We start from the raw sequence: 54739 nt of genomic DNA, 5'->3' as shown, positions 1-54739 counted from the left end.
GCCTCCTGCGCGATCAGGGCCGCGCGCACCGGGCATGGCACGACGCCGCCCCGCGCGTTGCGCAACGTGGCGACGTGGTCGATATTCACGCCAAGGCGCAGCTTGATTGCGTCAGTCATGGTGTCCCCCGAACGGCATCGGCCCGTAACATGTTCCGCGCCAAAGTTTCCGCATCAGCAAACCTCTGAACTCCGCCCGCCGTCAAGCCGAGATCAGCCCTCGATGCCGGACTGTGACGCTTTGGCATCGTCGACCGCGGCCTTTTTCTTGAGTGCGATCCACTTGGCCTTGAGCCGTGCCTGCCGACGCTTCTGGTAGACCAGAATGACCGGCAGCGAAAAGTAATAGGCGGCGGTGGCGCAGATCAGTCCGGGTATGATGCCGCCGACAAGGTAGGGCAGGAAAACCTCGTCATAAAAGACGATCAGTTTGCTCCAATGAGCCTGCTCATGGGTAAACATGGCAATAAAATTATGCCGCAAGTCAGCCCAGGCGCCAAGTATCTTGGCGCCCAGTGTCAGGTGCACCTCCTCGGGCAGACGCCCGCCCGTGCCCAGAATGAAATATCCGGTCTGAAGCGCGCTGGCCGCGATGGCCGGAAATGTCAGCGGATTGCCGATGAATGTCGCCAGAAGGGACGCCAGGATATTGCCGCGCAGGATCTTTGAGAACAGCGCGGCCAGCACGAAGTGCAGCCCGAACAAGGGCGAAAAGGTCACGAACACCCCGGCAAATATGCCGCGCGCGATGCGGTGCGGCGGATCCGGCAGGCGCGTGACGCGGTATTTCACATAACGCGCAGCACGGGTCCAGCCACCCTTTGGCCAGAAAAAATCGGCGACGGCCCTCCAGACGGATCTTCTATCTCGTCGCTTGAAGACCAACGCGGCTCACTCCCGTTTCTCAGGTTTCGCCCTTGCCGGCGGCACGGGACCTATCGCGATGACGCTCGACCTGCGCGACGTCGGTGTCGGCATCCAGCACATTGATGACATTGTGCAATTGTTCCGCGTCACGCAGTTCGACCTCGACCAGCAGGCGATAGAAATCCGGCTTGCGGTCGACAAAGGTCATGTTTGAGATATTGGCGTTGCACTCGCCAATCAAGGTGCAAATTCGCCCCAGCACACCGGCGTCGTTGCTCAGGGTCACATTCAGCGTCACGCCGTAGACGGCCGCGTGGGTGCCAGAGTGCCAGGCAAGGTCGAGCCAGCGCTCGGGCTGTTCCTCGTGGGTGATCAGCGTATCGCAATCGATCGAGTGGACAACGACGCCCTTGCCGCGAAAGGTGATGCCGACGATCCGCTCGCCCGGCAGCGGCTCGCAGCAGCGGGCCCTCTCAAACCGTTGATCCGGCTCAAGGCCGATCACGGCGCGATCGCGGCCGACCTCGTCGCCGCCCTGTGGGACAAGATCGGGATAGACGGTGCTGACGACCTCGCGACCGGTCAGTTCGGCGCTGCCCATACGCGCCAGAACCGAATCAATGTCCTTGAGCTGCAGATTCTTTGCCGCCGCGATCAGGGCCTTGTCGGTGGCGCGCTTGCCCACATGTTCGAACGCGGCACGGGCCAATTCACGGCCCAGCTTGATATAGCGGCTGCGATCCAGCTCGCGCAGGGCGCGGCGAATGGCGGATTTGGCCTTGCCGGTCGTCGCGATGTCCAGCCAGCTGGATTGCGGGGTCTGACCATCTGCCGTGATGACATCGACCGACTGGCCATTCTTGATCCGGGTCCACAGTGGCACCCGCATGCCGTCAATCTTGGCCCCCACGACGGCATTGCCGATACGGGTGTGGATGGCATAGGCAAAATCGATCGGCGTCGCACCGCGCGGCAGCTTGATCACCTCGCCCTTGGGGGTGAAGCAGAACACCTGATCGGAATACATCTCGAGCTTGACCGCTTCGAGGAAATCGGCGTGATCGGCCTCGTCCAGTTGATCGGTCAGCGTGTTGATCCACTTGGACGGATCGACGGCAAAGGGGTTTTCGCTGCGCACCCCGTCACGGTAGGACCAATGCGCGGCCACGCCGGATTCGGCAACATCATGCATCTGGCGCGTACGGATCTGCACCTCGACCCGCTTGCCGTCGCGGCCCGAAACGGTGGTGTGGATCGACCGGTAGCCGTTCGATTTCGGCTGGCTGATGTAATCCTTGAACCGGCCCGGCACGGCGCGCCAGCGTTGATGGATCGCACCCAGAATGGCGTAGCATTCGGATTCGTCGGCGCAGATGATGCGAAACCCGTAGATGTCTGACAGGCGCGAAAAGGCCAGATCCTTTTCCTGCATCTTGCGCCAGATCGAATAGGGCTTCTTGGCGCGGCCCAGCACCTCGGCCTCGATGCCGACCTTCTTCATCTCCTTGCGGATATCGGCGGTGATGCGGCTGATGACATCGCCCGATTCGCGTTGCAGCGTGATAAAGCGGCGCATGATCGACGCGCGCGCCTCGGGGTTGATGACGCGAAAGGCCAGATCCTCCAGCTCTTCGCGCATCCACTGCATGCCCATGCGGCCCGCAAGCGGCGCATAGATATCCATTGTCTCGCGCGCTTTTTGCACCTGCTTGTCGGGGCGCATCGCCTTGATCGTGCGCATATTGTGCAGACGGTCGGCCAGCTTTACCAGAATGACGCGCAGATCCTTGGACATCGCGATCAGCAGCTTGCGAAAATTCTCGGCCTGCTTGGTTTCGCTGGAACTGAGCTGAAGGTTCGTCAGCTTGGTCACGCCATCGACCAGATCGGCGATCTCGGTGCCGAACATCTCGGCTACGGCGGCATAGGAGGCGCGGGTGTCCTCAATCGTGTCATGCAGCAGCGCGGTGACGATGGTCGCATCGCCCAGCCGCTGCTGCGCCAGAATGGCGGCAACGGCGATGGGGTGCGAAAAATAGGGCTCGCCCGAATAGCGGGTCTGCCCGTCATGCATGCGCAAGCCATAATCATAACCGCGCCGCAACAACCCCTCGTCACTGCGCGGGTTGTAGGTACGCACCAGCGCGATCAGGTCATCGGCGGTAATCATGTGATGCACCCGTCGCGCCGCAGGTCCGCCCGCAGCCGGGCCGAGGAGGTCAGCCCTGGCCCTGCGCCTTCATCAATTCGCGCAGAAGGCGCTCTTCGGACATGTCGTCGTCGGCGGGCTTATCGGCGTCGCCGCCCATCAAAAGGGCCATCTGGTCCTCTTCGGGCTCATCGACTTCGATTTCGGTCTGATTCGATTCGATCATCCGCTCGCGCAGGTCTGCCGCGCTTTGGGTTTCGTCCGCAATCTCGCGCAGCGCCACAACGGGGTTCTTGTCGTTGTCGCGGTCGACCGTCAGCGGCGCCCCTGCTGTGATTTCGCGGGCGCGATGCGCGGCCAGCATCACCAGTTCGAACCGGTTGGGAACCTTGTCGACGCAGTCTTCTGTAGTTACGCGGGCCATGGGACCTCCGGATTTGTAAAGCGGGTGGAAACGTCTCCCTTACGCGCGCGCAGCCGAAGGTGCAAGCAGGTTATGGCAGGCGCACCACCTCGGCCACTGCTTGCGCAGGCAGGGCCGCCACCATGTCGCGTATGGTATGGCCCAGCACCGGGTGGCGCCAATCCGGCGCAATGTCGGCCAGCGGGATCAGCACAAAGGCGCGCTCTTGCAGACGCGGATGCGGCAGGATCAACTCATCCGGCGCGCGCACCATCTGATCGTCCAGCGGCAACGCGCGCCATGCGGCGTGCCCGGCCCGGTCCGGCAGCACGGTCTGGCCCTGCGCGATCAGATCCAGATCCAGGGTGCGACGCCCCCAGCGCTGCACCCGTTCGCGGCCAAAATGCCCCTCGATCCGATGCAGCAGATCCAGCATCTGCCGCGCCCCCCCGGCCATGCCGATTTCGGCGGCCGCGTTGACATAATCCGGCCCCGCGCCCGCCGGAAAGCAGGGCGTCGCATAAAACGGGCTGACGGCGCGCAATTCGCCCCCCTCGCAGACCAGCGCATCCAGCGCCGCGCGCAGAGTATCGCCGGGCGATCCGGCGCGGGATGGCAGATTTCCGCCCAGTGCGATCAGAAAACTGTCAATTGCCGTCACGTAACCCACCTTCTTTAGCAACCCGGTGGCCTTGCCCCGCGTTTATCATGAATTTAAGCGTGTGCCGAAACACTCCGGAAGCATTAGCTCCAATAGCACTTTTTTCCATCTTGGAAATTTTTTGCGCATCGACCGGATGAAAGGATGACGAATGTTTTACAAGGTTGAGCGTCTGGCGCTCTTTATCGACGGCTCGAACCTCTATGCTGCCGGCAGGGCCCTGGGATTTGACATTGACTATAAATTGTTGAGATCCGAATTCATGCGCCGTGGCAAATTGTTGCGCGCCTTCTACTACACCGCATTGCTGGAGAACGATGAATACTCCCCGATCCGCCCGCTGGTTGACTGGCTAAACTATAACGGGTTCTGCATGGTTACGAAACCCGCCAAGGAATACACCGACAGCCAGGGCCGCCGAAAGGTGAAGGGCAACATGGACATCGAACTGGCCGTCGATGCGATGGAACTGGCACCCCGCGTCGATCACATCGTTCTGTTCTCGGGCGATGGCGATTTCCGTCCGCTGGTGGAATCGCTGCAACGTCAGGGCGTGCGTGTGTCGGTTGTGTCTACCATTCGCAGCCAGCCGCCGATGATCTCGGACGATCTGCGCCGCCAGGCCGACAACTTTATCGAACTGGACGATCTGAAGGACGTCATCGGGCGCCCCCCGCGTGAGCAGAATATCGACCGCGAGCGCGCAATCGAGGCGCTGGACTGACCAGCCTGATGCAGCTACTCCGACGGTTTCGCCGCTGATCTGTGCGGCAATGGCATAGTAACGCGTCACCTTCTGCCCAGCCGTCGCCGTCACGGCGGTAACGCTCGGGTCCGGGGGAGGACGTTCAGGCGCGGCTTTTCGCCCGTCCCCTCTGGACGCGCGGGGCCTCACCGCTTACCTCTGCGGCCAAGGAGCCCAGACCATGAGCAAACCACCCCTGACCCTTCATCTGGCGGCGCCGCGCGGTTTTTGCGCCGGCGTCGACCGCGCGATCAAGATCGTGGAAATGGCGCTGACCAAATGGGGCGCGCCGGTCTATGTGCGCCACGAAATCGTGCATAACAAATACGTCGTCGACGATCTGCGCGCCAAGGGTGCGATTTTCGTCGAGGAACTGGATGAATGTCCTGCCGACCGCCCGGTGATCTTTTCCGCGCATGGCGTGCCGAAATCCGTCCCGGCCGAGGCGAATGCGCGCAACATGGTCTATGTCGATGCGACCTGCCCGCTGGTCTCCAAGGTCCATATCGAGGCCGAGCGTCACCACGAGGCCGGCCTGCAAATCATCATGATCGGCCATGACGGCCACCCCGAAACCATCGGCACCATGGGCCAACTGCCCCCCGGCGCGGTGCTGTTGGTCGAAACCGAGGCCGACGTCGCCCGGCTGAATGTGCGCGACGAGGCCGCGCTGGCGTATGTGACGCAGACCACGCTGAGCGTGGACGACACCATCGGCATTGTCGCCGCCCTCAATGCGCGATTCCCCGCGATCCAAGGTCCGCACAAAGAGGATATCTGCTACGCTACCACCAACCGGCAGGCGGCGGTCAAGGCGATGGCGCCAGACTGTGACGCGATGCTGGTGGTCGGCGCGCCCAATTCCAGCAATTCGCGCCGTCTGGTCGAGGTGGGCGCGCGCGCCGGGTGCGGCTATGCCCAGCTGGTCCAGCGCGCCGGTGACATCGACTGGCGCAGCCTTGAGGGCGTGCGCAGCATCGGCGTGACGGCCGGCGCATCGGCCCCCGAAGTGCTGGTGAACGAGGTGATCGCGGCGATCCAGAACCGCTATGACGTGACCGTAAATCAGGTCGAAACGGCGGTAGAGAACATCGAATTCAAGGTACCCCGCGTGCTGAGGGCGCCCGCATGAACAGCATCCCACGCTCGGCCCTGATCCTCGGGCTTGCCGGACTGATCCCGTTCGTTTGGGGCGCGATCACCGTGTTGCACCCGCCCCTTGCCGACTGGACAAACCACACGATCGGACCGCGCTTTGCGGGGCCATATGTCATGCTATTCTACGGCGCCATCATTCTGGCCTTCATGTCCGGCGTGCTCTGGGGCTTTGCCACGAAACTGGAGGGGACGCAGGCCGCGACCGGCTATGCGCTGTCGGTGATCCCCGCGCTCTGGGCGTTCTTCACGACCGGCGGCGGGCCGAACAGCGCCGGCATTTCGCTGATGGCAGGGTTTATCGGGCTGCTGGGTCTCGACTGGCTGTTCTGGCGTTTCGGCGTCGCGCCAGACTGGTGGATGCAATTGCGCGTGCTGCTGACCGCCATCGTGCTGGCCTGCCTTGCCGTCGGTGTCTTTGCATGAGCGTGGATAAGGAAACCTTGGGCGTCTATGGCGCCCGCGCGCAGGATTACGCCGCCATGACCGATGATCTGGCGGACGACAAACACCTTACCGCCTTTATCGCCGCAATGCCCGCAGGGGCGCGCGTGATGGATATCGGCTGCGGGCCGGGCCGGGCTGCGGGCCAAATGGCCGCCGCAGGGCTGACAGTTGACGCCATCGACGCGGTGCCGGAAATGGTCGCCATGGCCGCAGCACAGCCGGGCGTCACCGCGTGGCAGGCCACGTTCGATCAGATCGCCGGCGATGCCCTCTATGATGGGATTTGGGCCAATTTCAGCCTGCTGCACGCCCCGCGCGCCGCCTTGCCCGGGCACCTGAGCGCCATCCACCGCGCACTGAAATCCGGCGGGCTGTTCCATATCGGCATGAAAACCGGCGAGGGCGAAGGCCGCGATGATTTGGGCCGTTTCTACACCTACTATACCGAGGCCGCGCTACGCGGCCTTCTCATCGCCGCAGGCCTCACCCCCGGCAACGGCTGGACGGGCCGCGATATCGGCCTTGCCGGAAACCCCGACGACTGGAGCGTCATCCACGCATATGCCTAAGCTTTTCGCCTATACCGACGGCGCCTGTTCAGGCAATCCCGGCCCCGGCGGCTGGGGTGCGCTCCTGCGCGCCATGGACGGCCCCACCATCGTCAAGGAACGCTGCCTCAAGGGCGGCGAAGCCAATACCACCAACAACCGGATGGAGCTGCTGGCCGCGATCAACGCGCTGGAAACCCTGGCGAAACCGTCGACGCTGACTATCATCACCGATAGCCAATACGTCAAGAACGGTGTCACCGGCTGGATCCATGGCTGGAAGCGCAACGGCTGGAAAACCGCCGCCAAGAAACCGGTGAAAAACGCCGAACTCTGGCAGCGCCTCGACACCGCCCAAGCCCGCCATGACGTGACATGGGAATGGGTCAAGGGCCACGCAGGCCACCCGGAAAACGAGCGCGCGGATGAACTGGCACGCGAAGGCATGGCCCCGTTCAAGGGTGGATCCGCCAAATGACCGCACTCGTGCTGCTCGACTATGCCTCGGTGCTGATCTTCGCGCTGACCGGCGCGCTGGTAGCCAGCCGCGCGCAGCTCGATATCGTCGGGTTCGCTTTCATCGCCAGCCTCACCGCGGTCGGCGGCGGCACGCTGCGCGACCTGATGCTGGACCGCCACCCGATCTTCTGGATGGGCGATCCCACCTATATCCTGATCGCCGTCAGCGCCGCCGTATTGATCTTCTTCACCGCGCATCTTGTCGAGAGCCGGTATCGCTGGCTGCTCTGGCTCGATTCCTTCGCGTTGGCGGTCGCCGTCCCTGCGGGTGTGTCGGCGGCGCTGGTGATGGCGCAGCCCCTGCCAATCGTGGTTCTCATGGGTATGGCCACTGGCTGCTTGGGCGGCCTCATGCGCGATGTGGTGATCGGCGAGGTGCCATTGGTGCTGCGCAAGGGCAAACTATACGTCAGCGCCGCCTTCGCCGGATCGCTGATTGCGGCAATCCTCGACCGGATGGAATTTGACACCTTCATCATCCTTGGCGGCTGCGGCGTTGTCACATGGGCCTTGCGCGCAGGCTCGCTTGCCTTCGGCTGGTCCATCCCGGTCTACAAATCGCGCCCGCCCCGCCAATAGCGCACTTGCAGCTTTTCCCTGGTCTAAATACCCAAATCCCACCGCCCAATACGCGCGCGGTCGCCAATTCAGCGCCGACCGCGCCAATGGAACGGCACGATCACCAGCGCCCCGATCGACGACACGATCGCATTCAACCCGGACGAGCCAAAGCCGATCCCGAACATGAGCCGCACGAAATAGAACAGAAACGCGCCGCCCACGCAGATGATAATCGAGGGCAATATGCCATTGCGGGTAAACCGGGATTTTTCCGAAACATACCCGACGATCCCGGCGATCACGACAGTGCCCATGATGGTTGGAAACATCAGCCTTCGCCCATGATCATGCCCGGCGCCACGGACATGCCGCGCAGGAACTCGGGCCCATCCTGCGCCGCCCGCCCGGCCCGCTGCAAGCGCAATAGCTGCACCGCCCCTGTCGCGCACGCAATGGTCAGCGCATCGTCCAGCACCTCGCCCGGCGCGCCCTGCCCTTCGGCCAGCCGCGATGCCAACAATTTTACGCGCTGTCCGGCGATTTCGGTCCAGGCCCCCGGAAACGGCGAAAGGCCCCGGATCTGCCGGTCGATCTCGTCGGCGCCGCGCGACCAGTCGATGCGCGCCTCAGCCTTGTCGATCTTGGCGGCATAGGTGACGCCCGCATGCGTCTGAGGCTGGGGCACCAGCATCTCAAGCCGCTCCAGCGCGTCGCAGATCAGCGCCGCGCCCATCACGCTCAGCCGGTCATGAAGCTGCCCGGTCGTCTCCAGCGCGCTGATCTGCACCTCTTCGCGCAGCAGAACAGGTCCGGTATCCAGCCCCGCCTCCATCTGCATGATGCAGATACCGGTGACGGCATCGCCCGTCATGATCGCGCGGTGGATCGGCGCGGCCCCGCGCCAGCGCGGCAGTAGCGACGCGTGGATATTCAGGCAGCCATGCACCGGCGCGTCCAGCACAGCTTGCGGCAGGATCAGCCCATAGGCGACGACGACAGCGACATCCGCGTTCAGCGCGGCAAAATCCGCGCGGTCGGCCTCGGCCCAGAAGTTCAATGGATGCCGCACGTCCAGCCCCATTTCGGCGGCGCGCGCATGGACCGGCGTGGGACGGTCCTTCTTGCCGCGTCCGGCAGGGCGCGGCGGCTGGGTATAGACGGCGGCGATGTCATGGCCGGCCCGCACCAGCGCCTCCAGCACCGGCACCGAAAATTCGGGCGTTCCCATGAAGATCACGCGCATCGCCCTACCCCGCCAGTTTCCGTGCCTTGCGCAGCAGCATGTCGCGGCGCAGCTTGGTCAGGCGATCAAAATACATCCGCCCGTTCAGATGGTCGATCTGGTGCTGCACCGATGTGGCCCAGAGCCCGACAAAATCGCGCTCCTCCACCTCGCCATCCGCGTTCAAGAACCGCACCGTCACCGCGCGGGGGCGCGCAACCAGCGCCGACAGGCCCGGCAGGTTCGGGCTGGCCTCCTCATGCGGGCGGAATTGCACGCTGGCATGCAGCACCTCCGGGTTGGCCATGCGGATCACCTGCCCGCGTGCGTCGCTGGCGTCGACAACTGCAAGGCGCAGCATCACGCCTATCTGCGGTGCAGCCAGGCCGACACCCGGCATCGCCTCCATCGTGTCGATCATGTCCCCCCAAAGGGCGCGGATCTCATCGGTTATCGCGTCCACCGGCGCGGCGACGCTGCGCAGACGCTTGTCCGGCCATGGGATGCAGCGGCGCACGGTCATCGCCCTACCCCCGCGCCATTTCGCGTTTCAGCTTCTGCATCCGGCGGGTGATCAGCTGCCGCTTCATCGGGCCGATATGATCGATGAACAGCTTGCCGTTCAGGTGGTCGATCTCGTGCTGCACGCAGGTTGCCCACAGCCCGTCAAAGCCGGATTTTTGCTCATTCCCGTCCATATCGATCCAGCGCACCTCCACCTCGGCGGGGCGGGTGACCTCGGCGTATTGATCGGGAATCGACAGGCATCCCTCCTCGTAGACATTCAGCGCGTCCGAGACGGCGGTCACCTCGGGGTTGAACATCACCAGCGGTTTCGGCGCCGCGCCCTCTTCCTTGACGCAATCCATGACGATCAGGCGGCTCAGCACGCCGACCTGCGGGGCAGCCAGGCCGATGCCGGGCGCGTCATACATCGTCTCCAGCATGTCTTCGGCCAGTTTATGCATATCACCCGTCACATCCGCGACAGGATCGCAGAGCTTTTTCAGGCGCGGGTCGGGGTGGATCAGGATCGGCATTTTCATGGACCTGCATGTAGGCCACCCGCTGCGCCAGCGCAACGGGTGCAACGGCCCTTGCGCCTGCGTATAGGTGGTTTAGCTTGCGACCCGGGCGGCACAAGGGAGACCCTGCATGAATTTCGACGAAATAATCGACCGCGTCGGCACGCATTCCAGCAAATGGGACATGATGGAGCCGATCTACGGCGTTAGCCCTCAGGACGGCATTTCCATGTGGGTCGCAGATATGGATTTCCGCCCGCCACAATGCGTTTCAGACGCGGTCAAGGCGATGCATGATCATGGCATCTACGGCTATTACGGCGACGACCGCGCCTATCGCGCGTCGATCCAGTGGTGGATGAAGGAACGCCACGGCTGGACGCTGGACAAGGACGCGATCTTCACCACGCATGGATTGGTTAACGGCACCGCGATGTGCGTGGATACCTTCACCCTGCCGGGCGATGGCGTCGTTCTGTTCACCCCTGTTTATCATGCGTTTTCGCGCGTCATCAAGGCGGCGGGGCGCGTGGTGGTGGAATGTCCTCTGGCGCTGGAGGCAGGCAAGTATCGGATGGATTTCGACACTTGGGACGCGCAGATGACGGGCAAGGAAAAAATGCTCATCCTTTGTTCGCCTCACAATCCCGGCGGGCGCGTCTGGAGCAGGGACGAATTGCAGGGCGTGGCCGATTTTGCCAAACGGCACGATCTGATTCTGGTGTCCGATGAAATTCACCATGATCTGGTGATGCCCGGCCACCGGCACATCCCGATGGCGAACATCAACGGCATCGAGGATCGCCTGGCCATGATGACCGCCACGACCAAGACGTTCAACATCGCCGGGTCCCATACCGGCAACGTCATCATCCCCGACGCCAACCTGCGCGCGCGCTTTGCCGCGCGCATGGCAGCGATGGGCCAGTCAGCCAATTCCTTTGGTCTGTTCATGACCGAGGCCGCGTATTCCCCGGAAGGCGCCGCATGGGTCGACGCCTTGGTCAGGTATCTGGACGGCAACCGCAAACTGTTCGACGAAGGGCTGAATGCCATCCCCGGCGTCAAATCCATGCCACTGGAATCCACCTATCTTGCGTGGGTTGATTTTGACGCCACCGGAATGACGCATGACGAGGTCACGGACCGCGTTCAATCGGGCGCGCGCATCGCCGTCAATCATGGCCCGACATTCGGGACAGGGGGCGAAAGCTATCTGCGCTTCAACCTCGCGACGCCCCGCTCGCGCGTGGCCGAGGCGGTGGAGCGACTGCAAAAAACTTTTGGCGACCTGCAATAAGAATGGTCGGTCGGGATTGCCCCGCCGCGATACCGCATCAGCCGCTGAAATCCTCCAGCAATCCGGCAGGCGCATCCGGCGCGCGCACAAAATCAATTGGCTGGCTAACAGTCGCCTCCGTCATGCGTTTATAGTCGAAATGCCACTCCGCCCCCTCATCCGAGGCCGCAACGATCAGACATTGCGACAGGTGCCGCGCCCCATCAAAAAGATCGACGTGCCCGCGCAGATGCGGCGCATGCGCGGCATCGACGGCAAAGCCACCGGGCCAAGCGCGCAGAATGCGATACGACGTGCCATCCACCTCGACCCGCAAGCGGTGGCTTTTCAAATGTGCAGCGCGGCGTGCGGCATCCAACCCGTCCTGCACGTCCTTCGGCAACCCCATATCCATGTCCGACTCCCCCCAAGAGCTGTGTCCTGAGTCCAGGATGCAGGCAAAATCATTCCGATCAAGTTAAGATTTTCAGAAAGCTACGGGAGTCACAGTTTTACCAGCATCCGGGCGCGCGCCCGGCGCGTGGCGGCCATAATGCGCAGCCATAGCTGCCAGATCTTCGGGCGGGGTGCCGGCCTGCACAAAAGCGCGGGCATTGGCGCAGAGCTCAAAAATAGTCCCATCGGTAAAAAAGGACGTGCCGTTGACGAAGATAATCTGCACCTCCGGGTGCCGGTAGCAGGCATAGTCGGCCACCGCCAGCGCGCTGCCCTCCCGCAGAACCAGATCCAGCACGATCACGTCAAACCGCGCCGTCTGAAGCGCCGCAATCGCCCGCGCCTGTCCGCCCTCAAGGCGCGCGACAAGACCTTGCCGCACCATATGACGCTGCCACATCTGCCCCAAGTTTGGATCGCTCTCGACAATAAGAACATTCATAGCGCCGCCCTTTGACCAAAATTGCCCTCTGACGGGCCGCTGCACCTTGTGAACGCATTTGCAAGAAGATGAGCGCCAACTAGTACCGAATGCTTGCCGCAGACCTGCGGTTTGATGCGACAGGTGACATATCGGCGATTTTCCGCCATTCAGCCTTGCGACAGCGGCCAATATCCGCTTGGAAGGCGTAGATTTTCGAAATGTTGGCAGAAAAGGGGCCACCACATGGGCATCGCTGCTGTCCTGGCAACTGCCATGGCGCTCGACGCGGTCTTCGGCGAGCCGCGCTGGCTGTGGCAAAAGCTGCCCCATCCCGCCGTGCTTATGGGCCGGGCCATCAATTCTCTGGACGTACGGTGGAACACCGGGCACGCGCGCCGGGCCAAGGGGGTTGCCGCAGTTATCCTGCTGGCCGCCACTGCGCTGACCATTAGCGCAATACTCTCGCAATTTGGGGAGCTGGTCGTCGTGATCGTCGCCGCCATCCTGATCGCACAGCGATCGCTGTGTGATCACGTCGCGGCTGTTTCATCCGCATTGCGACTGTCCGTGGGTGACGGGCGCGCGGCGGTCGCCATGATCGTCGGGCGTGACACGCGCGATATGGATCCACCGGCTGTGACACGCGCCGCAATCGAATCGGCAGCGGAAAATTTCAGCGACGGTGTCGTCGCGCCGCTGTTTTGGCTGGCCATCGGCGGCCTGCCCGGCCTTATCCTGTACAAGACGATCAACACCGCCGATAGCATGATCGGCCACCGGACGCCGCGCCATACGCAATTCGGCTGGGCGGCGGCGCGGCTTGACGATCTGATGAACCTCATTCCCGCCCGTGCAAGTGCCCTGTTGATCGCCCTTCTATCCCGCCCGCGCCCCCGCTGGGCCGAGATCGCAACCGAGGCCCGCCAGCACCGATCCCCAAACGCCGGCTGGCCCGAGGCTGCCATGGCGCGCAACATCGGTGTCGCCCTGTCAGGTCCGCGCGCCTATCACGGAAAGATGCAGGACCATCCGTTCGTCAACCCACACGGACTGCACCAATCCGGCCCGGCGCAGATTGATGCAACTGTCACCGTATTGTGGCGCGCATGGGCGGTGATATTTGCATTTGCGGTCCTCTGCGCGCTCCTCCTGTGAAATATGACGTTTCCACATGATAGTGGCCGTGAAATAGTTAAGTTCCCGTTCCTGACGGGGCGCCAACTTCGCTGAATTTATGACAGTTCAACGCCGTTGAGACCCCCCATGCGTTTCGTGCCCCTCCTGCCGACACGCGACCAAGCGGAGCGGCTGTAAGGCGACAGTTTACGGTTAAGTAAGAAAAACCCAGTAGAAGTGCTCGGGTTTACCGGCGCAAATCCGGCCGCCCGCGCAGTTCGCTTCAAAGTGGAGACAGTGATAAAATCCACCGTGGTATTTGACGGCAACTTCAGGCCACCAGCGCCTCGGCCTTCTCGAGGTCGACCGAGACCAGCTGCGACACCCCCTGCTCGGCCATCGTGACGCCGAATAGCCGGTCCATTCGGCTCATCGTCACGGCATTATGGGTGATGATCAAAAACCGCGTCTCGGTACGTCGGCACATTTCATCCAGAAGATCGCAGAAGCGGGCGACATTGGCATCGTCCAGCGGCGCGTCGACCTCGTCCAGCACGCAGATCGGCGCGGGATTGGCCAGGAAGACACCAAAGATCAGCGCCAGCGCGGTCAGCGTCTGTTCGCCCCCTGACAGCAGGCTGAGCGTCGCCAGCTTCTTGCCCGGTGGCTGGCACATGATCTCAAGGCCGGCCTCCAGGGGATCATCGCTTTCGACCAGCACCAGACTGGCCTCGCCACCACCAAAGAGGTGTTTGAACAGCATCCCGAAATTGGCATTCACCTGCTCGAACGCAGTCAACAGCCGCTCGCGCCCCTCGCGGTTAAGGCCGCCGATGCCGCTGCGCAGCGCCTTGATAGCCTCCTCCAGATCGGTCTTTTCCGAGACGAGCGTGCCGTGCTCCTCCTCGATCTCCTTCGCGTCCTCTTCGGCGCGCAGGTTGACGGCGCCCAGCGCGTCGCGCTGGCGTTTCAGTCGGTTCACTTCGGCCTCGATGGCGTCAGAGGTCGGCATTTTGTCAACGTCGACCGCAAGCGCCTCCAGCAGCGCCTCGGGCGTCGTTTCCAGTTCGTCCGTGATGCGCTGAGCGGCAGCGCGCCTTGCTTCGCTGGCACCATCGGCGCGCGCCTCGCTGCGTGCACGCGCCTCGCGCGCTTCGCCTGCGGCACGCTCGGCCGTACGCTCGGCCTCGGTCGTCTGGCGCAATGCGGCTTCGCCGGTGGCCAGCGTGTCCCGCGCCGCACTATGACGTGCGTCCGCGTCGGCAATCTTGCTTGCAAGCACCTCGCGCTGTTCAGCCAGATGCGCAGGTGCGGCGGCGGCCTGCTTCAGCTCGGCTTCTGACGTCTCCTTGCGCTCGGCCAGTTCGGCACTGCGCTTCTCTGCCGTCTCCAGTCGGTGACGCCAGCCGCTGATTTCCTTGGTTACTTCCTGGTGGCGGCGCACACGCGCATCGCCTTCGCGGCGCAGCTCGTCATGGGCAGAGCGGCGCGACATCATGGTGATGCGCGCGGCCTCGACCGTTGTCTTGATATCGTCGGCGCGCGCGCGCTCGGCCTCCAGATCGCCCAGCTCTGCCAGTCCCTTTTCGGCCTCGGCCAACTGGGTCCGCCCCGCCATCGCCTCGTCCTCGTGGCGCGTCACGGCAAGAACCAGCGACTCCAGCTTGGACGCGGCCAGATTGCGGTCCGCTTCGGCCCGGCTAAGCGCACGCGAAGCATCGCCCATTGCACTATCCGCAGCGCGGCGGGCCGCGCGGGCGGCCTTGTCGGCCTCGGTCTGTTCCGCCAATTGGCGCTTGAGCGTTTCATGCGCGAACCGCGCAGCCTCCGCCCTGCCAGTGGCCTGCTCCAGAATTTGTTTCAGCTCTTCCAACCGGTTAAGCTGTTGCAGTCGCAATGCCGCCGCCGATGGTGCATCCTCGGCCCAGGCGCGATAACCATCCCAGCGCCACAAATCACCCTCCACGCTGACAAGGCGCTGACCCGGTTTCAGCAGCGGTTGCAGGCGGGGGCCATCGGCGGAATCGACCAGACCGATCTGGCTCATCCGGCGGGTCAAAACATCGGGGACCGACACGTTACGCGTCAGCGAGGGAACGCCGTCCGGCAGCGTCTGTAGCTGGTCATATCCGGGCAGTTCGGTCCAGCCTGACGGGCCATCAGCCGCGACCTGCGGTGCGCGCAGATCATCTGCCAGCGCCGCGCCCAGCGCCTTTTCATAACCCTGCTGCACCTGCAACCGGTCCAGGAGCTGGCCCCCTTCGGCGGTATCCCGCTCCAGCAGGCGCGCCAGTGCGGACACCTCGGCGCTCAGCGCGCTTAGTTCGCCCTCTGCCGCGCTGCGCTCGGCGCGGGCCTCGGCCTCGCGTGCCTGCGTATCGCCGCGTGCCTCGTCAGCGGCGGTCAGCGCCGCCTCGGCGGCTTCGACGGCCGCTTGGGCCGCCTGTTCGGCCCGCCCCGCCGCATCGAAATCAGTGCCCGCCCTGTCCATCATCGCCCGGCTCTGCTCGACCGCCGTGCGCGCACGGGCGGCTTCGGCCTCGCTACGCTCCAGCGTCTTGCGGCTGTCCGACAATAGCCGCTGGGCGGACTGATGCCGCGCGGACAGGCGCGCGACGTCTTCGGTCAGGGTTGCCAGATCGCTCTCGCGCTCCTGCAGGACATGGCTCGCCTCCTGCGCCGCTTCGGCGGCTGCCGCCAGCCGATCCTCGTGGCCCTCGGCGGCTTTGGTCAATTGAGCCTGCTCCCAGTCAAGCCGCTGGATCGTGTCGTCTGCATCGCGGTTCAGCCCCGCCTCGCGGTCGATATCGCGAGCCAGCTGCGCGATGCGTCCCTCCAGCGTCTCGATACGGGTGCGCGCGGCGGTTTCCTGATCGGCAAGGCTGCCCTGTTCCACGTTCAGACGTTGCAGAACGGCGGCGGCGATCGCCTCTTCCTCGCGCAGTGACGGCAAGGCGTCGTCGGCGGCGGCGCGGGCCTTGGCGGCCTCTCGTGCGGCGGTTTCGGCGCGCACGGTCGCAGTCGTGCGTTCGCGCAGCTCGGCGCGCGCGACGGTCAACGCCTCGTCCGCCTCGCGCCAGCGGCGGTACAGCAGCAGCCCTTCGGCCGCGCGCAGATCGTCCCCGATGGTCCGATACCGGGCCGCCTGCCGGGCCTGCCGGGCCAATGTCGCCAATTGGCTTGCCAACTGATCGACCGTGTCATCGACGCGGGTCAGATTGGCCTCGGCGCCCCTCAGCTTCAACTCGGCCTCGTGCCGACGCTGGTAAAGGCCGGAAATGCCGGCGGCCTCCTCCAGAATACGGCGGCGGGATTTGGGCTTGGCGTTGATCAGCTCGGAAATCTGACCCTGCCGGACCAATGCGGGTGAATGCGCGCCGGTCGACGCGTCGGCAAACAGCATCTGCACATCGCGGGCGCGCACGTCCTTGCCGTTGACCTGATAGGCGCTGCCGACGTCGCGGGTGATGCGGCGCACGATCTCGATATGATCGGCCTCATTGAATCCGGCAGGCGCCAGACGATCCGCGTTATCGATATGGATCGTCACCTCGGCAAAGTTGCGCGCACCGCGCGTGGCGGCCCCGGCAAAGATGACATCCTCCATCCCGCCGCCGCGCATGGCGGTCGGCCGGTTCTCGCCCATCACCCAGCGCAGCGCCTCCAGAAGGTTGGATTTGCCGCAGCCATTGGGGCCGACAACGCCGGTGCGCCCGTCCCCGATGATCAGGTCGGTCGGGTCGACAAAGCTTTTGAAGCCGGTCAATCTAAGCTTGGAAAAACGCAAAGTATCTGTGTTCCGTTCCGGTTGATGGTGTCTCAGTTTATCGGGCAATGTGGCGACCGGCGGCCCCCACTGTCAACGCCAAACCCCTTGATCCGGCCGTTCAGCGCGCGTCTCGCTTGACTCTCGCGGGTGGGCCGCGCCACATCTGCGCCCATGTTGATCGTCGAGCCTGCCAATCCCCTGGATCCCGCCCCGCGTGCGCTGCTGGAACAAAGCCATGCGCTGATGCAGGAGCTGTTCCAGCCGGACGATAATTTCTTCCTCGGCTTTGACGCGCTTTGCGCGCCCGAGGTGCATTTCATCGTTGCCCGCGACGGCGCGGCGGTTCTGGCGACCGGCGCCCTGGTGCAGATGGATGGCTATTGCGAGGTCAAATCGATGTTCACGGCGACGCCCGCACGTGGACGCGGAGCGGCTGCTGCGGTGCTGCGCGCGCTAGAAGATCATGCGCGGGGGTTAGGATCACATATTCTGCGGCTGGAGACAGGCGATGTGCTGGAGAGCGCGATCCGCCTGTATGAACGCCACGGATTTGTGCGCTGCGAAAGGTTTGGCGATTACGCGCCGAATGACGTCAGCGTCTATATGGAAAAGACGCTTTAGCCATTTGGCCCTACGCGACGCTGAAAACCACCCCTACCCGTCGGTGCTGTCATCCTTGGCGCGCTCATCCTGGGCCGCCTTCATACGCGCAAGCAATTCGGCCTTGCTGGGCCGACCGCCCGAGCGTTGGCCAAACGGATCCTGATCCGAGCCGGGCGCGTTATGTTCGGCGTGGCGCGGTGCGTTGCGGCCCATCTTGGGCGCGCCCTGTGCCTTGTAATTCATGCTGATATCCTCGCGGGCGATGCTGCCCGGCGCCAGCTATCGCCCAAACGCCCGCCATATTCAAGCACCGCGCGGGGGCAAATGGCGGTCTGGACGGTCACGATATCGGGCACGCCGGGCCTCATCAGTACCGCACCGCTTCGCATGTCAGCTCGGCCAACCCATCCACAACCGTGTAGACATCGCAGTCATATGTATTGCCGCGCGGCAACGGCGTCAGCGGCTGCCCACAATCCAGCCGCGCGGTCATCAGCGCGGCGTCGCCCTCCAGCCTGCGGACGCGACAGCCCGAGACACGCTCGATCGCAGCCACACCTTGCGGTGCGACCGAATCAAGGCGCGGCGCCCATTGGGTATTGAGGCGAATCACCTCTGCCCGCGCTCCGTCCACGCGCACATCGAAGGTGGACCGGCCTATCGTGATGCGGGTCGCCTCAATCCCGCGAAAGGCGGGGCCGGGCGTATTGCAGGCGCTGCAGAGCAGCATGGCGAGCGGTAGAAAATACCAGATCAGAGCCTTCATGCCTCAGTCTAACCTTTTAATCACTAACAACTCGCTAACGGCGCCGCAACGCAGCAATCGTTCCAAATAGCCCGCCCGTTCGAAATAAAATATCGCCCATAAAAATTTTACCAATTGATAAAATAAAAAACTGTGAAATACTGACCGCAGCCACCCCACCCGACCTGCGTGATGGAGGACGCCATGAAGGACACCGCGTTGACCCCCGGCATCACAGCCGGGCGCTTGCCCCCCGAAGACTACGCCGAGAACTTCTCGGATTTGCATCCACGGCTTGACCATCACGAGGCGCTGGTCGCGGCCGACCGCTGCTATTTCTGCCACGATGCGCCCTGCATCACCGCCTGCCCCACCGACATCGACATCCCGCTATTCATCCGCCAGATCGCAACCGGCACGCCCGAAGTGGCGGCCCGCACGATCCTGACGCAGAACATAATGGGCGGCATGTGCGCCCGCGTCTGCCCCACGGAAACCCTGTGCGAAGAGGCCTGCGTGCGCGAGGTGGCCGAGGGCAAACCGGTGCTGATCGGCCAGTTGCAACGCTACGCCACCGACACGCTGATGGAGGCGGGCGTGCACCCCTTCACCCGCGCGGAGACGACGGGCAAGCGGATCGCTGTCGTCGGCGCCGGGCCTGCGGGCCTGGCCTGCGCGCATCGTCTGGCGATGCATGGCCATGACGTGACCGTCTTCGATGCACATGAAAAGCCGGGTGGCCTGAATGAATACGGCATCGCCAGCTACAAGACCCCGAACGATTTCGCCGCGCGCGAGGTCGACTGGCTACTGAAAATCGGCGGTATCGAGGTCAAGACCGGTCAGCGCCTGGGCGCCGGGCTGGATCTGAAACAGCTGAAATCCGACTATGACGCGGTTTTCCTTGGCATTGGCCTCGGCGGCGTGAACGCGCTGAACCTCGATGGCGAGGACAAGGACGGGATGCGCGACGCGGTCGATTTCATCGCCGATCTGCGCCAAGCCAGTGACGTGGCCGCCGTCCCGGTTGGCCGCGACGTGGTGGTGATCGGCGGCGGCATGACTGCCGTGGACGCCGCCGTGCAGGCGAAACTGCTGGGCGCGCTGAACGTCACGCTGGTGTACCGGCGCGGTAAGGACCGGATGAACGCCAGCACGTTCGAGCAGGATCTGGCCGCGTCCTCGGGCGTGCGGATCATCACGAATGCCACGCCGCGCGGCATCATCGGCAACGGCGCGGTGCGCGAGATCGAGTTTGAATATACCGATGATGATCTGAAACCGACCGGCCAGACATTTCGCGTTGCCGCCGATCAGGTGTTCAAGGCGATCGGTCAAACGCTGCATGGCGAGGGGCTGCCCGATCTGGAGGGGCGCAAGATTGCCGTCACGGGCGCGGGCCGCACGTCGATGCCGGGCGTCTGGGCCGGGGGCGATTGCGCTTCTGGCGGCGACGACCTGACCGTGACCGCGGTGGCCGAGGGCCGCGATGCCGCGATGGATATTCATGCAAGTCTGACGAACGCGGGCTAAGGCCTGACACGCAAGACAGGGAGACATAAGATGGCTGACCTCACGAGCGACTTCATCGGGATCAAATCGCCCAACCCGTTCTGGCTGGCCTCTGCGCCGCCAACGGACAAGGAATACAACGTGCGCCGCGCCTTTGACGCCGGATGGGGCGGCGTGGTGTGGAAAACACTGGGCGAGGCCGGGCCGCCAGTCGTCAACGTCAACGGCCCGCGCTACGGCGCGATCTACGGCGCCGACCGAAGGCTGCTGGGCCTCAACAATATCGAGCTGATCACCGACCGCCCGCTGGAAGTGAACCTCGAAGAAATGAAGAGGGTCAAGCGCGACTATCCCGACCGCGCGCTGATCGCTTCGCTGATGGTGCCGGTCAACGAGGATGCCTGGCGCGAGATCCTGCGCAGGGTCGAGGATACGGGGTGCGACGGGGTCGAACTGAACTTCGGCTGCCCCCACGGGATGAGCGAGCGCGGCATGGGCAGCGCCGTCGGCCAGGTGCCGGAATATGTTGGCCAGGTCGCCCATTGGTGCAAGAAACACAGTGATCTACCCGTCATCGTCAAACTGACGCCAAACATCTCCGACATCCGCAAACCCGCGCAGGCGGCGCTGGAAGGCGGCGCCGACGCGGTCAGCCTGATCAACACGATCAATTCGATCACCTCGGTCGATCTGGATCTGTTCGCGCCCCAGCCCACCATTGACGGTCAGGGCGCGCATGGCGGCTATTGCGGCCCCGCCGTGAAACCGATCGCGCTGAACATGGTGGCCGAGATCGCCCGCGATCCGGCGACGCGCGGCCTGCCGATCAGCGGCATCGGTGGCATCACCACATGGCGCGACGCCGCCGAATTCATGACGCTGGGTGCGGGCAACGTGCAGGTCTGCACGGCAGCGATGACCTATGGCTTCAAGATCGTCGAAGAGATGATTTCCGGCCTCAGCCAGTGGATGGACGAAAAGGGCATGACCTCCACCTCGGAAATCGTCGGGCGGGCGGTGCCGAACACCGTCAACTGGAAGGACCTGAACCTGAATTATGTCGCCAAGGCCGTCATCAATCAGGACGATTGCATCAAATGCGGGCGCTGCTATGCCGCCTGCGAGGACACATCGCATCAGGCAATTTCCATGTCCGATGATCGCGTGTTCGAAGTGATCGACGAAGAATGCGTCGCCTGCAACCTGTGCGTCAATGTCTGCCCGGTTGAAAACTGCATCACGATGGAGGCGATGGCGCCCGGCACGACGGACCCGCGCACCGGCAAGGTGGTCGAGGCGGACTATGCCAACTGGACGACCCACCCCAACAACCCGGGCGCCTGCGCGGCGGAATGAGCATTATTTCGACTGGACCGTTGTGGCATATGACTATGGACTGGTCTGCCGTGCGGATGAGGTGAAAGCCACGCCTTCGCACGGCCCGAATGAGGCATTACCCCCCAACCTCACGATCCGTCTGTGCCTGCGAGCGGCGCACCACTCCACCACTGCGCGCGGGCTTCGAACATCTGGTCAGGCCGATACTCCGGGTCGGTCACTCTGGTGAGGCTTTGCATGGCGCTCATCCTGCCGAAGCAAGGTAAGCGACGGTTAACCGCCATGCTGGTCGTCGGCATCCCCTTCGATCACCCGCGCATCGTCGCCGCCGATGTCGCCTGCTTCCAGTACCTGGCCGGACAGGCCGACGACACGTGGTGCTGGACTTCCACCCAGCTTTGCCGCGACGCGGAGCGCGCGCAACATCTGATCGGTCCGCAAGCGCGCGACCGCAGGATCGGGCGTAGCGGTATTATGAAACATGAAACCCTGACGATAGAACCCCGACACCTCAGCCCCCCCACAGAGCCCGCCACCCAGCTATATTCTAGATGCCGCGCCCTGCCCCGCCAAACCCGATCTGACATTACGATTAACGGCGCCTCAGTCTTGGGCCGGTCGCAGCAACCGCGTGTAGAGCGTCGTCAGAAACGGATCCGCGCCATCCGTCGCGGCCCGCCCATCCATCAAAACCCCGACCTGCGCCTCGAAATCCGCATAATGCTGCGTTGTCGCCCAGATCGAGAATATCAGATGCCGTGGATCGGTCGGCGCGATTCGCCCGGCGTCGATCCAGCCCTGTATCGTCGCGGCCGCGTTATCGACCAACGGTTTCAGATCGCCCTCCAGATGCGGCGCGATTCGCGGCGCCCCTTGCAGGATCTCGTTGGCGAACAGGCGGCTTTCGCGGGGATATTTCTGGCTCATCTTCAGCTTGCGGCGCACATAGGTCAGGATTTCGTCCAGCGGTTCACCTTCCGGGTCCAGCCGCCGCAGCGGCGCCAGCCAGCGATCCATCAACTGGTTCAGCAGCGTGACGTGAATCTCTTCCTTGCCCGTAAAATAATACAGGATGTTCGGCTTGCTCAGCCCTGCCCGCTCGGCGATCTGGTCCAGCGTGGCACCGCGATAGCCATGCTGCGAAAAGACATCCAGCGCGGCCTCGATGATGCGTGCGCGGTTGCGCCGCTGGATGCGGCTGGGACCTGTATCGGCGGTTGCGCCACTCTCGCCCATCTTGCCTCTTTCCCTGCTATGACCGCGCGTGCAATCTTTGGGCTGGCACGGCAGACGCCCAACACTATTCTTGACAGGCGCGGGGCCGTGCGCAATCGTTAAGTTGACCATTTGGTAAAAGACCACCCAGCGACCACGCAAGGAAGGCAATAACATGGCGGCACCCGGACAAAACCTCAAAATCAATGGCCAGAGACTGTGGGACAGCCTGATGGAGATGGCCAAGATCGGTCCCGGCGTCGCCGGGGGCAACAACCGTCAGACCCTGACCGATGCCGATGCCGAGGGCCGCGCGCTGTTTCAATCATGGTGCGAGGGCGCGGGCATGACTATGGGCCTCGATACGATGGGCAACATGTTCGCCCGCCGCGAGGGGACCGACCCCGATGCGCTACCGGTCTATGTGGGCAGCCATCTGGATACGCAGCCGACGGGTGGCAAATATGACGGCGTGCTGGGGGTCCTGGCGGGGCTGGAGCTGGCCCGCACGCTGAACGACCTGGACATCAAGACCAAGCATCCCATCGTCGTGACCAACTGGACAAACGAGGAGGGCACCCGTTTTGCCCCCGCCATGCTGGCCTCCGGCGTCTTTGCCGGCCTGCATGACGAAGAATGGGCCAATCAGCGCGAGGATGCCGAGGGCAAGACCTTCGGCGACGAGTTGAAGCGCATCGGCTGGAAGGGCGACGAACCCGTCGGCGAGCGCAAGATGCACGCGTTTTTTGAACTGCACATCGAACAGGGCCCCATTCTGGAGGCCGAGGGCAAGGATATCGGCGTCGTGACCCACGGTCAGGGCCTTGATTGGACGCAGCTGACCATCACCGGCAAGGACGCGCATACCGGATCGACCCCGATGCCGATGCGCCGCAATGCGGGTCTTGGCATGGCGCGGGTACTGGAAAAGGTGGACGAGATCGCCCTCGCCCACGCGCCGAGCGCCGTCGGCGCGGTCGGCGCGTTGCAGGTGTTTCCGAACTCGCGCAACGTCATTCCCGGCAAGGCCGTGTTCACCGTCGATTTCCGCTCGCCCGATATCGACACGCTGAGCGAAATGGTCAGCCAGATGAAGGAAGCCGCGCAAAAAATCTGCGACGACATGGAATTGCAGGTCGAATTTGAAAAGGTTGGCGGCTTCGATCCGGTCGAGTTCGACGCAGGCTGCGTGACCGCCATCCGCAGCGCCGCCGAGCGTCTGGGTTATTCGCATCGCGACCTGATTTCGGGCGCGGGTCACGATGCCTGCTGGATCAATCAGGTCGCCCCGACCGCGATGGTTATGTGCCCCTGCGTCGATGGCCTGTCCCACAACGAGGCCGAAGAAATCACGCTGGAATGGGCACGCGCCGGGGCCGACGTGCTGCTGCACGCTGTGGTGGAGACGGCGGGGGTGACGGACTGAATCGATACAACACCGCGCATCCTTCGGGATAGCCAAAGTGGCGCAGAAGACGCCGCGCGAAGCTCAGGGAGAAAGATCATGACCAAAGTCATCAAGGGCGGCACCGTCTGCACCGCCGACCGCACGTGGAAAGCGGATGTTTTGATCGAGGGCGAGACGATCAAGCAGATCGGCGAGGACCTCAAGGGCGACGACTATATCGACGCCTCCGGCGCCTATGTCATCCCCGGCGGGATCGACCCGCACACCCATCTGGAAATGCCCTTCATGGGCACGACGGCGGCGGAAACATTCGAGACCGGCACATGGGCCGCGGCCTGCGGCGGCACCACGATGCTGGTCGATTTCTGCCTGCCGGGCGCCGATGGCAGCATCAAGAACGCCATCAACGAATGGCACCGCAAATCCGCGCCGCAGATTTGCAGCGACATCGGCTATCACATGGCGATCACCGGCTGGAACGAGAATGTTTTCAGCGAGATGAAGGACGCCATCGACATGGGCGTCAATTCCTTCAAGCATTTCATGGCCTACAAGGGCGCGCTGATGATCGAGGACGACGAGATGTTCGCCTCGTTCAAGCGCTGCGCCGAGCTGGGCGCGCTGCCGATGGTCCATGCCGAAAACGGTGATCTGGTCGCGGAAATGCAGCAGAAATACTTCGATCAGGGCATCACCGGCCCCGAAGGCCACGCCTATTCCCGCCCCCCCGAATTCGAGGGCGAGGCAGCCAACCGCGCCATCTGCATCGCCGACGCGGCGGGCGTGCCGCTCTACATCGTGCATGTGTCCTGCGAGCAGGCGCACGAGGCGATCCGCCGCGCGCGCCAGAAGGGCATGCGCGTCTATGGCGAGCCGCTGGTGCAGTTCCTGACGCTGGACGAATCCGAGTATTTCAACAAGGATTGGGACCATGCCGCCCGCCGGGTCATGTCGCCCCCCTTCCGAAACAAAGAGCATCAAAATTCGCTCTGGGCAGGTCTGCAATCCGGGTCGCTTCAGGTCGTGGCCACCGATCACGCCGCCTTTTCGACCGAGCAAAAACGCGCGGGACGCGATGATTTCCGCATCATCCCCAACGGCTCGAACGGGCTGGAGGAACGCCTGCCAGTGCTGTGGACAACGGGCGTCGAAACGGGGCGCCTGACGCCGAACGAATTCGTCGCCGTCACATCAACAAACGTCGCCAAGATCCTGAACATCTATCCGAAAAAGGGCGCCATTGTTGAGGGCGCAGATGCCGACATCGTGGTGTGGGATCCCAAGATCACCAAAACGATCAGCCCGGCCAACCACCACTCGATCCTCGATTACAACGTCTTTGAAGGGTTCGAAGTGACAGCCAACAGCCGCTACACCCTGTCACGCGGCGAAGTTATCTGGGCGTGGGGTCAAAACTCGCAGCCGCAGCCGGGCCGTGGTCGTTTCGTGCCGCGACCGGCCTTCCCCTCTGCGCATACCGCGCTGAGCAAATGGAAGGCGCTGACCGCGCCCAAGATGATCCGGCGCGACCCGCTGAACATTCCGGCGGGGATCTGAGCAGCCAATGCCGCCCCCCCACGCCCCCCGCGCCGTTCTGGAAACGGCACTCTACGTATCCGATCTGGATACGGCGGCGGCGTTCTACAAGGACGTCATCGGCCTGGACGAGCATCTGCGCGTGCCCGGACGCCACGTTTTTCTGCGGTGCGAAACATCCATGATCCTGCTGTTCGACCCAGAAGCGACCCAAGACAGCCACGGCAAATTCCCAGTCCCGCCCCACGGCGCGATGGGCCAAGGCCACGTCTGCTTTCGCGCCCAGCCGGGCGAGATGGACCTGTGGGAGGAACATCTGACATCAAAAGGCGTCGCCATCGAGGCCGATTTCGAATGGCCCGGCGGCGCGCGGTCAATCTATGTCCGCGATCCGGCACAAAATTCGGTCGAGTTTGCCGAGGCGAAGTTATGGGGTTTTGACACGTGAACGATATCGTTATCTCGGCCAAGAATCTGGGTCTGACGTTCCAGACCAATGACGGGCCGATCCACGCTCTCAAGGATGTGAACCTCGAGGTCAATCGCGGTGATTTCATCAGCTTCATCGGTCCCTCCGGCTGTGGCAAAACAACATTCCTGCGCGTGATGGCCGATCTGGAACAGCAGACCTCCGGCACCATCACCGTCAATGGCACCACCCCCGAAGAGGCCCGGCGCGCGCGCGCCTACGGCTATGTCTTTCAGGCCGCCGGTCTCTATCCATGGCGCACCATTGGTGGCAACATTCGCCTGCCACTGGAGATCATGGGATATTCGCGCGACGAACAAGCCCGCCGCGCAGCAGAGGCACTGGAACTGGTCGAGTTGGCAGGCTTTGAAAAGAAGTTCCCCTGGCAGCTGTCCGGCGGCATGCAACAACGCGCCTCTATCGCGCGCGCGCTTGCCTTCGATGCGGACCTGCTGCTGATGGACGAGCCCTTCGGCGCGCTGGACGAGATCGTGCGCGACCACCTGAACGAACAGCTGCTGCACCTGTGGGACCGGACGGGCAAGACTATCTGCTTTGTCACCCATTCCATCCCCGAGGCAGTATATCTCAGCACCCGCATCGTTGTCATGTCCCCTCGCCCAGGTCGTATCGCCGACGTCATCGAAAGCCCCCTGCCACGGCACCGGCCACTGGATATCCGCGACAGCCCCGAATTCATCGAAATCGCCCACCGCGTACGCGACGGCCTGCGTGCGGGGCACGGCGATGATTGATCGCGGCGCCCCGCAGCCTGCCTTGGCCGGTCGTAACGGCCACAGGACTTTCAACGTTCAGGGTCATCGGCTCTCCAGCCTGTGCCGCAGGATCAATACATCATCTAAATCTTTCAATGTTCCTAAAATACTCAAAAAATCAGCTTTGGGCTGGAACCGAGGGTTGAGTATTTTTGGAACATTGAAAGCCAGGAGCCCATGATGCGCAACGTGCTGCCAATCCTGACGGTTGTGCTGACCATAATCGCGATCTGGTATGCCGCCGCGATCATGCTGAACGCCCCTTGGGCCCATGACAAGGCAAAGCGTGCGGGCATCGAGCTGAGCCGCGCCGATCTGGTTGCCGACACCTGGAGTCAGCAGAAACCCAAGCTGCCCGTGCCACATCAGGTCGTCGCTGAGATTTGGGATACGACCGGAGCCATGGTATTGAAGGGGCGCGGGTTTTCCAAACGCTCGCTGATCTATCACAGCTGGGTGACCTTCAGCGCGACGATCCTTGGCTTTGCGCTTGGCACGGCACTGGGTATCGCGCTGGCAGTTGGTATCGTCTTTAATCGGACGATGGATCTGAGCGTGATGCCGTGGGTCATCACCAGCCAAACCGTACCGATCATCGCCATCGCGCCAATGATCATTGTCGTGCTGAATGCCGTCGGCATTTCCGGACTGCTGCCCAAGGCGATGATCTCGATGTATCTGTCATTTTTCCCGGTGGTCGTTGGCATGGTCAAGGGGCTACGCAGCCCCGATGCCATGCAGCTCGATCAGATGCGCACATGGAACGCCAGTTCGGCGCAAACCCTCTGGCGGCTGCGCCTGCCCTCGTCGATGCCCTATCTTTTTGCGTCGCTCAAAGTGGGCATCGCGGCCAGCCTTGTCGGTGCCATCGTGGGCGAATTGCCCACCGGCGCGGTTGCCGGCCTGGGCGCGCGGCTGCTGGCGGGTAGTTATTATGGTCAGACGATCCAGATCTGGAGCGCGCTTTTGACGGCTGCCGCACTGGCCGCGTTGATGGTGGGCGTGATCGGGCTGGCGCAGCGCATCACCCTCAAGCGAATGGGTATGGCATGATGGGATGGCTTGTCGGAGCACTCGCCGCGTGGTTGATGGGATGGCAGATAAATGCGCGTCTGGCTCGTCGCACGACAAGCCGGGCGACAAGCTTGGCCGGGCCTATTGTCTTCGGCCTGACGGTCATCGTGATCTGGGAATGTGTCGTGCACGGGCTGGATATCTCACCCATCCTCTTGCCGCCGCCGAGCCAGATCGCCGTAACATTTGCCGGATCGTTGCCGATCCTTTGGCGTGATTTCGTCCAGACCGTGATCAAGGGCGCGCTTACCGGCTATGTTCTGGGCTGCGGCGCGGCGTTTCTGCTGGCCGTTGCGATCGATCGGTTCCCGTTTCTGCAACGGGGTCTGCTGCCGGTGGGTAGCTTCATGGCAGCCCTGCCGATCATCGGGCTCGCCCCGATCCTTGTGATGTGGTTCGGCTTTGACTGGCAATCCAAGGCGGCGGTGGTTGTGGTGATGGTGTTCTTTCCCATGTTGGTCAACACGGTCGAGGGGCTTCAGGATACAGGCCCCATGCAGCGCGACCTTATGCGGACCTACGCGGCAGGCTATTGGAAAACCCTGCTGAAGCTTCGCCTGCCTGCCGCAATGCCGTTCATCTTTAACGGGCTGAAGATCGCGACGACCCTGGCGCTGATCGGGGCCATCGTCGCCGAGTTCTTCGGCTCGCCGACCAAGGGCATGGGGTTTCGCATCTCGATCTCGGTCGGGCAACTGGCGATGGATCTGGTCTGGGCCGAGATCGTCGTGGCGGCCATCGCCGGTTCGGCCTTCTACGGGGGCATTGCGCTGCTGGAAAAGGCACTGACATTCTGGCACCCTTCGCAGCGGAGCCGCGCGTGATCAGACAAAAACTGTAACCATAACAACAGGGAGTGAAGGTAATGAATAAGAAAAACAGATCAAACCTTGCAGCATTGGGCCTTGGCGCATTGGGCCTTGCCGCAGCAGGCACGGCCAATGCCGCCGATGACGTGACGCTGCAGCTGAAATGGGTCACGCAGGCGCAGTTCGCCGGCTATTACGTCGCGCAGGATCAGGGTTTCTACGGCGAAGAGGATCTGAACGTCACGATCAAACCGGGCGGGCCGGACATCGCCCCCGCGCAGGTGATCGCCGGCGGCGGCGCCGATGTGGTCGTTGACTGGATGCCCTCGGCCATGGCAAGCCGGGAAAAGGGGCTGGATCTGGTGAACATCGCGCAACCCTTCAAATCATCGGGCATGATGTTGACCTGCCGCAAGGATACCGGCGTGAACAGCCCCGAAGATTTCCCTGGCAAGACGCTGGGCGTGTGGTTCAGCGGCAATGAATATCCTTTCCTCAGCTGGATGAACAAGCTGGGACTTGCCACCGATGGATCAGACGGCGGCGTGACGGTGCTCAAGCAGGGCTTCAACGTTGATCCGCTACTTCAGGGCCAGGCCGCCTGCATTTCGACCATGACATACAATGAATACGGCCAGGTGCTGGATGCGGGGCTGACACCCGAGGAACTGGTCGTGTTCAAGTACGAGGATCAGGGCGTCGCCACGCTGGAAGACGGCCTGTACGTGCGAGGCGACAACCTGGACGACCCCGAATTCGTCGACAAAATGGCGCGCTTTGTGCGCGCGTCGATGAAGGGCTGGAAATGGGCTGAACAAAACCCCGAGGAGGCCGCGCTGATCGTTCTCGACAATGACGCCAGCGGCGCGCAGACAGAGGCTCATCAGGTCTTCATGATGAAGGAAGTCGCCAAACTGACGGCCGGCAGCGATGGCGCGCTGGACCCGGCAGATTTTGAGCGCACGATTGAATCGCTGCTCTCAGGTGGATCCGATCCTGTCATAACCCAGCATCCCGGCGATGATGCATGGACGCATGCGGTGTCGGATAAGGCGCTGAACTAAACGCTCAGGATGTAAAACAAGGGCGCGGCGATCACCGGCGCGCCCCTGTTTTCAGGCCTGTTCCCGCTTTTAGCCCAGATGCCTTCGGCGAGGATATTTGTCGCAAGAAGAATGGCAGGGCGCGCCCCACTTTCATCGTTCTTCAAATACTCATATAGCCTCGCACAACTCAGGCGGAGCGTACGATCTGCGCGCCGAGCTGTGCCATCAGCGGCTCGAAGATAGGAAAGGACGTGGCAATCGGGCCGCCATCATCGACGCTGACGGGCGCATTCGCCGCCATGCCGAGAATCAGGAAGGACATCGCTATCCGGTGATCCAGATGGCTGGCGCAGATGACGCCGCCCGGCACCGCCCCATGACCACGGCCATGGACGATCCACCAATCATTCCCATCCTCAACTTCGACCCCGTTCGCGCGCAGGCCGGTCGCCATCGCCTCGATCCGGTCGGATTCCTTCACCCGCAGCTCGGCAACGCCGCGCATGATGGTCGGCCCCTGCGCAAAGGCAGCGACGACCGACAGGACCGGATATTCGTCGATCATCGACGCGGCGCGCGCAGGGTCCACTTCGACCCCTTTCAGATCGGGCGAAAAGCGGGCGCGCAGGTCGGCCACAGGCTCCCCGCCCTCGGTGCGCTCATCCTCGTAGCTCAGGTCCGCTCCCATCTCGCGTAGGGTGGTGAACAGACCGGCGCGCGTCGGGTTGAGGCCGATATTGGGCACCAACACATCCGATCCCGGCACGATCAGTGCGGCGCAGACGGGGAACGCGGCCGAGCTGGGGTCGCGCGGCACTGCGATGGTCTGGGGCGTCAGTTCCGGCTGGCCGGTCAGTGTGATGACGCGGCCCTCGTCAGTGTCCTCGGTCGTGATGTCGGCGCCGAACCCTGCCAGCATCCGTTCAGTGTGGTCGCGCGTGGCTTCGCGTTCGATAACCACCGTCTGGCCGGGGGCGTTTAGCCCTGCCAGCAGCACCGCCGATTTCACCTGCGCCGAGGGCATGGGCACCGTATAGCGCACCGGCGCCGGATCGGCGGCGCCAACAATCGTCATGGGCAGGCGCCCGCCTGCGCGGCCCACTGCCTGCGCTCCGAACAGCGCAAGCGGGTCGGTAACCCGCGCCATAGGGCGCTGGTTCAAAGACGCATCGCCAGTGAAAGTGACGGCGATGGGCGACGTCGCCATCGCCCCCATGATCAGGCGCACGCCTGTGCCGGAATTGCCGCAGTCGATGACGCCATCAGGCTCGGCAAAGCCGCCGACGCCGACGCCGTGTACCGACCATGCCCCGCCGCCAAGATCCACTACTTCGGCGCCGAAGGCGCGCATCGCGCGGGCGGTGTCCAGCACATCCTCGCCCTCCAGCAGGCCGGTGATGCGCGTTTCGCCCACAACCATAGCGCCCAGAATCAGCGCGCGATGCGAGATTGACTTGTCGCCGGGCACGTTCGCCGTGCCGGTCAGGGGGCCACATTTGGCCGAACTCATGGGGATGGGGGTACCGTGACCAGACATGGGTGCGCCTTCGTATTGGGGTGTTTACCCGCCTGATAGCGCAACCGGAGGCAAGCGTCCATCGCCGCCGCGTCACTCCGCCCGCGCGCCCCCCAGCGACAGCGTGTGCGCGCGCAGCCACGTCATGAAACCGCGCGGATCGCTGGCCAGCATCTCCATACGCGCGTCCGAAATCGGCGCGCCGACGACTGGTTTTTGCGGGCGATTGCAGCTATGCACAACCTCGTGCAGCAAAAGCCCCTGACGCAGTGTCACCGACAGGCGGTTGGCAATCTGATACCAGCGGCTGTTGGCGCCCGGGAAATAGATCGGCACGACCTTGGCCCCCGATCGGCGGATCATCTGGGCGGTAAAGACATTCCATTCGCGCTCGACCGCCGGACCGAACATCGTGTCCGAGGACGCGACCACACCCGAGGGAAACACGCTGATCAGCCCGCCCTCCTTCAGATGCGTCATTGCCTTGGCCCGCATTTCCACCGATTTGCGCTGCGCATCCGGCTCGTGCGGGAATGGCACCGGGATCATGTAGCTGGCCGCGACCTCGTCAATGCCAGTCAGCAAGGCCCGCGTCAGGATCTTGTAGTCAGTGCGACGCTGCCCGATCAGGTCCGCCAAAATCATCCCGTCGACCAACCCGTGCGGATGGTTCGCCACGGCCACGACCGGCCCGTCCGGCGGGATGTTGTCCAACTCGGCCTCGGGCGTCAGCAGGTCGATTCCCATGGTATCGAGCGAAGCCCGCCAAAAGGGCTGTCCCGTCGGGGCGCCGCGCCGTTCGAAATCGCGGATCATCCGGATGATCGAAACCTTGCCGGTCATCCACTCAATCCCGCGGATGATCGATGCGGTCAGCGGCGCATCGAACGAATTCGAATAGGTCAGGCTGCGCCGGTCATATTTTGGAAAGGTCATCGTGCCATTGTCCACGCCAGCCGCATCTGCGGCGACCCCGGCGGATACCTGATCGCCCTTTTCGCGTTGCTCGTTCACCAAGTGGGACCGTTCCATTCCGTGCTGAACGCGGTGCGCCGCGCTACATGTCCTCTCCGAACCGGGCCGCCACCAGGGCCGCCACGGCGTCGGCCAGCGCCTCGGCATCGGGGCCTCGGGTCTCGACGTCAATAGTGGTTCCCATCGCGGCTGCCAACATCAAAAGACCCATGATGCTGTCGCCACAGGCCGATTGCCCATCATGAGAGACCTCGGCCGTCGCGTCGAACCCCTCGACCACCTCAACCAGTTTGGCCGAGGCGCGCGCGTGCAGTCCCTTGACATTCACGATCTGCAATTTGCGTGTCACAGGTGCGGACATAAGATCAATCTTCCACTGAAATATTCTGGCTATCGGTATATTTGCGCGCAGCATACAGCGCATCGCGCACCGCATCCGGCAACGGCTTGTCCCGGCTCTTGGCCAGCTTGATCAGCATCGGCAGGTTCGCGCCGTAGAGCATGCGCCGGTCGCCGCTACGGCATGCGGGCAGCGACAGGTTGGCAGGCGAGCCGCCGAACATATCGGTCACGATAGCGACCCCGGCACCGCGATCCACCTCGCGCGCGGCCTGCGAAATCTCTGCGGCCTTGGCCGAGCGATCGTCATTCGTATCGACCGAAATGGCGCGCACGCCATTTTGCGGGCCGACGACGTGCTCAACCGCTGCGAGGTATTCCCGCGCAAGGCCCCCATGGGCAACAATGACGATCCCGATCAATGCCCTTGCATCCTTTTGTGGCTGCTGCGCGTCATGGCGCGTCAGTAATGGTCGCGCGCCGCTCAAGTTCACGGTGCCTTATTGACACCTGCCAGCCCCCATCTGCAAGGGTGCGCGCCAAAGATTCCGTCACTGCGACAGATCTGTGCTGCCCGCCCGTGCATCCCAGCGCGATGGACAGGTAGGATTTCCCCTCATCCTCGAAGCTGGGCAACAAAAGGTCCAGCATCGCCGTCAGGTGCGCATAAAACGCGGCAAAGCGCGCATCGCCGACAACAAACGCCGCCACTTCGGGCGCGCGTCCGTCCAGCGAGCGCAGCGCCTCCTCCCAGTAGGGATTACGCAGGAACCGACAGTCCAGAACGATATCCGCGCCGCGCGGCAGGCCGCGCTTGTACGAAAACGAGTGAACCGACACCGACAGACGCCCCCCACAGCGCGGCAGGACCAATCGTTCCAGCTCGGCGCGCAGGTCATGTGGGCTCATCTCGGACGTATCGATCAGGATATCGGCCCGCGCATAGACCGCGCGCAACAAATCCAACTCGCGCGCGATCCCGATCTGCGCGCTTTCGGTCGGGGCCAGCGGGTGCCGGCGCCGGGTTTCGGAAAAACGCCGCAGCAGCACGTCAGGTCGGCAATCAAGATAAAGCAGCTGGGCCTGCCCGGCCTTGAACGCATCAAGCGCACCAACCGCATCGATCAGCGCCTGAGGCGAAAAATCACGGTTGCGCGTATCGACGCCCAGCGCGAGGGGCCGGTCAAGGCCCTGATCCTGACCCGGCGGCGCACCCAACAGGCGCGGCAGAAGGCCAAGCGGCAGGTTGTCGATCGCCTCATAGCCCATGTCCTCGAGCGCGCGGATCGTAGTGCTTCGCCCCGCACCGGAGGGGCCAGTGATCAACATCATAGGTGGGGGCCGCCCGTGAGACGGCCCAGTGATTTCAGTCATGGTCCAAGCCCTTCATGCAAACCGTCCGTTCATCATATAGAGGTAGATTGCAGCCGGAAAATGGGCCGCGGCGCTACCATGCACCAATGGAACAGACAGGCCCAGATACGTCTCGGTCTGCGCCTCGGGCAAACGCGGTGGCGCTGGTGCGTCCATATCGATCAGCAGCGCCACGGGCTGCGGACCTGCGGCCGGCGCGTTCAAAATGCCAATACCGCGTGCTTCGATCCGGCCACGGATCGTACCGGGCGCATCAACCAGCAAACGCTCATTGTCCCGCCAGATTAATGTGCTGTCATCCGATACAAGCGCACCGCCCATCGCGATGAGTTGCAACGCCAATCCCGATTTCCCGGCCCCGGGCGCCCCCCGGATCAAAGCCGCGCGCCCCGCGACCGCCACCGCCGTCGCATGCAGCGTCAAAGTACCTTCTGGGTGCTCCATATTTCTAGACCGGCAAACCGACTACGAACCGCGCGCCCAGCGGGTCCGAAGTGATGTCGGCCTCCGTCGGGCGAATATTCTCGGCCCAGATGACGCCGCCATGCGCGTCGACGATCTGCTTGGAAATGGCCAGACCCAAGCCGGAATTATTGCCGAAATCACTTGCATCACGCTCAGAATAGAAGCGTTGGAAGATCTTGGTCAAGGCCTGATCAGGAATGCCCGGACCGGTATCCTCAACCACGATCAACACGCGGTTGTCGCGTCGCCGTGCCCAGATCCGGATCGCATCGCCATGCTCGCAAAAACTGATGGCGTTCGAAATAAGATTGACGAAAACCTGCGCCAGCCGCGCCTCAAGCCCATTGATGATGATCGGCGTCTGCGGAAAATCGGTGATGAATTCGATGCCCTTGCCTGCCGCCTGTTCGCCCAGATGCAGGCCAAGATTTCTCAGCATTTTCAGCAAATCGAACGATTCCTCCTCTTCCTTGACCAGCTCGCTATCGAGGCGCGAGGCGTTGGATATATCGCTGACCAGACGGTCCAGACGGCGGACATCGTGATCGATGACGTCCAGCAACTTCTCGCGCTGATCCTCGCGCTCGGCGACGCGCATGGTGCCGACGGCGCTGCGTAGGCTGGCCAGCGGGTTCTTGATCTCGTGCGCGACGTCTGCGGCGAACTGCTCATTGCCGTCTATACGATTGTAGAGCGCGGCGACCATGCCACGCAATGCGCCGGACAGGCGTCCGATCTCATCAGGCCGTGCGGTCAGATCGGGAATGCGGATGCGCCCGGCACCCGGCTTGCCCCGGTTTCGTGCACCGCCAACTTCAGCCGCCGCAGCCAGGTCTGCCAGCGGGTGCGCGATGGTCGATGCCAGGATCAGGCTGAGGCCGATGGAGACAAGAGTTGCTATGATGAACATCTGCAGCACGCGCTCGCGCTCGGACATGATCAGGCTGTCGATCTCACCCGTTGCGCTGATCATCGCGATCACCCCCACGGGGCTGCCCCTATGCATGATCGGGGTCGCCGCAACAAAGACCGCGCCGCCGGTGACATCGCCCGAAATTGCCTGTGTGGCGCCGCTGTGCAGCGCAGCTGCGGCCTGACTACGGGCCAGATCCTCGACGCCGGGCGCCGACGCGCTGATCGAGGCAAAAGGGGTCGCCAGCCACGCCCAGAACCGGGAGAGTGCGTCCGTGATAATGGTCGGTTTGCGCGGCGTGGTGCCCCAAGGTCGCTCTGCCTGTCCAGTCACCTGCCCCGCAACATTTCCGGAGGTATCGAAAACGAAAACCTCGGCCCCCTTTTGCACGTTGATGCGGGCAAGCGTTGCAGCCACGTCGATGCCGTCGCCCGTGATCAGATTGACCGGCGAGCGGCCCGGCATCTGCGCCTCAAGCACGTTTGCCACCAGTTCGGCCTCGCCAACCAGCCCGTTGGCGCGCTGCACGGCCAGTCCGTCACGCGAGGAATTTAAGTACAGAATACCTGCAACGAGGATATTCAGAGCGAGCAGATTGAAAATAATGATCTTGCGGGCCAGGGGCGAGTCGCGCAGCGAAAACAGGCCATGACGCGCGCGCAGTCCGTCTTTGCCCATGCTGTCGGGCGCGACGAAATCGTCGCCGAGAACAACATCGCCAACACGTCCCGGTGCACCGTCGCGCACATCAATCCCCTTGGCCAGCGCCATGCCTATTCTTCGTTATACCTGTAGCCGATCCCATATAGCGTCTCAATCGCCATAAATTCAGGATCCACCTGACGCAACTTCTTGCGCAGCCGCTTGATGTGACTGTCGATGGTTCGGTCGTCGACATAGACCTGATCATCATACGCCACGTCCATCAGCTGATCGCGGCTTTTGACGAAACCGGGGCGTTGTGCCAGCGCCTGAAGCAGCAAAAATTCGGTAACGGTCAGCGAAACGTCCTTGCCCTTCCAGGCCACAGAATGGCGGAGCGGATCCATCCGCAACGCGCCGCGCTCGATCACCTTGCTATCTTCGGCGTCGGCGTCGGGTACGATGCCGTCCAGCGCGTCCTGCCGACGCAAGAGCGCGCGGATCCGTTCCACCAGCAGGCGCTGGGAAAACGGCTTTTTCACGTAATCATCCGCGCCCATCCGAAGGCCCAGAACTTCGTCAACCTCATCGTCCTTTGACGTCAGGAAAATCACCGGCATCTGCGACGTCTGGCGCAGCCGCTGCAACAGATCGATCCCGTCCATGCGCGGCATCTTGATGTCCAGCACCGCCATATCCGGTAGTTTCTTGGAAAAAGCATCGAATGCCTGCTGGCCGTCATTATATGTTTCAACCTCGAACCCTTCGGCCTCGAGGGTGATTGATACGGATGTCAGAATATTCCTGTCATCGTCCACCAGGGCGATCCTGGACATGTCGTATTCCTTATACTGCTCAGATTGCCTGATTTTTTATATCAATATGCTTCTGATTTGGTTTCGCGATCAATCCCCATTCACGAATCACCCTTCGCGACCGCCCTATTTGGGCCTGATTTCCATAACCAATGGCTAATATGACTCACTTTTCTGCATCGCCGGCAGCTCTCAGGCGGTCTTCGGCCGGTGGCGGCGCGCCTGCCCCCGGTGATTGCGCTAACTCGGAATTGGTTGCGCTAACCGCGCCAAAGCGATCTGTTCATTCCATAAATCCGCATGCTATGACCCCGCCATGCCGGGGCCGGACCGCCGTGCAGGCAGCCACTGCGCTGCACACGCCCACAAAGGCCAAGAGGTCGGCAATGACCAGAAATTGGAGAGCGACTGTCATGACATTGGGACGGGTAAATCCGAAATTCCGCCTGGAAGATCAAGGGATCACAGGGCTTGGTGACGTGCATTACAACCTGATCGAACCGGCCCTCATCGAGGCTGCGTTGAAAAACGGCGAAGGCGCGCTGGGACGCGGCGGTGCCTTTCTGGTTTCGACCGGCAAGTTCACGGGCCGCTCGCCCAAGGACAAGCATGTGGTCAAGACCCCCAGCGTCGAAGGCACGATCTGGTGGGAAAACAACGCCGAGATGTCGCCCGAAGGGTTCGATGCGCTGTATGACGACATGGTCGCCTACATGGCCGGCGGGACCTATTATGTGCAGGATCTGGTTGGCGGCGCCGATCCGGCCCACGCGATCAAGGTGCGCATGGTGACCGAACTGGCCTGGCATGGCCTGTTCATCCGCCACCTTCTGCGCCGCCCCGAGCGGGACGCGCTGGACCATTTCATCGCCGATTTCACTGTGATCAACTGCCCCGGCTTTCAGGCGGACCCGAAAAAGCACGACTGCCGGTCGGAAACCGTCATCGCCATGAATTTCGACCGCAAGATCATCCTGATCGGCGGCACCGAATACGCGGGCGAAAACAAGAAATCGGTCTTCTCGCTGCTGAACTACCTGCTGCCCGAGAAAGACATCATGCCGATGCATTGCTCGGCCAACCACGCCAAGAACAATCCGGTCGATACTGCCATCTTCTTTGGTCTGTCGGGCACCGGCAAGACGACACTGTCAGCGGATCCCGATCGCACACTGATCGGGGACGACGAACATGGCTGGTCAGACCGTGGCACCTTCAACTTCGAAGGGGGCTGCTATGCCAAGACGATCAACCTGGACCCCGAGGCCGAGCCGGAAATCTACGCGACGACCAGCAAATTCGGCACCGTGATCGAAAACATGGTGTTCGATGAAAACACCCGCGAGCTGGATTTCGAGGATGACAGCCTGACCGCGAACACCCGCTGCGCCTACCCGCTGGAATATATCTCGAACGCCAGCAACACGGCCATCGGCGGGCACCCCAAGAATATAATCATGCTGACCTGCGATGCGTTCGGCGTGCTGCCCCCCATCGCGCGGCTCACCCCGGCGCAGGCCATGTACCACTTCCTGTCGGGGTTCACCTCCAAGGTGGCCGGCACCGAGCGCGGCGTGACCGAACCCGAGCCGACCTTCTCGACCTGCTTTGGCGCGCCTTTCATGCCGCGTCGGCCCGAAGTCTACGGCAATCTTCTGCGCGCCAAGATCGCCAAGCACGGCGCGACCTGCTGGCTGGTCAACACCGGCTGGACAGGCGGCGCCTATGGCACCGGAGCGCGCATGCCGATCAAGGCGACACGCGCCCTGTTGACCGCAGCGCTCGACGGCTCGCTGAACGCTGTGAAGTTCCGCACCGACGCCAATTTCGGCTTCGAAGTGCCGGTCGACGCACCCGGCGTTCCCACCGTTCTGCTGGACCCGCGCCGCACCTGGGACAAGCCCGACAGCTATGACCGGCAGGCGGCGAAGCTGGTCAGGATGTTCGCGGAGAACTTCGAGCAGTATCTGTCCCATATCGATGAGGACGTGCGGGCCGCTGCCATCGGGTGATGGCGCCGCCGGAATGGCAGGACGGGCGCGCCGATTGGTGACGCCTTCCCTGTGGTGGATCATACGTCCATCCACCCTGTCGCGTGCATCGCGGCAGGCTATCCTACCAGATAGAGCATCAGATATAGCGCCACGGCGCCCGCTATGATCGCTGCCAGCACGTTGCGTGTGATCAGCCCTGCGATGATCGTGACGCAGGCGGCCGTCAGCCGGGCGGCGTCCAGTGTGCCGCCGGTGGCGGGCGGCCAGACCACCATCGGCGCGACAAGGCCGGGCAGTACGGCGACGGCCGTATAGCGCAGATGCCGCAGCACCCATGCCGGCATCGGGCGATCTCCGATCAGGCCGAGAAAGACGAAGCGCAGACCGAAACTGCCCAGCCCAAGGCAGATGATCGTGATCCAGATGTCGAGCGTTGCAATATCCCTCACAGACCCGCCTCCGACCGACGCGCCAGTATCAGTTCAACCTGAGCGCCAGCGATCATGCCCGCGGCACCCGCCACCAACAGCCCCAGACTGTAGGGGATGAACGCCAGCGACAGCGACACGGCGATGGACACCAGTGCCGCCACGACATGCGCCGTGCTGCGCAGCATCGGTGCGATCATCGCCAGAAACGTGATCGGCACCGCGAAATCCAGCGCGAATTCGGGCGGGATTGCACTGCCTACCACCGCGCCAACCACGGTGAAGATCAGCCATAACGGCACCAGCGGCGAAACCGCGCCAAAGTAGAAGGCCAGTTTTTGCGCAATGCTCCAGCCGGGATTCTTCTCATAGGCGAGGATCGCGCCGGCATAGGCCTGATCGACCATCAGATAGGCCACCAGCGCCCGTTTGCCCAAGGGCGCACGCCCCAGATGCGGCGTCAGGGATGCCGAATACATCGCCATGCGCAGATTGACAGCCAGCGCAGTGAGGCACACGATGATCGTCGGCGCATGCTCGGACAATAGCTGAACCGCGGTGAATTGCGCCGCCCCCGCGACAACCAGCGCGGAAAAGGCCAGCGTTTCGACCAGATTCAATCCCGCCTCGGTCGCCACGACGCCAAAGAGCAGCGCGAACGGCACCAGCACCAGAATGAAAGGCGCCCCTGCCCGCACGCCTTGCCAGTAGGTGGATTTGGTGGTCTCTGGTGTCATCGGATACACGCCGGCAAGGATGGGAATTCCGTCTTGCCTAATGGCCCCCGTCAGGAGATGCAATTGCCCCGTTCGGATGACACCAGCCCCTACATCATCGCCCCCGCACCCGGCGCCACCGGGTTGACGCGCGCCGTCACCGGCACTGACCAGACCGGCACACCCCAGACCATCGACGTGGTCGAGGAACGACCCCTGACGATATTTCTGAACGCGCAGGAGATCGTGACCGCCATGACGATCGGGGATTACCCCGAATATCTGGCGCTGGGGTTTCTGCGCAATCAGGGCATGCTGAAGGATGGCGAGAACGTGCAGCAGGTCGATTACGACGACGAGCTTGAGACGGTGGTCGTGCGCACCGACGGGCAGACCACCTATGAGGACAAGCTGAAGAAAAAGACCCGCACCAGCGGCTGCGCTGTCGGCACCGTCTTTGGCGACATGATGGAAGGGCTGGAGGGCGTCACCCTGCCACAAGCGACGCTGCACACCTCCGACCTCTATGCGCTGGCGCATATCATCAACACGACACCGTCGCTGTATCTGACGGCGGGGGCGATCCATGGCACGGTCCTGTGCGAGGGCGGTCGCCCGCTGGTCTATATGGAGGATGTCGGGCGCCATAACGCGGTCGACAAGATCGCCGGCTGGATGCTGTCGACGGGCGTGGGGCCCGAGGGCAAGATGCTCTATACCACAGGGCGGCTGACCTCCGAGATGGTCATCAAGACGGCGCTGATGGGTATTCCCATCCTTGCCTCGCGCTCGGGCTTTACCGCCTGGGGGGTGGAAATTGCGCAGCAGGTCGGCCTGACATTGATCGGGCGGCTGCGCGGACGCCGCTTTGTCTGCCTTGCGGGCGAAGAGCGTCTGATCCGCGACGCCGATCCCGCCACCGTCGCCGAGGAGGAGGGCAAGCACCGCCGCAAGGGGGCAGGTTCGTGACTGCGCCGGAAACGCTGCGCCGCACTCGGGCCATCGGCCCCATTCTGCGCCAGATGCATGCCCCCGCGCATCACTGCGACATTGCGCGCCGGGGCCGGATCCTTGCGGGTGATGCCCTGCCGGACTAAGACATCCGGGCAATGCCGACCACGGCCCGACCAATCAGCGCCCGAGCGAGGATGACCATATGAAACAGCCCTTTGCCATCATCCTTGCCGGGGGACGTGCCACGCGCATGGGCGGCGGGGACAAGGGGCTGCTGCCGCTGGGAGGGACCACCCTTCTGGATCAGGTGCTGGAGCGGACACTGCCACAGGTCGCCGCCGCCGCGATCAACGCCAACGGCGATCCGGCGCGGTTTGCGCAGTTCGGGCTGCCGGTGCTGGCCGATCCGCTGGAGGGCTTTGTCGGGCCTCTGGCCGGGGTGCTGGCGGGCCTTGACTGGGCCGCGCAGGAGGGCGCGGAAACGGTTGTTTCCGTCGCCGCCGACACGCCGTTCTTTCCCTGCGATCTGACCGCGCGCCTCGTGCTGGCCACCGAGGGGATGGAAACGCCGCTCGCGCTGGCGGCCACGCCCGACGGGCGCCACCCAACCTTCGGCCTCTGGCCAGTCGCCCTGCGCCATGATCTGCGCGCCGCGCTGGAGGGCGGCCTGCGCAAGGTTGTGCAATGGACCGACGCGCATGGCGCGGCCACGGCCATGTTCGACGGCGCGGGGGATCCGTTTTTCAACGTCAACACCCCCGAAGATCTGGCCCGCGCGCAGGCCATGCAGAAGGCGCAAACATGAAGATATACGGCATCACCGGATGGAAGAACGCCGGCAAGACCGGCCTGATGGAACGGCTGGTGACCGAAATCACCGGACGCGGCCTGACCGTTTCGACGGTCAAACACGCGCATCACAGCTTTGACGTGGATCAGCCGGGGCGCGACAGCTATCGCCACCGCGCGGCCGGCGCGGGCGAAGTGCTGCTGGTCTCTGGCACGCGTATCGCCCTGATGCAGGAATTGCGCGGCGCGCCCGAACCGCCGCTGGCCGATCTGCTGGCGCGGCTCAGCCCCGTCGATCTGGTCCTGATCGAAGGCTACAAGCAGTGCCGCCACCCCAAGATAGAGGCGTGGCGCACCAGCGCGGGGAACCCGCTGATCGCGCCGGGTGATCCGACGATCCGCGCCATCGCCACCGACACCCCGGCGGATGTCGCATCGCAGGTGGATTGCCCGGTGCTGAATCTGAACGACACGTCCACCATCGCCGACTTTATCCTGCGCGAGCTTGACCTGTGAGGGGCTTTGACAGCGTCCTCGTCGTGGACTGGTCCGCCTCCGGGGTGCGCGCGCCTGCACGTCCGTCCAAGGACGCGATCTGGATAGGCTTTGTGAGGGCAGGCACGCCGCAGGATCCGATCTACTGCCGTACCCGGATCGAAGCCGAAGCACATATTACCCGGATCATCGGGGATGAACGCACCGCCGGGCGCCGCCTGCTGGCGACATTCGATTTTCCCTTTGGTTACCCCAAAGGGGTCGCCCGGCGCGTCACGGGCGGGGACAACCCGCTGGACCTGTGGGACTGGCTGGGGGCACGCATTACCGACAGCCAGACGGGCGAAAACAACCGCTTTGACGTGGCCGAGGCGATGAACGCGCATTTCGATGGGCCGGGGCCGTTCTGGGGCAAGACCCACCGCGACCGCTGGCCGGGCGTTCCCTACCGCAAAGAGGGGATCGCGTTCGATCTGATCGCCGAAAAACGCGCCTGCGACATGGTCGCCAAGGCGGCCAGCAGCTGTTTTCAGCTGTGCTTTCCGCCGACCGTAGGCAGTCAGGTGTTGATGGGCCTGCCGATGCTGGCGCGGCTGCGCAGGCAAGAAGGCGTCGCCATCTGGCCGTTCGAGCCGCATGAAAATGCGCCAATCGTGCTGGCCGAGATCTGGCCGGGGCTGATCGAACCTGCGGTGAAATCCGCGATGGCACAGGACCAAACCACGCCAATCCGCGACGCGGTGCAGGTCACGATATTGGCGCGCGCGCTGTCGCGGCTATCGGCGGATCAGCTGAGCGCAATGATGACGGACCTTCCGGAAGCGGCGCGCGAGGAGGCTTGGATACTTGGCGCAGGACATGGAGAATTGCTCAGCAAGCTGGCGCAAAACGACGCGCCCCCCGCCCCGCCACCACTGCGCGACGACTGTTTTGCCATGCCGGCGGGCGTAGACTGGACGCCGGTCGACGACGCGCTGGCCGCGCTGCGCGCCGGATTGCACCCGGTGGTGCGCCCCGCGCACTGCGCTGTGCCAGACGCCTGCGGGCGCATTCTGGCCGAAGGTGCGATGGCCAGGCGCGCCAATCCGCCAACTCCGAATTCAGCGGTGGATGGCTACGGCTTTGCCCATGGCAGCCTGCCGCCGGGCGATCCGGTGTTGCCATTGGTCGCGGGCCGCGCCGCCGCCGGCGTGCCCTATGACGGCAAAGTGCCGCCCGGCCACGCCATCCGCATCCTCACCGGCGCCGCCGTGCCCGTCGGCGTCGATACCGTGATCCTGGAAGAGGACACCCGCGAGGGCGGCGGCCAGATCGCCTTTCGCGCCGGAATGAAACGCGGCGCCAATACCCGCGAGGCGGGCGAGGATGTGCACGCGGGCGCCGAAATCCTGCCCAAGGGCCGCGCGCTGACCCCCGCCGATCTGGCGCTGATGGCCGCCACCGGGATCGGCAAGGTGGACGTGTTCGAGCGTTTGCGCGTTGCCGTCATCTCGACCGGGGATGAGTTGGTCGAGGCAGGAGGCGCGGCCGACCTTGGGCAGATTTTCGATGCCAACCGCCCGATGCTGCTGGCCCAGATCCGCGCGTGGGGGATGGAGGCGCTCGACATGGGCCGCATCCCCGACGACCGCGCCGCATTGCGCGCCGCGCTGGATGACGCGGCGGGGCGCGCTGACGTTATCCTCACCTCGGGCGGCGCATCGGCGGGGGACGAGGATCACGTCTCGGCCCTGCTGAGTGAGGCGGGGGCGATGCAGCAATGGCGCATCGCGCTGAAACCGGGCCGCCCGCTGGCGCTGGGCCTGTGGCAGGGCGCGCCGGTATTCGGCCTGCCGGGCAATCCTGTGGCGGCGCTGGTTTGCACGCTGATCTTCGCGCGCCCGGCATTGGGTCTATTGGCCGGGGCGGGTTGGCAAGAGCCACAAGCCTTCTACATGTCGGCGGGTTTTGAGAAAGCCAAGAAGCCGGGCCGCCGCGAATATCTGCGCGCCCGCATCCGGGATGGCCGCGCCGAAGTTTTCGCCTCCGAAGGATCGGGCCGCATCAGCGGTCTCAGCTGGGCGGAAGGGCTGGTCGAATTGCCCGACGCCGCCGCCACGATCCGGCTGGGCGATCCGGTGCGCTACATCCCTTTTGGCAGCTTCGCGCTGTAACGTCTCACACCAGAAACAGCCGGATGCCATAGGCCACCGCGCCCAGCGCTGCGACGGACATCAGCCAGATGCCGACAAACCAGAGCAACCGCCGCCACAGCGGGTTTGGCGGCGGCGCATCCCCCTGCATCAGTGGTATCCGCTATCGGGATCGACCTTGCCGCGAAACACCCAGTAAGCATAGGCGGTATAGCCCAGAATCGTCGGCAGCAGGATCACCGCGCCGATCAGCATGAACTGCTGACTCAGCTTGGGCGCCGCCGCCGCCCAGATGGTAACTTCGGTCGGCACGATATAGGGGAACATCGACACGCCAAGGCCGACAAAGCACAGCGTGAACAGCGCCAGCGCCAGCACGAAGGGGCGGTATTCATGCCGGTGGATGGTCAGCGAGCGGAACATCAGCGCAGCAATAGCCAGCACGGCAACCCCCACACCAGCGGCCAGCCCGATATGCCAGCCTGCGAACCAACGGCTGTAATAGCCTTCCTGCAAAAATGGCGTCCAGAGGCTAATGACGCCGATAAACACCACCGTCGCCAACCCCAGCGGCCAGGCGCGTTTGCGCATCCGCTCTTGCAGACCGCCGCTGGTTTTCATCACCAGCCATGTCGCGCCCAAAAGCATATAGCCAACCATGACGGCGACACCCACGGTCAGCGAAAACGGCGTCAGCCAGTCCCACCATCCGCCCGAGTAGGCGCGTGCCGCCTTGTCGATCTGGATTCCCTGAAGCAGCGCGCCCAGCGCGATGCCCTGACACAGCGATGCGATGGCCGACCCACCGATGAACGCCGCATCCCACGCGGCGCGGGTCACGCCACCGCCCGCGCGCCAGCGAAATTCGAACGCCACACCGCGAAAGATCAGCGCCAGCAGCATCACCATGATCGGCATGTAGAGCGCGGGCAGGATCAGCGCGTAGGCCAGTGGAAACGCCGCCAGCAACCCGCCCCCGCCCAGCACCAGCCACGTCTCGTTGCCGTCCCAGACCGGCGCGACGGTGTTCATCATCACGTCGCGGTCGCCGCGCTTTCGCTCCAGCGCGAACAACATCCCGAGGCCCAGGTCGAACCCGTCGAGGATGACGTAGATCAGCACGGCAAGGGCGATCAGGAACGCCCAGATAACCGTCAGATCAAATGAGAAACCTTCAACCAATGGCATGGATCATCCCTCCGTCCGGGTCGTGTCAGAGCGTCGCGGCGCGTCGTCATGCGCGGCAGTCTTGCCGGCCGTGCGGACCGGGCCCTTGCTGACATCCTTGAGACGCGACTCGCCCGCGCCGGGCGCATGTGCCATCAGGCGCAGGATATAATAGGTGCCAGCACCGAAAACGGCAAAGTAGATGACGATAAATGCCACCAGCGTCGCGCCCACGGCGGGCGCATCCAGTGGCGCGGCGCTGTCTACCGTGCGCAGCAGGCCATAAACCGTGAAGGGCTGGCGCCCCACCTCGGTCGTGACCCAGCCGGCCAGCACCGCGATCAGCCCCGAGGGCGCCATCGCAAGTGCGGCGCGGTGCAGCCACGGCGCGTCATAAAGCCGCCCGCGCCAGCGCGCCCAAAGCGACCACAACCCGATCCCCAGCATCGCAAACCCCAGCGCGATCATGATGCGAAAGGCCCAGAACACGATGCCCACCGGCGGCTGGTCGCCGTCCGGAACCGTATCAAGGCCCGCAAGCGGCGCGTTCAGATCGTGCTTCAGGATCAGCGACGACAGCTTGGGGATGCCCAGCGCATAGTCCAGCGTTTGCGTTTCATCATTGGGAATACCGAACAGGTACAGCGGCGCGCCGTCCGGGTGGCTCTCGTAATGGCCTTCCATCGCCATGACCTTGACCGGCTGATGCTCCAACGTGTTGAGGCCGTGCTGATCCCCCAGAAATATCTGAACCGGCGCCACGATCGCCGCCATCCACATCGCCATCGAGAACATCGTGCGTGTCGCCGGTGTTGGCGCGTCGCCGCTGCGGCGCCGTTTCAGCAAGTGCCAGGCCGCGACACCGCCGATGATAAATGCCGTCGTCAGGTAGGCCGCCGTGACGGTGTGAGCCAGGCGGTAGGGAAAGGACGGGTTGAACACGATCTGCCAGAAATCCAGCGGCAGGAACTGCCCGGTCACGGCGTCAATTTCAAACCCCACCGGCGTTTGCATCCAGCTGTTGACGCTGATGATCCAGAACGCCGAGAAAAACGTGCCAAAGGCGACGGCAGCGCAGGCGGCCATGTGCAGCCCCGCGCCCACCTTGTCGCGGCCAAACAGCATGATCCCCAGAAATCCGGCCTCAAGAAAGAAGGCCGACAGCACCTCGTAGGCCATCGGTGCGCCGATTACCGGCCCGGCCTTGTCCGAGAAGACCGACCAGTTGGTGCCGAACTGGTAGGACATGACGATGCCTGACACGACCCCCATCGCAAAGGCCAGCGCAAAGATCTTGACCCAGTAGCGGAACAGCTCCAGATATCTGCGTTTCTGCGTCCACAGCCACAGCCCGTTCAGCACCGCCAGATAGCTGGCGAGCCCGATGGTGAAGGCGGGAAACAGGAAATGGAACGATATCGTAAAAGCGAACTGGAGGCGGGCCAAAAGCACCGCGTCGAATGATCCCAGCATGGCATACCTCGATCTTTGCTACCGGTCAGGTAGTGTATTTACCCCCAGCAGGCAATCATTGGGCGGCGCGTGAATTGTCACACCCCTGCTTTGCCAAGGCCGACGCGGGTGGCTAAGGTCGCCCCGATACGCATTCATTTCAGGAAACTGGCCAACCATGAGCAGTGACACCTTCCCCGCCCGCGCGCTGCGTCGGCTCTCTCTATGGCGTCGGCCATGACGCCGGACGTCTGGGTCGACCGTTTTCCGGGCCTGTCCCGGCTGGAGGATCGCATCAAGCAAACCCTACTGGCGCGCAGCACAATCATCGAGGCGCCGCGCGGCACGGTTATTTTCGGGCCGGGCAAATCGCCGGAAAACATGCTGTTCCTGCTGGATGGATCTGTGCGGGTGCAGCAAACCTCGGAGGGCGGGCGCGAGATCGTGCTGTATCGCATCCATGCCGGCGAAAGCTGCGTTTTGACCACCGCCTGCCTGCTGGCCTATGACGATTACGCCGCCGAGGGCATCGCCGAAACCGACATATCGGCCGCCGCGATCCCGCGGCCCGTCTTTGACGATCTGGTTGCGACCTCTGCCGCATTCCGCAATTTCGTGTTCTACGCCTTTTCCAAGCGGATCACCGATCTGTTCCTGATGATCGACGAGGTCGCATTTCAGCGCATTGACGTGCGGCTGGCACAAAAGCTGCAAGAGCTGTCCCATGGCGGCGCCGACGTGCAGGCCACGCATCAGCAGCTGGCCGCCGAGTTGGGCAGCGCGCGCGAGGTCGTCTCGCGGCAGTTGCAGGAATTCCAGCGCCGGGGCTGGGTCGCGCAAACGCGCGGCACGATCACCCTGACGGACGCGGGCGCACTGGCCAGTCTGGCGCAACACCGCAGCTGAGTGCGGCCCGCATGCGTCCGTGACAAAGTCACAGACGGACGGCCGCGAACGGAGCTATGTTGAGGTCAAATCATCAATGAGGATCTCGCCATGACCAAGAATATCGGAACCTTCGACCGCATCTTTCGTATCGTTTTCGCCCTGTTGCTGATCGCGCTGCCCTTTGTCAGCGGATTCGCGTTCTTTCAGACCACATGGGCAACGGCCCTGTCCGTCATCCTTGGCGTCGTATTGCTGGCAACCGCCGCCATGCGATTCTGCGGGCTCTACGCCCTCTTCGGCATCCGCACCTGCGGCCGCTGACGACACCGGCCCCGAAGGAACCGCATGACCTACCCCATCGACATGTCGATCGAACCCGACGTTTCGGCCCATTTCGACGAGGCCACGAACTCCAATCGAAACACATGTTCGCGCCGACCATCTCAGCGCCGCACCCGATATTCAGCAGCGTCTGGGCGGCAAGATCGGCGTCGGCGATCAGATCCTGATCTGTGCTGGAATCGCTGGAAGCGGTTAACCAGCGGCTGGCCGAAATGGGCACGAACTTGCACCTGTCCGAGGTGAGGGGTCCGGTGATGGACCGTCTGAAACGTGCGCATTGTCTGGACGACCTGACGGGCCGCGTGTTCCTGTCACAACATGCGGCCGTGTGCCCGCTGACCAGCGCGCCCAAGCCACAAACCGACACCTGAAAGGAAGCACCAAATGCTGCCAATCACGCAAACAGATTTCACGCCATGGGCCTCGCTGGGGGGCGGTGTCCTGATCGGCCTGTCGGCTGTCATGGTCATGGCCCTCTTTGGCCGCATCGCCGGGATCGTCGGCATCACCGCAGGCGCCGCCGCCGGCGATGATCGCGGTTGGCGTATCGCCTTCATCGCTGGGTTGATCGCCGCGCCGCTACTGTGGCTGGTTGCCACCGGCGCGATGCCGCAGCAGACCGTCAGCGGCAACCTGCCCGGCATGGCCATCGCGGGCCTCTTGGTCGGCGCCGGTACTGCGCTGGGATCGGGCTGCACCTCAGGGCACGGCGTCTGCGGGCTTGCGCGCCTGTCGGGTCGCTCTCTGGCGGCTGTAATTACGTTCATGGCCTTTGCCGCAGGCACTGTTTTCGTCCTGCGCCATGCCATCGGGGGGGCAGTATGATCCGGCTGCTTTTCGGCTTCCTGTCGGGCCTCATCTTTGGCATCGGCCTTATCATCTCGGGCATGGCCGATCCGGCCAAGGTTCTGAATTTTCTTGACATCTTCGGCGTCTGGGATCCCAGTCTGGCGTTTGTGATGGGCGGTGCATCGCTGACCGCCTTTGTCGGGTTTCGACTGGCGTGGCGGCAGGAGCGCCCTCTATTACTGCCGAAATTCGACATCCCCACCGCCAGCGATATTGACGGCAAGCTGCTGACAGGCGCCGCCGTTTTCGGTATCGGTTGGGGCATTGGCGGCTTCTGCCCCGGCCCGGCCTGGACCGCGCTGACCATCGCGGCGCCCGGCACGCTGATCTTCGTGCCGATGATGCTGGTCGGGGTCGTATTGGGCCGCCGCCTGAAATCCACTTCGCTTGCAAAAAGGAGCGCATGATCCATGAGCAATGATGCAATCACCCGCCACTCGCCCTCGACCGGGCCGGACAGCCCTGACGTCTGGGGTATTTACGAGCCTGACACCGGATCGATCCAGTATATCTGCGCCTGCCCGACAACCAAACGCGCAGCGCTGATCGATGTGGTCTGGAATTTCGACCCCAAGAGCTTTGGCACCGACACGCGCAGCATGGATCAGGTACTCAAACTGGCCGAGGAAAACGGGCTGAGCATCGCCATGATCCTCGATACGCACCCCCATGCCGATCACCTGATGGCCTCGGCCCAGTTGAAAGAGCGGCTGGGCATACCCAATGCCATCGGCGCCAAGATCCGCGAGATTTCAGCCCTCTGGCGCGACATTTACAACACGCCAGAAGCTTTTGATCCGGAACGCGATTTTGACCACCTGTTCGAGGATGGGGACAGTTTCCGGATCGGCGATCTGGGCGTGCGCGTGATGCTTTCGCCGGGCCATACGCTGGGTTCGATCACCTATGTTTGCGGGGATGCCGCCTTTGTCCACGACACGCTGATGATGCCGGATGCCGGCACCAGCCGCGCCGATTTTCCCGGCGGATCGGCGGATGATCTGTGGCAATCGATCCAGGACATCCTCAGCCTGCCCGACGACACGCGCCTGTATGTCGGGCATGATTACGGCACCAAGGACCGCGACGTTCCGGCGTGGGAGGCGACCATCGCCGAGCATAAAGCGCAGAACAAGCATGTGAAATCCGGCACGGACAAGGATGATTTCATCAAGACGCGCCAAGACCGCGACGCGACGCTGGCCCTGCCCAACCGGATGCTGGCCGCGCTTCAGATCAACCTGCGCGGCGGTCGCTTGCCCGATGCCGAAGGGGATGGGCATTCCTATCTCAAGATACCGGTGGACAAGTTCTGAGACGCGCCGTCACGGCGCCCCTGCCGCGACCTGCCGTAGCGCCCGCTCCAGAGCTGCGCGCGATATCTCTCCGGTATGGGACTGCACCAATGCTCCGGTTCGATCAAAAATCAACGTCGCGGGCAGCCCCTTGGCGCCGAGCGTCTTCATCAGCGCCATCTGACGATCCAGTACGATGTGATCTGCCGCCAGCCCTTCGCTCGCAAGGAACCTGCCAATCTGCGCCGCGCCCTCGCCCTGATTGGCAAAGACGAATGTCGCCTCATCGCCCTTGGCCGCGACATCCAACATCATCGGCATCTCGCTCCGACAAGGCGGGCACCATGTCGCCCAAAGGTTCAGAACGACAGGCCCCTCGATATCCTCCAGCGTCACATCGGGGCCCCGCAGCGCGTCGAACGTGCCGCCGGGCAGGTCCGGGGCGGGGCCGATAAACGCGCTGTTCACCGCAAGAAACACAGCAGCAGCCGCAACCGCCCCCAGCGCAAGCGGCCAGAGTGCCGCGCGATGACGTAACCCCGCAAAGACGATCATCATGGCAGCGGCGATTGCCCCGTACCATGGCGCAAAACCGCCCTGCCACAGCTTGAGCGCGTCCCAAGGCTGCGCCGCGAAACTGGCCGAATTTACTAGGACGAAGCCTAACCGCGCGCCGATAATCCACGCAGCGAAAACGGCAAACGCCCAGCGCGACCCGCCGTGCCGCCGTGCCCTTGCTGCGGCGCCAAAGCCGCGGAAATCAGCGATCAAAAGGAAAGCCATAGCCGCCGTAACAAAGGCGAGGCGCGAGGCGTCCATGACCAGCGGCCCGAGGGCGACGCCGTTCATTGCAGCGCTCGCTTGGCTATGAGACTGGCAAGGGATATGGCTTTATGAACTGTCATGGCGCCCGGTTAGGATGGCGGCCTTAAGCAAACCTTAAGGCAGGCGCCCCACCTGCACCTTATGGAGCAATCATGCGGATCTTGATAGTCGAAGACGACGCGGTGCTGGCAGATGGGCTGGTGGTGGGGCTGCGCCTGAAGGGGTTCACGCCGGAACCCGTCCGCACGCTGGCCGATGCCCGCGCTGCGCTGGAAACGTCGGATTTCGCAGCGGTGGTGCTGGACCTCATGCTGCCTGACGGATCGGGGTTGGACCTGCTGAAGGCCCTGCGCGCCAATGGGATAGGGACACCCGTCCTGCTGCTGACCGCGCGCGACCAGACGCGCGACAGGGTGGACGGGCTGGATGCGGGCGCGGACGATTACCTTGGCAAGCCCTTCGATCTGGACGAGCTGTCGGCGCGGCTGCGCGCGATCCTGCGCCGCCGCGAGGGGCGCGCGGCACCGGTCATCCAGTGGAACGGTCTGGTGCTGGATCCGGCCGCGCAAAGCGGCGCATTCCACGGCACCGACATCCGGTTTTCGCGCCGCGAATTTGCAGTGCTGCACGCGCTGATCGAGCGGCCCGGCCACATCCTGTCGAAATCCCGGATCGAGGACCGGCTCTATGGCTGGCAGGAGGACGTCGAAAGCAACACGATCGAGGTGCACATTCACCATCTACGGGCCAAGCTGGGACGCGGCTATATCGAAACGGTGCGCGGCCTGGGTTACCGTCTGGCACCCGAGGGGGGACCGCGTGCATGTCCCTGAAAGTACGCCTGTTCCTTCTGCTCTCGGCGGCGACCGGGCTGGTTTGGTTGTCGGCAGTCCTGTGGATCGACCATTCGACGCGCGGCGAGGTCGAAAAGGTGCTGGACGCCCGCCTGCGCGAGGCGGCGACGATGGTGTCGTCGCTGATCTCGGACCGGCGGATTGACGTGACAGCAGGCTCCCCCGGCCCGCTCTCCCTGCCCACGCCGGATGGCACGCGCTATTCGCGGCAGCTGTCCTGCCAGATCTGGTCACTGGAGGGGGGGCTGCTGGGCCGGTCCGAAGGCGCCCCCAGCGCCCGCCTGACCAGTTCTACTCAGACAGGTTTTTCCCAAACAATGGTCGATGGCGAGCTGTGGCGCGTCTATGCCACCGTCAATCCCGAACTGGGCGTGCGCGTCATGGTTGGCGACGCGGTCGAGGTGCGCGACCGGCTGGTGCGCGATGTCATGACGGGTTTTGCCGTACCGGCTGCGGTGGTTCTGCCGCTGCTTGCCGCGCTGATCTGGCTCAGCGTCGGGCGCGGTCTGAAGCCTCTGGACCGGCTGGCGCAGGGCCTGCGGGCACGCAACCCTCAGGATCTCAGCCCCCTCCCCGTCGGCCCTGCGCCGCGCGAAATACGTCCCGTTCGCCGCGCGCTGAACCGCCTCTTTGCCGAAGTCGAAGCCGTGCGCGCGACCGAACGTGATTTCGTCGCCTTCGCCGCGCATGAGCTGAAAACGCCGATGGCGGGCCTGCGCATGCAGGCGCAGATCGCCCGAATCGCAGAAGATGAGGACACTCGCCGCCACGCCCTGCAAACCATCGAACATTCGGTGGACCGCACCGACCGTCTGGTGCGTCAATTGCTGGAACTGGCCGCGGTCGAACGTCATGCCGACACGTCGGCACCGGCCGATCTGAATGCGCTGATCACGGACGTGGTGCGCGATCTTGGCGCGATAGCAGCGCGGCACGGCGTACAGATCAACGTGACAGGCGACGGTGTGACAATTCGCACCGTTCCCTATCTGGTGCATGCGGCGCTGCGCAATGTGCTGGAGAACGCCATCGCCGCATCGCCCGAGGGCGGCACCGTGCGGATATGCTTAGAACGGTGCGCCGATGGCGTCTCGATCAGCGTCCAGGACCAAGGTCCGGGCATCGCACCCGCGCAACTGGGCCGAATCACCGAGCGCTTCTATCGCCCCCCCGGCGCACGGCAGGGCGGCAGCGGTTTGGGCCTTGCTATTGTGGCCAGCGCGGTCGAGCGGCTGGGCGGGCGGATGGACCTTCCGCCGCCTGCTGGGGCCGGCCAAACCGTGCGTTTGGTGCTTTCAACATAGCGGCCTCTACGTCATGCGCACCGATGTCTGTTTTCCAGCGCCGAAGGTCGCAATCCGGTGATCTTCGGGCATGCAAACGGCGTAGGGCTGTGCCTGCAAGGTGCCGTTCCGCGAGGGCCGGAGAATTGGGAAGCCGGTCAGACACCGGCGCTGCCCCCGCAACGGTAGGATCCGCGGCCGGGCGCGATAATGACCACCGGGCAATGCCCCGGCAATGGTATCGCGCTCCAGCCATTCGGCACGGATCAAGCCCGCAAACCAGCCTTGCAAGACGCTAAACCGCGGGTGGCGGTGCGGGCGCCTGTCTCGGGTCTGGCAGCTGTTTTGGCGCCCCCCGGTAAGGTGTCGGCCGCTTCCCGGACCAACAGCCGCCACGTGCGGCAGGAGAGACCGCCAGATGAGCCCTTCGATCGACACCCTTCTGGCGCGGCGCAGGCCGGGCCACGCGCTGGAGCAGCCCTTTTACACCGACCCCGGCATCTTTGCCGCTGACATGGACGCGCTGTTCTACCGCGAATGGCTGTTCGCCGTGCCCGCATGCGAGCTGCCCAAGCCGGGCGCCTACGTGACATTGCAGATCGGCGCCTATGGCGTGATCGTGGTCAAGGGCACCGATGGCGTCATCCGCGCCTTTCACAATTCCTGCCGGCATCGCGGGTCAATCATATGCAAGGCAGCCAAGGGCAGCGCGCCCAAGCTGGTCTGCCCCTACCACCAGTGGACCTACGAGCTGGACGGCCGCCTGCTGTGGGCGCGCGAAATGGGCAGTGATTTCGACCCGTCGCGCCATGGTCTGAAAACCGTGCATTGCCGCGATCTGGCCGGGCTGATCTATATCTGCCTTGCCGATGAGGCACCCGATTTCGACACCTTCGAAGACCTCGCCCGCCCCTATCTGGAAGTGCATGATCTGAGCGATGCCAAGGTCGCGTATGAGTCCAGCATTGTCGAGAACGGCAACTGGAAACTGGTGTGGGAAAATAACCGCGAATGTTATCACTGTGGTGGCAATCACCCGGGCCTCTGCCGGTCGTTCACCGACGATCCGACCGTAACGGGCATCACCGACGGCGAGGCTCCGCCGCATCTTCAGGCTCATTTCGACCGGCTGGAGGCGCAGGGATATCCGTCGCAATTCCGCATGGCCGAGGACATACAGTACCGGCTGGCGCGGATGCCGCTGTTGCCGGGGGCCAAGAGCTTTACCATGGACCTTCAGCCCGCCAGTAAGCGCATTCTGGGCCGGGTACAGGACGACACGGCTGGCACGCTGCTGAAATATCATTATCCCAGCACCTGGAATCACTTCCTGCCTGATCACACCGTGGTTTTTCGGGTCA

At 63.5% G+C, this 54739-nt stretch carries 62 protein-coding genes, 2 pseudogenes and 1 riboswitch (2 of these 65 only partly in view); of the genes and pseudogenes, 34 read left to right on the top strand and 30 right to left on the bottom strand.

All coding sequences use genetic code 11. The features are described 5' to 3' along the window. The 5 genes from FGD77_RS12120 to folK all read right to left on the bottom strand — a co-directional run. A protein-coding gene (locus FGD77_RS12120) for a pyridoxine 5'-phosphate synthase (protein WP_255009943.1) crosses the window boundary here: on the bottom strand, window positions 1–119 show its 5' end (the start). 628 nt of this gene lie to the left of the window's left edge; only the first 119 of its 747 coding nucleotides appear in the window; it begins with the start codon at window positions 117–119; its stop codon lies beyond the left edge, outside the window. 93 nt (window positions 120–212) lie between these two features. Then, window positions 213–884 carry a DUF2062 domain-containing protein gene (locus FGD77_RS12115; protein ID WP_255009940.1) on the bottom strand — a complete coding sequence of 224 codons (672 nt, stop codon included), beginning with the start codon at window positions 882–884 and terminating at the stop codon, window positions 213–215. A gap of 19 nt (window positions 885–903) precedes the next feature. Next, on the bottom strand, window positions 904–3036 hold the full coding sequence (locus tag FGD77_RS12110; RefSeq protein ID WP_255009938.1) for a bifunctional (p)ppGpp synthetase/guanosine-3',5'-bis(diphosphate) 3'-pyrophosphohydrolase: 2133 nt from the start codon (window positions 3034–3036) through the stop codon (window positions 904–906). Between the two features lie 49 nt (window positions 3037–3085). Then, window positions 3086–3439: a DNA-directed RNA polymerase subunit omega gene (gene rpoZ / locus FGD77_RS12105; protein ID WP_255009937.1), complete on the bottom strand. Its 354-nt coding sequence runs from the start codon at window positions 3437–3439 to the stop codon at window positions 3086–3088. Window positions 3440–3509: 70 nt separating this feature from the next. Next, on the bottom strand, window positions 3510–4079 hold the full coding sequence (gene folK / locus FGD77_RS12100; protein ID WP_255009936.1) for a 2-amino-4-hydroxy-6-hydroxymethyldihydropteridine diphosphokinase: 570 nt from the start codon (window positions 4077–4079) through the stop codon (window positions 3510–3512). A gap of 151 nt (window positions 4080–4230) precedes the next feature. Here folK and FGD77_RS12095 point away from each other — a divergent pair, with 151 nt between their 5' ends. The 6 genes from FGD77_RS12095 (at window position 4231) to FGD77_RS12070 (ending at window position 8072) form a co-directional block, all read left to right on the top strand. Beyond that, complete coding sequence (locus tag FGD77_RS12095; protein ID WP_255009935.1) at window positions 4231–4803, top strand: NYN domain-containing protein; 573 nt, start codon at window positions 4231–4233, stop codon at window positions 4801–4803. 202 nt (window positions 4804–5005) lie between these two features. Beyond that, window positions 5006–5956: a 4-hydroxy-3-methylbut-2-enyl diphosphate reductase gene (gene ispH, locus FGD77_RS12090; RefSeq protein ID WP_255009934.1), complete on the top strand. Its 951-nt coding sequence runs from the start codon at window positions 5006–5008 to the stop codon at window positions 5954–5956. Then, the gene (locus FGD77_RS12085; protein ID WP_255009933.1) at window positions 5953–6405 is read left to right on the top strand and encodes a DUF3429 domain-containing protein; all 453 of its coding nucleotides are present in this window, start codon (window positions 5953–5955) and stop codon (window positions 6403–6405) included. Before ispH ends, FGD77_RS12085 begins: the two co-directional genes overlap by 4 nt. Further along, window positions 6402–6995 carry a class I SAM-dependent methyltransferase gene (locus FGD77_RS12080; RefSeq protein ID WP_255009932.1) on the top strand — a complete coding sequence of 198 codons (594 nt, stop codon included), beginning with the start codon at window positions 6402–6404 and terminating at the stop codon, window positions 6993–6995. The genes FGD77_RS12085 and FGD77_RS12080 overlap by 4 nt, the downstream gene beginning before the upstream one ends. Then, window positions 6988–7452, top strand: a complete 465-nt coding sequence (gene rnhA, locus FGD77_RS12075; RefSeq protein WP_255009930.1) for a ribonuclease HI — start codon at window positions 6988–6990, stop codon at window positions 7450–7452. Before FGD77_RS12080 ends, rnhA begins: the two co-directional genes overlap by 8 nt. Further along, window positions 7449–8072, top strand: a complete 624-nt coding sequence (locus FGD77_RS12070) for a trimeric intracellular cation channel family protein (protein WP_255009928.1) — start codon at window positions 7449–7451, stop codon at window positions 8070–8072. Before rnhA ends, FGD77_RS12070 begins: the two co-directional genes overlap by 4 nt. 68 nt (window positions 8073–8140) lie before the next feature. Here the strand turns inward: FGD77_RS12070 and FGD77_RS12065 are convergent, their stop codons facing one another. The 4 genes from FGD77_RS12065 to def (FGD77_RS12050) are packed head-to-tail and all read right to left on the bottom strand — an operon-like array spanning window position 8141 to window position 10322. Beyond that, complete coding sequence (locus FGD77_RS12065) at window positions 8141–8383, bottom strand: hypothetical protein (protein ID WP_255009926.1); 243 nt, start codon at window positions 8381–8383, stop codon at window positions 8141–8143. Beyond that, window positions 8383–9297, bottom strand: a complete 915-nt coding sequence (fmt, locus tag FGD77_RS12060) for a methionyl-tRNA formyltransferase (RefSeq protein ID WP_255009924.1) — start codon at window positions 9295–9297, stop codon at window positions 8383–8385. The genes FGD77_RS12065 and fmt overlap by 1 nt, the downstream gene beginning before the upstream one ends. A 4-nt stretch (window positions 9298–9301) precedes the next feature. Beyond that, the gene (gene def / locus FGD77_RS12055; RefSeq protein WP_255009922.1) at window positions 9302–9799 is read right to left on the bottom strand and encodes a peptide deformylase; all 498 of its coding nucleotides are present in this window, start codon (window positions 9797–9799) and stop codon (window positions 9302–9304) included. Between the two features lie 4 nt (window positions 9800–9803). Then, window positions 9804–10322 (bottom strand): peptide deformylase, encoded by a 519-nt coding sequence (gene def, locus FGD77_RS12050; protein ID WP_255009920.1) that lies wholly within the window; start codon window positions 10320–10322, stop codon window positions 9804–9806. A 109-nt stretch (window positions 10323–10431) separates the two neighbouring features. Between def (FGD77_RS12050) and FGD77_RS12045 the strand changes: the two genes are divergently transcribed. After that, the gene (locus tag FGD77_RS12045) at window positions 10432–11601 is read left to right on the top strand and encodes a MalY/PatB family protein (RefSeq protein WP_255009918.1); all 1170 of its coding nucleotides are present in this window, start codon (window positions 10432–10434) and stop codon (window positions 11599–11601) included. 37 nt (window positions 11602–11638) lie between these two features. Here FGD77_RS12045 and FGD77_RS12040 read toward each other — a convergent pair whose 3' ends face one another. Together FGD77_RS12040 and FGD77_RS12035 are read right to left on the bottom strand one after the other, a co-directional pair. Continuing rightward, window positions 11639–11995 carry a hypothetical protein gene (locus FGD77_RS12040; RefSeq protein ID WP_255009916.1) on the bottom strand — a complete coding sequence of 119 codons (357 nt, stop codon included), beginning with the start codon at window positions 11993–11995 and terminating at the stop codon, window positions 11639–11641. A gap of 72 nt (window positions 11996–12067) precedes the next feature. Continuing rightward, window positions 12068–12478, bottom strand: a complete 411-nt coding sequence (locus FGD77_RS12035; RefSeq protein WP_255009914.1) for a hypothetical protein — start codon at window positions 12476–12478, stop codon at window positions 12068–12070. 225 nt (window positions 12479–12703) lie between these two features. Here FGD77_RS12035 and cbiB point away from each other — a divergent pair, with 225 nt between their 5' ends. After that, window positions 12704–13615: an adenosylcobinamide-phosphate synthase CbiB gene (gene cbiB, locus FGD77_RS12030; RefSeq protein ID WP_255009912.1), complete on the top strand. Its 912-nt coding sequence runs from the start codon at window positions 12704–12706 to the stop codon at window positions 13613–13615. 292 nt (window positions 13616–13907) lie between these two features. On the opposite strand, the gene FGD77_RS12025 is transcribed toward cbiB, so the two are convergent. Beyond that, window positions 13908–17363, bottom strand: a complete 3456-nt coding sequence (locus FGD77_RS12025) for a chromosome segregation SMC family protein (protein ID WP_255009910.1) — start codon at window positions 17361–17363, stop codon at window positions 13908–13910. A gap of 153 nt (window positions 17364–17516) precedes the next feature. Between FGD77_RS12025 and FGD77_RS12020 the strand changes: the two genes are divergently transcribed. Continuing rightward, the gene (locus FGD77_RS12020; RefSeq protein WP_255009908.1) at window positions 17517–17966 is read left to right on the top strand and encodes a GNAT family N-acetyltransferase; all 450 of its coding nucleotides are present in this window, start codon (window positions 17517–17519) and stop codon (window positions 17964–17966) included. Window positions 17967–17999: 33 nt separating this feature from the next. Here the strand turns inward: FGD77_RS12020 and FGD77_RS12015 are convergent, their stop codons facing one another. Both FGD77_RS12015 and FGD77_RS12010 read right to left on the bottom strand, forming a co-directional pair. After that, window positions 18000–18191: a hypothetical protein gene (locus tag FGD77_RS12015; protein WP_255009906.1), complete on the bottom strand. Its 192-nt coding sequence runs from the start codon at window positions 18189–18191 to the stop codon at window positions 18000–18002. 124 nt (window positions 18192–18315) lie between these two features. After that, window positions 18316–18714 carry a hypothetical protein gene (locus tag FGD77_RS12010; protein ID WP_255009904.1) on the bottom strand — a complete coding sequence of 133 codons (399 nt, stop codon included), beginning with the start codon at window positions 18712–18714 and terminating at the stop codon, window positions 18316–18318. Window positions 18715–18897: 183 nt separating this feature from the next. Here FGD77_RS12010 and FGD77_RS12005 point away from each other — a divergent pair, with 183 nt between their 5' ends. After that, a complete protein-coding gene (locus FGD77_RS12005) occupies window positions 18898–20226 on the top strand; it encodes an NAD(P)-dependent oxidoreductase (protein WP_255009902.1) in 1329 nt (442 codons plus the stop codon). Between the two features lie 30 nt (window positions 20227–20256). After that, entirely contained in the window at window positions 20257–21561 is a 1305-nt protein-coding gene (gene preA, locus FGD77_RS12000; RefSeq protein WP_255009900.1) for an NAD-dependent dihydropyrimidine dehydrogenase subunit PreA, read from the top strand. Between the two features lie 255 nt (window positions 21562–21816). On the opposite strand, the gene FGD77_RS11995 is transcribed toward preA, so the two are convergent. Continuing rightward, on the bottom strand, window positions 21817–22026 hold the full coding sequence (locus FGD77_RS11995; protein WP_255009897.1) for a hypothetical protein: 210 nt from the start codon (window positions 22024–22026) through the stop codon (window positions 21817–21819). A 120-nt stretch (window positions 22027–22146) separates the two neighbouring features. After that, window positions 22147–22779: a TetR family transcriptional regulator C-terminal domain-containing protein gene (locus FGD77_RS11990; protein WP_255009896.1), complete on the bottom strand. Its 633-nt coding sequence runs from the start codon at window positions 22777–22779 to the stop codon at window positions 22147–22149. A gap of 154 nt (window positions 22780–22933) precedes the next feature. Between FGD77_RS11990 and FGD77_RS11985 the strand changes: the two genes are divergently transcribed. The 7 genes from FGD77_RS11985 (at window position 22934) to FGD77_RS11955 (ending at window position 29894) form a co-directional block, all read left to right on the top strand. Beyond that, window positions 22934–24184 (top strand): Zn-dependent hydrolase, encoded by a 1251-nt coding sequence (locus FGD77_RS11985; protein WP_255009895.1) that lies wholly within the window; start codon window positions 22934–22936, stop codon window positions 24182–24184. A 78-nt stretch (window positions 24185–24262) separates the two neighbouring features. Next, a complete protein-coding gene (gene hydA / locus FGD77_RS11980; RefSeq protein ID WP_255009894.1) occupies window positions 24263–25723 on the top strand; it encodes a dihydropyrimidinase in 1461 nt (486 codons plus the stop codon). Window positions 25724–25730: 7 nt separating this feature from the next. Then, window positions 25731–26150 carry a VOC family protein gene (locus FGD77_RS11975; RefSeq protein WP_255009893.1) on the top strand — a complete coding sequence of 140 codons (420 nt, stop codon included), beginning with the start codon at window positions 25731–25733 and terminating at the stop codon, window positions 26148–26150. Continuing rightward, window positions 26147–26926 (top strand): ABC transporter ATP-binding protein, encoded by a 780-nt coding sequence (locus FGD77_RS11970; RefSeq protein ID WP_255009892.1) that lies wholly within the window; start codon window positions 26147–26149, stop codon window positions 26924–26926. Before FGD77_RS11975 ends, FGD77_RS11970 begins: the two co-directional genes overlap by 4 nt. Before the next feature lie 198 nt (window positions 26927–27124). Next, complete coding sequence (locus tag FGD77_RS11965) at window positions 27125–28000, top strand: ABC transporter permease (protein ID WP_255009890.1); 876 nt, start codon at window positions 27125–27127, stop codon at window positions 27998–28000. After that, on the top strand, window positions 28000–28845 hold the full coding sequence (locus FGD77_RS11960) for an ABC transporter permease (RefSeq protein ID WP_255014194.1): 846 nt from the start codon (window positions 28000–28002) through the stop codon (window positions 28843–28845). Before FGD77_RS11965 ends, FGD77_RS11960 begins: the two co-directional genes overlap by 1 nt. A gap of 41 nt (window positions 28846–28886) precedes the next feature. Further along, a complete protein-coding gene (locus FGD77_RS11955; protein WP_255009888.1) occupies window positions 28887–29894 on the top strand; it encodes an ABC transporter substrate-binding protein in 1008 nt (335 codons plus the stop codon). Between the two features lie 169 nt (window positions 29895–30063). Here FGD77_RS11955 and aroA read toward each other — a convergent pair whose 3' ends face one another. From aroA to FGD77_RS11915, 8 genes are all read right to left on the bottom strand, one after another. Then, on the bottom strand, window positions 30064–31413 hold the full coding sequence (aroA, locus tag FGD77_RS11950; protein WP_255009886.1) for a 3-phosphoshikimate 1-carboxyvinyltransferase: 1350 nt from the start codon (window positions 31411–31413) through the stop codon (window positions 30064–30066). A 72-nt stretch (window positions 31414–31485) separates the two neighbouring features. Further along, complete coding sequence (locus tag FGD77_RS11945) at window positions 31486–32328, bottom strand: lysophospholipid acyltransferase family protein (protein WP_255014192.1); 843 nt, start codon at window positions 32326–32328, stop codon at window positions 31486–31488. Between the two features lie 121 nt (window positions 32329–32449). Then, a complete protein-coding gene (locus FGD77_RS11940) occupies window positions 32450–32728 on the bottom strand; it encodes an HPr family phosphocarrier protein (RefSeq protein ID WP_255009883.1) in 279 nt (92 codons plus the stop codon). A gap of 4 nt (window positions 32729–32732) precedes the next feature. Then, a complete protein-coding gene (locus FGD77_RS11935) occupies window positions 32733–33128 on the bottom strand; it encodes a PTS sugar transporter subunit IIA (RefSeq protein ID WP_255009881.1) in 396 nt (131 codons plus the stop codon). Window positions 33129–33159: 31 nt separating this feature from the next. Next, window positions 33160–34080 (bottom strand): RNase adapter RapZ, encoded by a 921-nt coding sequence (rapZ, locus tag FGD77_RS11930; protein ID WP_255009878.1) that lies wholly within the window; start codon window positions 34078–34080, stop codon window positions 33160–33162. A 12-nt stretch (window positions 34081–34092) separates the two neighbouring features. Further along, a complete protein-coding gene (locus FGD77_RS11925; RefSeq protein ID WP_255009875.1) occupies window positions 34093–34524 on the bottom strand; it encodes an HPr kinase/phosphorylase in 432 nt (143 codons plus the stop codon). Window positions 34525–34528: 4 nt separating this feature from the next. Continuing rightward, window positions 34529–36229 (bottom strand): sensor histidine kinase, encoded by a 1701-nt coding sequence (locus FGD77_RS11920; RefSeq protein ID WP_255009873.1) that lies wholly within the window; start codon window positions 36227–36229, stop codon window positions 34529–34531. A 2-nt stretch (window positions 36230–36231) separates the two neighbouring features. Then, window positions 36232–36936, bottom strand: coding sequence for a response regulator transcription factor (locus tag FGD77_RS11915; protein WP_255009871.1), 705 nt, complete (start codon window positions 36934–36936; stop codon window positions 36232–36234). A gap of 392 nt (window positions 36937–37328) precedes the next feature. On the opposite strand from FGD77_RS11915, the gene FGD77_RS11910 reads away from it, so the two are divergent. Then, window positions 37329–38927, top strand: coding sequence for a phosphoenolpyruvate carboxykinase (locus FGD77_RS11910; RefSeq protein WP_255014190.1), 1599 nt, complete (start codon window positions 37329–37331; stop codon window positions 38925–38927). A gap of 98 nt (window positions 38928–39025) precedes the next feature. Here the strand turns inward: FGD77_RS11910 and FGD77_RS11905 are convergent, their stop codons facing one another. Together FGD77_RS11905 and FGD77_RS11900 are read right to left on the bottom strand one after the other, a co-directional pair. After that, entirely contained in the window at window positions 39026–39358 is a 333-nt protein-coding gene (locus tag FGD77_RS11905; protein WP_255009868.1) for an AzlD domain-containing protein, read from the bottom strand. Next, window positions 39355–40074: an AzlC family ABC transporter permease gene (locus FGD77_RS11900; RefSeq protein ID WP_255009866.1), complete on the bottom strand. Its 720-nt coding sequence runs from the start codon at window positions 40072–40074 to the stop codon at window positions 39355–39357. The genes FGD77_RS11905 and FGD77_RS11900 overlap by 4 nt, the downstream gene beginning before the upstream one ends. A gap of 57 nt (window positions 40075–40131) precedes the next feature. Here FGD77_RS11900 and FGD77_RS11895 point away from each other — a divergent pair, with 57 nt between their 5' ends. From FGD77_RS11895 to glp, 5 genes are read left to right on the top strand one after another with little or no spacing between them, the layout of a single operon-like run. Continuing rightward, window positions 40132–41022, top strand: coding sequence for a formate dehydrogenase accessory sulfurtransferase FdhD (locus FGD77_RS11895; RefSeq protein ID WP_255009864.1), 891 nt, complete (start codon window positions 40132–40134; stop codon window positions 41020–41022). Further along, window positions 41019–41150, top strand: a complete 132-nt coding sequence (locus FGD77_RS11890; RefSeq protein WP_255009860.1) for a hypothetical protein — start codon at window positions 41019–41021, stop codon at window positions 41148–41150. Before FGD77_RS11895 ends, FGD77_RS11890 begins: the two co-directional genes overlap by 4 nt. Before the next feature lie 59 nt (window positions 41151–41209). Then, window positions 41210–41812: a molybdenum cofactor guanylyltransferase MobA gene (gene mobA, locus FGD77_RS11885; RefSeq protein ID WP_255009857.1), complete on the top strand. Its 603-nt coding sequence runs from the start codon at window positions 41210–41212 to the stop codon at window positions 41810–41812. After that, window positions 41809–42312 (top strand): molybdopterin-guanine dinucleotide biosynthesis protein B, encoded by a 504-nt coding sequence (mobB, locus tag FGD77_RS11880; RefSeq protein WP_255009855.1) that lies wholly within the window; start codon window positions 41809–41811, stop codon window positions 42310–42312. The genes mobA and mobB overlap by 4 nt, the downstream gene beginning before the upstream one ends. After that, a complete protein-coding gene (glp, locus tag FGD77_RS11875; protein WP_255009853.1) occupies window positions 42309–44444 on the top strand; it encodes a gephyrin-like molybdotransferase Glp in 2136 nt (711 codons plus the stop codon). Before mobB ends, glp begins: the two co-directional genes overlap by 4 nt. Before the next feature lie 4 nt (window positions 44445–44448). Here the strand turns inward: glp and FGD77_RS11870 are convergent, their stop codons facing one another. The 3 genes from FGD77_RS11870 to FGD77_RS11860 are packed head-to-tail and all read right to left on the bottom strand — an operon-like array spanning window position 44449 to window position 47063. Then, entirely contained in the window at window positions 44449–44574 is a 126-nt protein-coding gene (locus FGD77_RS11870; RefSeq protein WP_255009850.1) for a DUF2474 domain-containing protein, read from the bottom strand. Further along, window positions 44574–45611 (bottom strand): cytochrome d ubiquinol oxidase subunit II, encoded by a 1038-nt coding sequence (cydB, locus tag FGD77_RS11865; protein WP_255009848.1) that lies wholly within the window; start codon window positions 45609–45611, stop codon window positions 44574–44576. The genes FGD77_RS11870 and cydB overlap by 1 nt, the downstream gene beginning before the upstream one ends. A gap of 3 nt (window positions 45612–45614) precedes the next feature. Next, window positions 45615–47063, bottom strand: coding sequence for a cytochrome ubiquinol oxidase subunit I (locus tag FGD77_RS11860; RefSeq protein ID WP_255009847.1), 1449 nt, complete (start codon window positions 47061–47063; stop codon window positions 45615–45617). Window positions 47064–47279: 216 nt separating this feature from the next. Here FGD77_RS11860 and FGD77_RS11855 point away from each other — a divergent pair, with 216 nt between their 5' ends. From FGD77_RS11855 to FGD77_RS11825, 7 genes and pseudogenes are all read left to right on the top strand, one after another. Continuing rightward, the gene (locus FGD77_RS11855) at window positions 47280–47948 is read left to right on the top strand and encodes a Crp/Fnr family transcriptional regulator (protein WP_255009846.1); all 669 of its coding nucleotides are present in this window, start codon (window positions 47280–47282) and stop codon (window positions 47946–47948) included. Between the two features lie 90 nt (window positions 47949–48038). Next, on the top strand, window positions 48039–48251 hold the full coding sequence (locus FGD77_RS11850; RefSeq protein ID WP_255009845.1) for a DUF2892 domain-containing protein: 213 nt from the start codon (window positions 48039–48041) through the stop codon (window positions 48249–48251). Between the two features lie 24 nt (window positions 48252–48275). Next, window positions 48276–48441, top strand: a pseudogene (locus tag FGD77_RS11845) (MBL fold metallo-hydrolase); the annotation flags it as partial. Continuing rightward, window positions 48440–48643 (top strand): annotated as a pseudogene (locus FGD77_RS11840) (sodium-independent anion transporter); the annotation flags it as partial. The pseudogenes FGD77_RS11845 and FGD77_RS11840, both read left to right, overlap by 2 nt. Before the next feature lie 13 nt (window positions 48644–48656). Continuing rightward, window positions 48657–49097 (top strand): YeeE/YedE family protein, encoded by a 441-nt coding sequence (locus tag FGD77_RS11835; RefSeq protein WP_255009844.1) that lies wholly within the window; start codon window positions 48657–48659, stop codon window positions 49095–49097. Then, window positions 49097–49528, top strand: a complete 432-nt coding sequence (locus FGD77_RS11830; protein WP_255014187.1) for a DUF6691 family protein — start codon at window positions 49097–49099, stop codon at window positions 49526–49528. Before FGD77_RS11835 ends, FGD77_RS11830 begins: the two co-directional genes overlap by 1 nt. Before the next feature lie 3 nt (window positions 49529–49531). Then, window positions 49532–50437 (top strand): MBL fold metallo-hydrolase, encoded by a 906-nt coding sequence (locus FGD77_RS11825; RefSeq protein ID WP_255009843.1) that lies wholly within the window; start codon window positions 49532–49534, stop codon window positions 50435–50437. Between the two features lie 9 nt (window positions 50438–50446). On the opposite strand, the gene FGD77_RS11820 is transcribed toward FGD77_RS11825, so the two are convergent. Then, complete coding sequence (locus tag FGD77_RS11820; RefSeq protein ID WP_255009841.1) at window positions 50447–51265, bottom strand: TlpA disulfide reductase family protein; 819 nt, start codon at window positions 51263–51265, stop codon at window positions 50447–50449. Window positions 51266–51393: 128 nt separating this feature from the next. Between FGD77_RS11820 and FGD77_RS11815 the strand changes: the two genes are divergently transcribed. The 3 genes from FGD77_RS11815 to FGD77_RS11805 all read left to right on the top strand — a co-directional run. Then, a complete protein-coding gene (locus FGD77_RS11815; RefSeq protein ID WP_255009839.1) occupies window positions 51394–52074 on the top strand; it encodes a response regulator in 681 nt (226 codons plus the stop codon). Continuing rightward, window positions 52065–53399 (top strand): ATP-binding protein, encoded by a 1335-nt coding sequence (locus FGD77_RS11810; protein WP_255009837.1) that lies wholly within the window; start codon window positions 52065–52067, stop codon window positions 53397–53399. The genes FGD77_RS11815 and FGD77_RS11810 overlap by 10 nt, the downstream gene beginning before the upstream one ends. Window positions 53400–53480: 81 nt before the next feature. Continuing rightward, window positions 53481–53681: riboswitch (cobalamin riboswitch) on the top strand. Window positions 53682–53796: 115 nt separating this feature from the next. Next, on the top strand, window positions 53797–54739 hold the 5' portion of the coding sequence (locus FGD77_RS11805) for an aromatic ring-hydroxylating dioxygenase subunit alpha (RefSeq protein WP_255009836.1). 284 nt of this gene lie beyond the right edge of the window; the window shows 943 of its 1227 coding nt (coding positions 1–943); its start codon is at window positions 53797–53799; its stop codon lies off the right edge, out of view.

The organism is Roseovarius sp. M141 (assembly GCF_024355225.1).
GTDB lineage: Bacteria > Pseudomonadota > Alphaproteobacteria > Rhodobacterales > Rhodobacteraceae > Roseovarius.
The sequence above is the reverse complement of the archived record's forward strand: the minus strand, read 5'-3'. Positions and strand labels throughout refer to the sequence as shown.

Bases quoted from the DNA above. Each gene is read 5' to 3' on its own strand.
- FGD77_RS12110 (WP_255009938.1), bottom strand. From the start codon at position 3,036: ATGATTACCGCCGATGACCTGATCGCGCTGGTGCGTACCTACAACCCG.
- rpoZ (WP_255009937.1), bottom strand. From the start codon at position 3,439: ATGGCCCGCGTAACTACAGAAGACTGCGTCGACAAGGTTCCCAACCGG.
- FGD77_RS12095 (WP_255009935.1), top strand. From the start codon at position 4,231: ATGTTTTACAAGGTTGAGCGTCTGGCGCTCTTTATCGACGGCTCGAAC.
- ispH (WP_255009934.1), top strand. From the start codon at position 5,006: ATGAGCAAACCACCCCTGACCCTTCATCTGGCGGCGCCGCGCGGTTTT.
- FGD77_RS12085 (WP_255009933.1), top strand. From the start codon at position 5,953: ATGAACAGCATCCCACGCTCGGCCCTGATCCTCGGGCTTGCCGGACTG.
- FGD77_RS12080 (WP_255009932.1), top strand. From the start codon at position 6,402: ATGAGCGTGGATAAGGAAACCTTGGGCGTCTATGGCGCCCGCGCGCAG.
- rnhA (WP_255009930.1), top strand. From the start codon at position 6,988: ATGCCTAAGCTTTTCGCCTATACCGACGGCGCCTGTTCAGGCAATCCC.
- FGD77_RS12070 (WP_255009928.1), top strand. From the start codon at position 7,449: ATGACCGCACTCGTGCTGCTCGACTATGCCTCGGTGCTGATCTTCGCG.
- FGD77_RS12065 (WP_255009926.1), bottom strand. From the start codon at position 8,383: ATGTTTCCAACCATCATGGGCACTGTCGTGATCGCCGGGATCGTCGGG.
- fmt (WP_255009924.1), bottom strand. From the start codon at position 9,297: ATGCGCGTGATCTTCATGGGAACGCCCGAATTTTCGGTGCCGGTGCTG.
- def (WP_255009922.1), bottom strand. From the start codon at position 9,799: ATGACCGTGCGCCGCTGCATCCCATGGCCGGACAAGCGTCTGCGCAGC.
- def (WP_255009920.1), bottom strand. From the start codon at position 10,322: ATGAAAATGCCGATCCTGATCCACCCCGACCCGCGCCTGAAAAAGCTC.
- FGD77_RS12045 (WP_255009918.1), top strand. From the start codon at position 10,432: ATGAATTTCGACGAAATAATCGACCGCGTCGGCACGCATTCCAGCAAA.
- FGD77_RS12040 (WP_255009916.1), bottom strand. From the start codon at position 11,995: ATGGATATGGGGTTGCCGAAGGACGTGCAGGACGGGTTGGATGCCGCA.
- FGD77_RS12035 (WP_255009914.1), bottom strand. From the start codon at position 12,478: ATGAATGTTCTTATTGTCGAGAGCGATCCAAACTTGGGGCAGATGTGG.
- cbiB (WP_255009912.1), top strand. From the start codon at position 12,704: ATGGGCATCGCTGCTGTCCTGGCAACTGCCATGGCGCTCGACGCGGTC.
- FGD77_RS12020 (WP_255009908.1), top strand. From the start codon at position 17,517: ATGTTGATCGTCGAGCCTGCCAATCCCCTGGATCCCGCCCCGCGTGCG.
- FGD77_RS12015 (WP_255009906.1), bottom strand. From the start codon at position 18,191: ATGAATTACAAGGCACAGGGCGCGCCCAAGATGGGCCGCAACGCACCG.
- FGD77_RS12010 (WP_255009904.1), bottom strand. From the start codon at position 18,714: ATGAAGGCTCTGATCTGGTATTTTCTACCGCTCGCCATGCTGCTCTGC.
- FGD77_RS12005 (WP_255009902.1), top strand. From the start codon at position 18,898: ATGAAGGACACCGCGTTGACCCCCGGCATCACAGCCGGGCGCTTGCCC.
- preA (WP_255009900.1), top strand. From the start codon at position 20,257: ATGGCTGACCTCACGAGCGACTTCATCGGGATCAAATCGCCCAACCCG.
- FGD77_RS11995 (WP_255009897.1), bottom strand. From the start codon at position 22,026: ATGTTTCATAATACCGCTACGCCCGATCCTGCGGTCGCGCGCTTGCGG.
- FGD77_RS11990 (WP_255009896.1), bottom strand. From the start codon at position 22,779: ATGGGCGAGAGTGGCGCAACCGCCGATACAGGTCCCAGCCGCATCCAG.
- FGD77_RS11985 (WP_255009895.1), top strand. From the start codon at position 22,934: ATGGCGGCACCCGGACAAAACCTCAAAATCAATGGCCAGAGACTGTGG.
- hydA (WP_255009894.1), top strand. From the start codon at position 24,263: ATGACCAAAGTCATCAAGGGCGGCACCGTCTGCACCGCCGACCGCACG.
- FGD77_RS11975 (WP_255009893.1), top strand. From the start codon at position 25,731: ATGCCGCCCCCCCACGCCCCCCGCGCCGTTCTGGAAACGGCACTCTAC.
- FGD77_RS11965 (WP_255009890.1), top strand. From the start codon at position 27,125: ATGATGCGCAACGTGCTGCCAATCCTGACGGTTGTGCTGACCATAATC.
- FGD77_RS11960 (WP_255014194.1), top strand. From the start codon at position 28,000: ATGGGATGGCTTGTCGGAGCACTCGCCGCGTGGTTGATGGGATGGCAG.
- FGD77_RS11955 (WP_255009888.1), top strand. From the start codon at position 28,887: ATGAATAAGAAAAACAGATCAAACCTTGCAGCATTGGGCCTTGGCGCA.
- aroA (WP_255009886.1), bottom strand. From the start codon at position 31,413: ATGTCTGGTCACGGTACCCCCATCCCCATGAGTTCGGCCAAATGTGGC.
- FGD77_RS11945 (WP_255014192.1), bottom strand. From the start codon at position 32,328: ATGACCTTTCCAAAATATGACCGGCGCAGCCTGACCTATTCGAATTCG.
- FGD77_RS11940 (WP_255009883.1), bottom strand. From the start codon at position 32,728: ATGTCCGCACCTGTGACACGCAAATTGCAGATCGTGAATGTCAAGGGA.
- rapZ (WP_255009878.1), bottom strand. From the start codon at position 34,080: ATGACTGAAATCACTGGGCCGTCTCACGGGCGGCCCCCACCTATGATG.
- FGD77_RS11925 (WP_255009875.1), bottom strand. From the start codon at position 34,524: ATGGAGCACCCAGAAGGTACTTTGACGCTGCATGCGACGGCGGTGGCG.
- FGD77_RS11920 (WP_255009873.1), bottom strand. From the start codon at position 36,229: ATGGCGCTGGCCAAGGGGATTGATGTGCGCGACGGTGCACCGGGACGT.
- FGD77_RS11915 (WP_255009871.1), bottom strand. From the start codon at position 36,936: ATGTCCAGGATCGCCCTGGTGGACGATGACAGGAATATTCTGACATCC.
- FGD77_RS11910 (WP_255014190.1), top strand. From the start codon at position 37,329: ATGACATTGGGACGGGTAAATCCGAAATTCCGCCTGGAAGATCAAGGG.
- FGD77_RS11900 (WP_255009866.1), bottom strand. From the start codon at position 40,074: ATGACACCAGAGACCACCAAATCCACCTACTGGCAAGGCGTGCGGGCA.
- FGD77_RS11895 (WP_255009864.1), top strand. From the start codon at position 40,132: ATGCAATTGCCCCGTTCGGATGACACCAGCCCCTACATCATCGCCCCC.
- mobA (WP_255009857.1), top strand. From the start codon at position 41,210: ATGAAACAGCCCTTTGCCATCATCCTTGCCGGGGGACGTGCCACGCGC.
- mobB (WP_255009855.1), top strand. From the start codon at position 41,809: ATGAAGATATACGGCATCACCGGATGGAAGAACGCCGGCAAGACCGGC.
- FGD77_RS11870 (WP_255009850.1), bottom strand. From the start codon at position 44,574: ATGCAGGGGGATGCGCCGCCGCCAAACCCGCTGTGGCGGCGGTTGCTC.
- cydB (WP_255009848.1), bottom strand. From the start codon at position 45,611: ATGCCATTGGTTGAAGGTTTCTCATTTGATCTGACGGTTATCTGGGCG.
- FGD77_RS11860 (WP_255009847.1), bottom strand. From the start codon at position 47,063: ATGCTGGGATCATTCGACGCGGTGCTTTTGGCCCGCCTCCAGTTCGCT.
- FGD77_RS11855 (WP_255009846.1), top strand. From the start codon at position 47,280: ATGACGCCGGACGTCTGGGTCGACCGTTTTCCGGGCCTGTCCCGGCTG.
- FGD77_RS11850 (WP_255009845.1), top strand. From the start codon at position 48,039: ATGACCAAGAATATCGGAACCTTCGACCGCATCTTTCGTATCGTTTTC.
- FGD77_RS11835 (WP_255009844.1), top strand. From the start codon at position 48,657: ATGCTGCCAATCACGCAAACAGATTTCACGCCATGGGCCTCGCTGGGG.
- FGD77_RS11825 (WP_255009843.1), top strand. From the start codon at position 49,532: ATGAGCAATGATGCAATCACCCGCCACTCGCCCTCGACCGGGCCGGAC.
- FGD77_RS11820 (WP_255009841.1), bottom strand. From the start codon at position 51,265: ATGAACGGCGTCGCCCTCGGGCCGCTGGTCATGGACGCCTCGCGCCTC.
- FGD77_RS11815 (WP_255009839.1), top strand. From the start codon at position 51,394: ATGCGGATCTTGATAGTCGAAGACGACGCGGTGCTGGCAGATGGGCTG.
- FGD77_RS11810 (WP_255009837.1), top strand. From the start codon at position 52,065: ATGTCCCTGAAAGTACGCCTGTTCCTTCTGCTCTCGGCGGCGACCGGG.